Raw genomic sequence first — 57,671 nt, 5'->3', positions numbered from 1 at the left:
AGTAACCATCCCTTTCTATAAGAAAATAGAAACTCAGTCAACATTGGCCGACTCCAAAAAAATTGTTCTCCAACATAAGAGTTAAAAACCCAATTTCCAGAGTTAAGCTTCCAATAAATCAATTGAGGTAAAATAACAAGAAACATACAAACCCCTGCAATCAAAATCTGCAAGAAGTGTTTCTTAACAAGCAACCATTGTCTAATCACAAAGTTCTGCTGATCAACTTGAAATAACGATGGAATAATTACCACTATCAAATTAAGAGGTCTTATTAGAACTATTAAACCTAAAAGAAAACCCATCAAATATAAAATTTTGGGTTGGGGTGTTTCAAACCACCTCAATGAATACCAGAGAAACATCAATATAAGCGCAAACTCATAGCAGTGACTTATTGGATTTGTGAAAGACGTATAATAAAAAATATTTGTCCCTAACGCAATGGATATCATGGTTAGGTGAACTGTATTGGCAGCAAAAAAACGAGAAAGAAGGCGAAAAAGATAAAAAAATCCAAGCAAGCAAAACAAAACATTGTTGAATGCAATGGCGGCTTGATAGGGTGCTGAAAAACCATCTTGACTGTAATCAAATAGTTTGGCAGAAAGGTGTCCAATCAAAAAGGCAGGTGTATTTAATATGGCCCAACCCATTGTTGTTTTTATGATCTCTTTTCCATTTTCTAACCGTGTGGGCCAATAGAGATTTACAAAATTGGAATCTTTAACTGGATTTTTAAGAAATCCCAAACTTAAATCGCCGTGGATAATTGCAGCAGGGAGATAAGCATAGTAAGAAATGACATCCCAATAAATTGCTTTTTGCTCTAGAGTGTCTCCTTTCCAGGGTTGTTTGATAAAAACGCCCGCAATGTAGAAAAACAGTATGACCCACAATGAGCCATATCTTTTAAGTCCTTCATTCATGCGTTCTATCCTCACTTAGGATTGTATTTTGTACTTAAAGAGTGTCCATACAATTTTTACCCCATCTACCCATCGTAACTTTTTCCCCACCTTTCTCGGCAAATATCTAATTGGGACCTCTTTAATGTTATATTTCCTTTTTAGAATTTTTGCGGTAATTTCTGCTTCCCATTCAAAACCGTTATGGTGTGCATTAACAAGAATTGGGATCAACTCCTTGTGAAATATTTTATAACCTGTTGGCTGATCGGTAAGCTTTGTTCCGAAAAGAATAGATGTAATTAAACTAACGAGACGACCTCCAAAATAAAAAGCACTTTCTCCCATAGTGTTCCCCCCCAAAATTCTAGAACCATAAACAACCCTTTGTTCTGGGTTCTGAAAAAATGGTTTAAGCAGATTCGGATAATCTTCCGGAAATAATTCCAAGTCTGCATCTTGACAAATAAGAATATCTCCCGTCGCTATTGAATATCCTAATTTCATTGCACTTCCCTTTCCACCATTATCCTTTCGTTTATATTTAAAAGAAACATCTGGTTTGTCATTATGTAGTTCAATCACCCTTAATGCGTTCTCTTCCGTTTTGTCTTTTGATCCGTCATTCACTACGATTATTTCCTTCTTAAGATTAATGTCAACAGCTAAAACCCTTTCTATTACGGCTTCTATTGTTGCCTCCTCGTTAAAGGCCGGGATGATGATACTTACTTTGGTGTAAACCATTTTTCTTTTCTAACAACCACGAAGATAGTTGAATGATAGAATATTGTGCGTTACTTTAGGCTGTTTTGCTTCTTATAAATTATTGCTTTTTCTGCTTCGAATCATGTCTGCATAACCCCTTTTTTTTGACAACGCCCATACGGCTTCTGCAATTCTTTTGGCTTTTGTCTCGCTCGTTTTTGATGACTGGATCCATTTAGAAAAATATTTTTGGTGTGATTCCGGAAGACTTTTGAAAAAGGTATATGCTTCGGATTCTGTGCTTAAACAATCTACAAAATCAGGATCGATGATGTATGGGGTAACATCGATAGAAATATTAACCTTTATTTTATCACCTACCCTTTTTTTTAATAATTTTCTTAAAGTCAAATTAAGAGGTAGAATAAAATGACCGTCTCCAATAGGTAAAATGCTTATTCCCTGAATGGGTAAGCTATCCAATAGTCCTTTGACTCGAAATGAAGTTTTTCTTGTTGGGTTTAGCTGTTTTGCCTTGTGAATATCAATCAGAATGTAAGTCCAACCTGTTTTTTCACCTTTGTTTCCATACTTTTCAATTTGTGATTCAAACACTATTGACATTGTGATAACTTATACAACTAAAATAAATGTTCCACGTGGAACAATCCTTGATTTTAGAATTGAGCATTCATAATGTTCCACGTGGAACAAAAATACAAAGCCCGCGTAAAACACAACGGGCCCTGATTAATTAAATTTATTGCTTTTTTAATATACCAATTGATATCTCAATCCTGCTATTAACCCAAATTGAATATACTTTTGACTAATTGGATATTGACTGTCTGTTAATGAACCGAGATAATACCTCATGGATGGTTCAGCTAGAAGCATAAAACCTCTTCCGATTTTATAGTTCAAACCAAAAGAGGCCAATAAGCTAATACCCGCATTATCTTTGAATATCTGTTGATTCCCCTCTACAGCGGAGCTCAAGTTAAGCTTTGAACTTAGATCTGGTCCATATATATATCCAGCTCTCTTAGTCATCAAATTAATTCCAATCCCTCCACTTACAGTGAAAACAAAATCTACCAGGTCTATCTCATAACCAACGGATAGTGGTATATCAATAAATTTATACCTGTTGTAAATGTTATCAACAATGGCTACTTCTTCTTGAACGGTATCTATTGGATTTCCTTGAGCATCCTTTTTTATCAACGTAATAAGCTGAGTCCCTTTTACAAAATTAAATCTTTCCTTTATTTCAGAATAGTTTATGCCTGTTCTTAACGACAAACCTTTTGATGAAACCATTGAAACTCTTGAACCAACAGAAAAAGCCTTTATAAATGTTTCATCCATTTTTCTCTTGTTGGCATAAGCTACAAATTGTACATTTTTTGCTTCTATTGTTCTTCTAGACATTTCCGGCGAATAATAAATATCTACATAAATTCGCCTTCTTTCCAAACTTTTATCCCTTGTAAAACAACCATCGTCTATAAATTTCTTTTGCTTTGGCCACAAATTATTATCTAGATAGTCAATATATGTTTGATCTTTTTTTGTGAGTAACTCAATGGATTGAGAAACACTTCCATTCTCCTTAACCATATCATTAACAGACCTACTTTCACTTTTCATATAATCTGAAGAACCAAATCCAACATCGCCTTCTTCGTCTTTAGAAACATTCTCTGAAAAAATTTGCGAGGGTGAAAAACCAACTTCACTGCCAGACTTAGAATTAACCGATCCTTTTAAAATATTCTTTTGTTTAATAACAGTGGATTGTAGGTGATCTTTCTCCAACAGCTCAGCTTTCTCCTTAGAAATTTTGGTTATAAGACTCTCAGCTGAACCACCTTGCTGCTGATTACTAAAACTCTGATCTGCAAATGTTTGGGCAGATATCTTTGTTTTATTTATTGTTTCTGTTTTCTGGAATCCAGCACTGTTGACAAAAAACCTATAAGACGCCAATAAACTAAAGCTAATTAAACTTAAAACCAGCACACTTTTTATCATCCAAGGAAAACTAAGCACCCTTCTGGACTTTTTACTTTCGTCCAGAGCGGCTTCAATCCCTTTCCAAAGATGATCCTGTTGTCCTAAATCAACATCCTTCAACTTTTGTCTAAACAACCTATCTGTAAAGTGATCAGATTTTCTAAAACTCATATTGTAACTTTTTGACTATTCATTAATTTTTCTTGCAACACTTTTCTTGCCTTAACAAGTTGAGATCGAGATGTACTTTCTTCAATTAAAAGCATCTCAGAAATTTCTTTATGACTATACCCTTCTATTGCGTATAAATTAAAAACCATACGGTAACCATCAGGTAATTCCTCCACCATTTCAATAAGCTCATTATAGAACAAGTTGGTCATTCCTTCTTCTGCCTCAAACATTTCCGGCATATCATCTGAACTTAAAAATTCATTTTGGTTACTTTTCTTATGATATTTCTTAATTGCATTGTTTATCATAATTCTTCTAATCCATTGTTCAAATGGACCTTCGGACTTATATTGATTTAAATTTTGGAATACCTTAATAAAGCCATCTTGGAGTAAATCCTCCGCTTCCATTTTATGTTTGGAATATCTCATACAAACCGCCATCATCTTTCCAGAAAAACGATCAAACAATGCCTTTTGAAACTTTCTATCTCCCAAAAGACAGCCCTGTATGATTAGTTCTACATCCATAAATAAACCAGGCCTTAACAACATAGACCCACTACAAGATACAACCGCTGCCTACAATTAATAAATTATGAAATTTCTTTCAAAAATTTCTCGAAAATCAAGTTAAACTCTTCAGGCTTTTCCATCATTGGAGCATGCCCACATTTTTCCAAAATAAATAGTTTTGAACTTGGTAATAACTCTTTAAACTTTTCACCCACAAAAGGCGGAGTAACTATATCATTTGCTCCCCATATTAACAGAGCTGGTCTCTCTATTAAATGAAGCTTATCACCAAGATTATGCCTGATGGCAGACTTGGCAGTTGCAATTACTCTTATCGCTTTACCTCTGTCATTCACAATTCCATAAACTTCATCTACCAACTCCTTGGTTGCAACATTGGGATCGTAAAACGTAGCTTCTGTTTTTGTTTTAATAAAATCGTAATCACCTCTTTTTGGAAAAGTATTACCCATTCCACTTTCATACAACCCGGAACTTCCTGTCAATGTTATTGAAGAAACTCTATCCAAGTCCTCTAAAGCATATAATAAGCCAACATGACCACCTAAAGAATTACCTAAGAGATGTATTTTATCCAAATCCTTGTGACGTACGAAATCATATACATAATTAACCAAGCCAGTAAGTGAAACCTGAAGAATGGGTAATTCATATATTGGCAAAATCGGGACTATCACCCTATATTTACTTCCAAAATAATCTATGATTCCTTTAAAATTACTTAAGGCCCCGAACAATCCATGTAGGAGTAATATTACTTCTCCTTCACTTTTTGATTCAATGTACTTAAATCTTCCCTCATGGATAATTTCCAATGTCATGATATAAATTTATTAACGTCAAAAATAAAAAATACTATAAACAGTTACCACTTTTAATAAAGATCATTATATAAACAAATCTATTACTCCCGGAAACGAACAGTATACCAACTAAAAATACTAAAACAAAAACAAAAAATTCCTAACATCTGATGCAATACTCCAAACCATAAAGGCACACTACCCTGAGAATAAACTAATGTAAGTATTCCTATAACACCTTGTAATAGAGTAAATAAAAATAGCCATAAAATATTTATATCAACTGTACCCTTTTTCAACTTTTGTATACAAATAACGCAACCTACAAAGAACAATATTGAATATGCAAAAGACCTGTGAAAAAATTGAACAATTATAGAACTGCCTGGATTGGATTCATAATCCCTAAATATAAATGAGGTAAAATCAGAGATAGCTCTAACCTCACCAGGAATAATTACACCGTTAATATCCGGCCATGTTGGTGCTACTAAAGCTGCCTTCATGCCGCTCATCAAACCACCTAAAAATATTTGTAGAAAGAAAAGAATGGGAATTAATCCATAATAAATCGAATAATTTCTCTTGTATTGATCATAGCTGAATCCATAGACTGCTTTTAAATTAGTCCATAATAAATATCCAACAAGAATACTGGCTGCACATAAATGGAAAGATAATTTGTAGGCATTTACCCAGGGTCTATTAATTAATCCACTTGCGACCATTATCCATCCAAGCGATGCTACAATGACTGCCAAAAAAACTATAAATAATAAATCCTTAACCAGCCACCTATGCAAAATACCTTTTCTAATAAATAAGAAAAAAGGAAAGATGAATACAAATCCCATTATGCGGGCCCATAATCTGTGCAAATATTCCCACCAATAAATATATTTAAATTCAGAAATACTTATTCCATTATTAATCTTCTTATACTGGGGAGTTTCCTTATAAAGATTAAAACTTTCATTCCATGCATCTTCTGTCAGCGGAATAATAGACCCTGTAACAATTTCCCATTTTGTGATACTTAACCCCGAACCCGTCAGTCTAGTTATACCACCTAAAAAGATCTGGACAGCAACCATAATAAGTCCAAAGAATAACCAGATTCTTACAGCCTTACTTTGTACTTTTATAATCATGGTTCAAAATTGAATTAAAACATTCACTTTTTATTAGTTTTTTTTAAAATCATATTATTCATTAATATTTAAAATAAACTTAAAAAAAAGAAATATTATGATACTTGTTAAAATGTGGAAAAAGCTGAAATAAGCTTTATTAACAAATTTATCCACAACTATATTTTATTTAAAATATTATTAATCAACTAATTATATTCTTTTAAACATGACCTTTAAATAAATTCATGTTAAATAACAAAGTAAATATAATGTGGATAAAATGGACATTTCTAAATAATAATTTTATTACAAGGTTTTAAATATTTAAATATTTTATATATTAAAAAAATTGATTTAACTATGTATAAATCATGTTAACGATTTGTGGAGCCATGTTGAAAAATATTTTTTCTCGTCTCTCATAAAGAATAAAATAGACATAATAAAATAATATCATGTTTAAAGTATTTTTCATCCAAATTATCATTCTTAAACAAAAAGACTACTTTTAGCTTCAATCAGAATAAAGAAAGTGAGAATAATAATACAAAGAGTTACAGAAGCCATAATAATTATTGATAAAGCAATACACACCAGCATTGGTCCAGGTCTTTGCGTATTGGTAGGAATCGGAATTAATGATGATGAGGCAGATGCAGATTGGATTATTTCAAAATTAGTTCAAATCCGAATTTTTTCAGACGAGAATGATAAAATGAATTTTAATGTTTCTGAAATTAATGGTGAAATACTATTAGTTAGTCAATTTACCTTATTTGCAAGCACTAAAAAAGGGAACAGACCAGGTTTTAGTGATTCAGCAAAGCCAGAAATTGGAAAAAAATTATATGATTATTTTTGTGAACAGGCAGAAAATAGGATCCCGGGAAAGATAAGAACAGGTATTTTTGGAGCAGATATGCAGATAAAATTAACTAATGATGGTCCAGTAACAATAGTTATGGATTCTAAAAATAGGGAATAGTGAAAAAATATCAAAAGGAGGTCGACAATTGGATAAAAAAATATGGTAAGAGATACTTTAATGAATTAACAAATCTTGCTATTTTAATGGAAGAAGTTGGAGAGCTATCGAGGTACATGGCAAGGGTTTATGGGGAGCAGTCTTTCAAAAACTCTGAAGGTGTAGAAGATCCGAAAGCAAGAATTCAAGATGAATTAGCTGATATTATATTCGTGTGTATATGCCTTGCAAATCAAATGGATATAGATCTTGAAAAAGCATTCAATGAAAATATATTAAAAAAGACAGAAAGAGACAGTAAAAGACACCTTGACAATGAAAAATTATGAATTTTAAATATTCTTTAAAGGTTTCCGATGCGCTATATTACTTTGCAACAATCTACCTATCGGTAGCAATAATTTTTGGTTTACTTGGATATTTAATTTGTATTGACCAGACAAAAAATTGCAACACGCAGGTTCCAGAAATAGCTTTGAATAATCCTGGTTTTGTGGCTTGCTTTTTACCCCCGAGCAATTTGCCAAATCAGACTATTTTAGAAAAATGGGTTTATGGAGAAGATTCTTTTGAAAAGTTGACACTTTCAAAGTTTGGCGATAAGATTGGCTTTTGCAGGACATATCTTTTTGGTACCGATCGATATGGACGAGACATTTATAGTAGAATTATTATTGGACTCAGATTTACACTTTTGATAAGTTTTGCTTCTGTTTTTTTGTCTGTTTTAATAGGCACTTTACTAGGTGCATTGTCGGGATATTTTGGTGGTGTTTTTGACCATCTCATTTCTTTTTTTATTAGTTTGTTTTGGTCTTTACCAACTGTTTTATTGGCATTTATAATTTTATTGGTATTTGGAAAGAATTTTTGGTCGATTTTTATTTCAATTGGTCTTACAATGTGGGGAGATTTAGCCAGACTGGTCAGAGGACAAGTAATGGCTTTTAAGCAAGCAACTTTCGTTCAAGCAGCAAAAGCGCTTGGTTTCTCAGATATTAGAATTCTTATTCATCATATTTTTCCCAATATTACCGGTCCAATATGGATTCAGATTTCTGCAAACTTTGCATTGGCTATATTATTAGAGTCTGGATTATCTTTTCTTGGTTTGGGACTGCAACCGCCTGTTCCAACATTGGGAAACATTATGCAAGAGCAATATACGTTAATTTTTAGCGGAAGGACAATGCAGGGATTAATTCCGGCTATTGTTGTAGTTTTGTTAATACTTTCTTTTCAACTAGTAACCAATCATTTAAGGGACAAACTTGATATAAAAATAGCACTGAAATAAAGGAATGAACAGGGAACAAGGCATATTAACAAAAATGGAAAATGAGTTGAGCCTAAAACAGCTTCAAATAACTTCGTTGCTAAATATAACACAAGCGATCAATGAAAACTTACCGCAGGAGGATCTTTTTAATATGTATAAAAATTTCCTAACCTGGGAGCTAAGTATAGAAAAAATTGCTCTGTTCATAAGGGATAATAATTCATGGAATTTGTGTGTAGAGTATAATATTGATCACAATGTAAAAATAGAAGAACTTCCTGTTTTGTTTATGCAATTTACCAGATTGCATACAATAAAACCGCAAGATGATCCTCGGCTTCAAGAATTTGAATTTATAATTCCGGTTTATCATAAAAAGCAACCAATAGCCTATTCGCTAATAAGTGGAGTAAAAAGAAGCGAAGATGTTTTTAATAATATTCAGTTTATAACTTCAATCACCAATATCATAGCTGTTGCAATAGAAAATAAGATGCTTGTAAGGGGACAAATTGTACAAGAGAAAGAAATGGAGTTTGCAAAGGAGGTCACACAAATGCTTATTCCTGCTAAAATGCCATGCGGAACTCATTATCAGTTGGCGAACGTTTACAGACCCCATTATAAGGTAGGAGGAGATTATATTGATTTTATAAAATTTTCTGAAAATAAAATTCTTTTTTGTATTGCAGATGTTTCTGGAAAGGGCATGGCTGCTGCCATGATTATGGCTAATTTTCAAGCATTGGTTCAAAACCTTGGTCAACAGTACAGAGATCTTGAAACTCTTGTTATTGCATTAAATCAAACTGTATCCAGGATGACCAAGGGAGAAAAATATCTCACCTTTTTTATAGCCATTGCCGATATCAAGCAAAATATGCTTTATTATGTCAATGCAGGCCACATTCCTCCTTTGCTAATAAAGGGAAACGAGTCAACGGAATTAAAAGCTACCACCACAATTATTGGGCATTTTGAAAATCTTCCTGAAATTAATGAAGGGATAGTTAGGTTAGATGAAGATGTGACACTTATAGCATTTACAGATGGATTGGTCGATATAAAGAACAAATCTGGCAAAAATTATAATACAGAAATGCTTAAAAGACATATCTTGGAAAACAAAATGTTAGACGCAGAGCAAACGGCAGGAAGTGTAATGGAAGAGTTATTAACTTTTAAAGAAGATCAGGAGGTACCTGATGATATTGCAATTTTGACTTTTAAATTTTACAAAGATGAAAAATAAATGGGTTGCTGTTTTGTTGGCAATCATGGCAGGAGGTTTTGGAGTTCATAGATTTTACCTCAGACAACCTGAATTGGGTTTGTTATATATTGGTATCTATTTTTGGATGAGTTTTTTTAAAATTTTAAGTTTTCCCCTGTCAACTTTATTAGGGTGGTATGATGCATATAGGTTATTAATGATGGATCAGAATGAATTTGACAGAAGATACAACAGCCATAATTTTAGAGATAGGTATGGTAATAGGAGAGATCAAACAAAGGAACAAACTTCTCGTCAGGGCAAATACATCTTATTAGATGAAGATGAGAACACTACTCAAAAGAGTAGAAGAGGATATTTTGATTTGTATAAAAATAAAAAGAAAAGCGAATCTCATAAACAAAGTGGAATAAAAAAATTTAAAAATTATGACATAAAGGGGGCTATTGAAGAGTTTAAATTGGCACTAGACTTAAATCATAATGATACGGCTACTCATTTTAATATAGCCTGCGCATATTCAGTTAGTGAAAAAGCAATAGAGGCTTTTAAACATCTTGATGAAGCTACTTCTTTGGGATTTAAAGATTTTGATAAAATTATGACTCATGAGTCTTTGGCTTACATCAGAGTAATGCCAGAATTTGAAACTTTTAAAGCAAATCAATTTAGACTTAGTTCAGATATTTTACAAAGTTTAAACCTAAGCAAGCAGGAAGAGATTTTAGAATTGAATAAAATCAGAGAAAAGACACTGGTTGAAAACAAAGGTAGTTATGGTAGTTACTTTCAGAACAGAATAAATGATCCCTTTAAATGATCAACAACAATTTATTTTCAAGCCAAATCATCCCTGCAAAATTAGGCAGTTTAATAAAGGATGTCTTGATTAATATGCAGGAGAATCAAATAAACCACTTACCTGTAATTTCACAAGGATCGTATCTGGGGCTAATTAATGCGGATATATTAAAAGAAGAAAAAAGTGATTTTATAATCACTGAAAAAAATATTTTTCTAAGTACTGTCGCGAGTCCAGGAGAACTTTTTATTCATTTGTGGGCTAAAATAATCAGGTTAGATTTAAGTTGTCTTCCAATTGTAGATTCTAATAGAACCTATATTGGGTGTGTAACAAAGCCAGATTTAATAAAGTATTATTCACAAAATTTTTCTACTTTGGAACCAGGGAGCATAGTTGTTATATCAATGAGGAGACTGGATTATTCTTTGGTTTTGTTATCACAAATTGTAGAAGAACACAATGGTATAATTTTAAGTAATTTTATTTCTGAAATCTCAGAAGATAACACAGTTTTAGTCACTTTGAAATTAAACCAAGTCGATCCACAAGCAATTTTGAATCACTTTTACAGACATGAAATAGAAATAAAAAATGTCTTTTCCGAAGGTGAGTATACAGATATATTTAAGGACAGGTATGATGAATTTATGCATTTTTTAAATGTATAGACAATTAGCAATATTTTTATTAATATTTGGCCCAAAAATAATTTACGGGCAAGTAAGCCAAAATTCAAATTGTGACACCCTTGTCGTAGATACCGTCTTATTTGTTGGTTTAGAAAAAACTAAGCCTTGGGTAATTTTATTAGAGACGAGAATTGTTCAAGGGGAGAAAATTTCAATAAACACGATAAATCAAAAAGTTAAGGAAATTGAAACAGACTTAATTCGGACTAATTTATTTTCTTTAGTTGAGGTAAAATATGTAATTGAATTATCAGGTCATTGTAATTTAAGTTTCCATATCTATCTTAGAGAGAACTGGTTAGTGTTTCCATCCATAATTTTTGAATTGGCGGACAGAAATTTTAATGTTTGGTGGAATACATTTAATCATTCAATTAAGAGAATAAATTTAGGGCTAAAATTGTATCATTATAATTTAACAGGAAGGAAAGACAAACTTAAAGTATTGTATCATACCGGATATACGGATAAACATGAATTGAGTTATGAATATCCATACATTAGTAAAAGAAACAATGTAGGACTAAAGATTGGAGGGCTATATCAAACATTTCATGAAGTTAATTTCCTAACCAAGCAAAACGAGGCAATATTTTATAAGAATGAAAGGGACGTATTACTCTATAGATCAGAAGTTTATTCAGAGTGCTTATGGAGACCCAATAGATTATGGACCTATAGGGTTGTTTTTGGTTTTTATAAAAATGTAATTCATTCGTCTTTGGGAATTCTAAATCCAGACTATTTACTTTCGGGGAATACAAAACAAGAATATTTTAAAATTAATCTGGAAGCACAATATTCAACTTTAGACAATGTTAGTCGACCAAAATCAGGAATTAGAATCTTTGGAGGCTTAACAAAAACGGGATTAGGTATAAAGAATGAGCAAAATTTGTTTAATTTATCAGAGGCATTGTTGGCTGCAGTCAGATTAAATAAGAGAACCCGATCTGTCATTTTTGTAGCAGCTGGACACGGAATTACACGCAAGAAACCTGCCTTTAACCTTTACAGATCATTAGGATATCAAAACCAGTTAGAAGGATATGAATACTACATAATAGATGGTTTAGATTATTTTTATGGAACTTCAGGGATTTATTTAGAATTGATGCAGTTCAGGAAAGGAATATTTAAACCTTTACGCTCTGAGCCGAAGATAAAACTTGATGCTATTGTTGATATTAAAGTAAACTTTAATGTAGGATATGTTAAAGATCCCTTTTACAGTCAGTACAACCCTCTTTCTAACGAGTATTTATACAGTATTACAACAGGTTTGGATATATTGTTGAATAATACGTTGAAGCTTCAAATTAATTATTCTATTAATCATTTAAAAGAAAAGGGTATTTTTATCCATACAAAATCAGCCTTTTGACAAAACTTTTAATTTTCGGACAGAAGATAAAAATTGAAGATCTAACTCATCTATTAGGTCTCTTGGTTCAACTAAATGAGAATAGAACAGAATTTTGGATTTTTAAAGAGTACTTGGATGAATTGCCAGAAGATTTGCAAAACAAATATAAAGATAAAACCTGGGCGACGTATGAGGATATTATTAGAATAAGACCAGGGTGTTTATTGAGTTTGGGGGGAGATGGAACAATTTTACAAGCCGTTACACTTGTAAGAGATAGTAAGGTTCCAATACTGGGTATAAACATGGGGAGGCTTGGTTTTTTAGCAAGTATTGAAAAAAAATTAATACCTGATGCTATTTATCAACTTGTTAATGGAAGTTATGAAGTGGAAGAAAGGAGCTTATTAAAACTGGACAGTACAGAAAATCTGTTTGGCGAAATTCCAATAGCATTAAATGATTTTACCATATTAAAGAGGGACAATTCTTCAATGATTACCATTCATACTTATATCAATGGGGATTTTCTTAACTCATATTGGGCAGATGGACTAATTGTTGCGTCTCCAACCGGTTCTACCGGATATTCGTTATCCTGTGGAGGACCCATAATATTTCCTGATTCATCCAGCCTCGTAATCACACCTGTGGCACCACACAATCTCAATGTAAGACCCATTATCATACCAGATCATTCGGTTTTAACTTTTGAAGTAGAAGGTCGATCTGAGAATTTTTTATGCACTCTTGACTCAAGAAAGGAAATAATACATTCAAGGCATCAATTGGCTATAAGAAAGTGTGAATATACTGTGCGATTAATACAATTGCAACCTGTAAGTTTTCTAAAAACTATACATACAAAATTAAATTGGGGATTGGACCAAAGGAATTGAAATGTTAAAAGAGATAAAGGAAATATCTATTGAAGGAACAATTGTAATTGATCTAAACAAAGCGGTTGATATTTCTATTTCATTTAAAACTGGAATAGAACAAGTAAATTGCTTTTATGCACCATTTTTTGATAGTATACCAGTAAAAGCAGGAGCTTTTATTGGTTCTGTTAAAGAGGGCGGTCCAGTAAATTTTAGCAATGTAAAGCTTAATGTACATGGTAATGGAACGCATACAGAATGTGTGGGACACATCACTGATGAATTTATTTCCGTCAACGAAATATTGAAAAATTATGTTTTTAAAAATCATCTTTGCTCCGTTTATCCAACCAAAAGAGATGATGGAGATCTAGTCATAGAAAGGTTTACCTTAGAACAATTGTTAGCAGATGTGGTATCTGAGACATTGACTATAAGAACACTGCCAAACCCAATTTCTAAAAAGAAAAAACACTATTCAGGTACAAATCCCACGTACCTTTCAGAAGAGGCTATGGAGTTTATTGTTCAAAAGGGTTTTAAACATATATTAGTAGATTTTCCCTCTGTTGATAGAGAAGAAGACGAAGGACGATTATTAGCTCATAGAGCTTTTTGGAAAGGGGAAAGGGCAAAAACTTGCACTATTACGGAATTAGTTTACGTTCCAGAGGACTTCCCAGATGGAGACAATATGTTGTTTTTGCATTTAGCACCATTGGACCTTGACGCAGTACCATCCAGACCAATATTATATCAATTAAAAAATGACCAGTATACCCAAAAATAAGGTTCATCTTTCACGGATATATGAGAGATTTAAAAATATTCCAATTAAGGCATATTATGATCAAATTGCTTTTTTTACACATTACTCAGAGGAAGTTGAACAATTGGGATTTGAAGAATCTGTTGAAATTAAAATTACTTATTTAAAAGCTTTATTTTTCCTTGACAAAACACAAAATTTCCAGAGACTGGCGGACGAAATAATTGTTGAAGTCTTAAATCAAGAGACTTTTGAATTTAAGCATAAAAGAGTTTATTCTGAAATATTGGAACTGAAGGCTACTCTTTATACAAGTCAAAGAAAAACAGAAATCGCCCTGGAAATATATTCAGATCTCATACGAATGTTTCCGGCTGATCTGAACTTTAAGGAAAAATTATTTTCGTTATTATTGTCGAAAAATCATACCAAATTAAAAAAACCAATGGCATCAGTGGTGCTTCTTTTAATTATTACAATAACTCTAGCTATTGGTTCGTCACTTTTTATTAAACCGGTTTATCCGGCTACTTCTTTAATTCTTGAATGGATTTACCTATCTGCATTTGTTGCAGCTGTGGTGATTTTGTTTGGAACATATGCGCTGGCTTATTTTAGAAGCAGAAATGAGCTTAAAAAAGTATCTAATCAGGAGAATGGAAAAAAATTATCAACTTTGAACTAAGTTCATTAGTCCAAATTTAATACCCAAAGTGAATTCTCAACGGAGCTAATTTATTATGAGTCATGCAAAATTCATAAATCCTAAAGTGTATAGAAATATAAAAGAAACAACTTTTAACAGGAAGAATAAAGATAAATAGTTTGATAACATCGGATTGATAACAGATAATTTATTTTAGTCGATAAGTAAAACTCCTAATAGGCTAAAACAGGGTTATACCAATCCTTGGAGAAAGCACAAAATAAAGACATAGGGCAAGAAATAATAAAAGAAAAATAGTGTTCATGAAATCAACTATAAATCTGAAGATCCGAGAACCTGTTTGACAATTAATAATTTACTTAACAATATAATAAATTTCTAATAATTTCAGGGTCATTCAGTGTATTTTAAACCTTTTCAAATTGTACGAGTCAAAAAAGAAAAAATTATGAAAAAGCAAGTTCACTTTTACTTATTGGTCCTTAGTTTTTTAGTGGGATTAAAGACAATTGGCGCAAGCCCAGCCATTGAGATTAACAATTTTGAACAGCCAGCTTGGGAGCTCTTGGGTACTAAAACCGTCAAGTTTAATCTTGACAGGGATGAAATTTTGGTCGGAAGAAATAATGGGTTCTTTAAATCTGTCCAAATTAAAGTCAAAAGATCTGGAATTAATATGCATAAGTGTAAGGTTGTTTATGGAGACGGGACGGAACAGGAAATAGAACTTAAGGAAGAATTGAAGGCTGGATCTGAAAGCAGGGTAATTGACCTTGAAGGAAATCGGCGAGTTATAAAAAAGGTAATCTTATGGTATGACACAAAAAATTTCCGCAACAAGCAAGCTCTGGTTGAAGTTTGGGGAAAACACTAAAGTTAAATAATAAAGCCGCTTTAGATGAAGTATAAAGCGGCTTTATTATTTGTGATTTATTAATTTCTATCAGCATCGTTCAATTACCCATTTGGCGACGCTTGGTGCAAGTTCTTTTTGTGACTTAGCGCCAACGAACACACCGATATGGCCTCCAGGGAAAGCATATAGTTGTTTGTCTTTACTACCAATTTTATCCATGACAGAAACAGTAGATTCGTTAGGAATAATATTATCTTCCGTGGCATAAACATTTAAAAAAGGTACGGTCATATTTTTTAAATCTACAATCTTACCGTCTAATTCAAATTCACCGTTCACTAATTTGTTGTCTCTAAATAGATCTTTAATATATTTTCTATACATTTCTCCACTTAAATCAGGACAGTCGTTTTTCCACTTTTCCATTCTCAAAAAGTTCATCAATTTGTCACGATCATCCATCATTTCCAAAACCCCGAAAAATTTAGCAATATCCATACTTGGTTTAAGCATACTGAAAGCATTGTTTAGCATATCAGCGCTAATTATGCCTTGAGTGTTGACCATGGTGTCCACATCCACATATTTTGTCCATTTAAACAGCATATTGCAGTTTGCATTTTTAAAATCATATGGAGCCACATAGGTTGTTAATGATTTAAGCTTTTCGGGAAATATTGATGCATATATCATACTGAAGAGTCCACCTTGGCAAATTCCCATTTTGTGGATTTTATCGATCTTATGTGCATTCCTAATAAAGTCAATAGCATCATCCATGTAACCAAGAATATAATCTTCCATAGAAAGGAAGCGGTCAGCTTTACTTGGATAACCCCAATCCATTATATATATGTCAAGGCCTTCGTCCAAAAGTTTCTTCATGAGACTTCTGTCAGGTTGAAGGTCAAGAACGTCATGTCTGTTCATGATAGCAAAAGAAACAAGTACGGGGGTTTTACATTTGGCTGGAGTTTCTCTTATATAATGAAACATTTGAACTTTGTCGCAAGACCAAACAAGTTCCTTAGGTGTTGTGGCGACTTCCACAGAGTCAATTGACTTTAGAGTTTCATAGCCCTTTTTAAGTTTTTCACCAATTTCCAGAAATTCTCCAAAAACGGAATTAGTATTTATCATAAATATTGTTTTTTGTAGATGGCAAAAATAAAAAAGCCTGGTCGTTAAAACCAGGCTTTTAAAAAATTATTTGATTTTACTTTTTCTTGGAAGTTTTAGTTTCAGGAACTACTTTCTCCTGTTGTTCAGTTTTCTCGGCACTGAACATTTTCTCAAGATTTCTATACATTTTCTTTAAATCATAAATGCTTTTGTAAACCTCGTCCATCTCAGTTCTTGTCGCAACAGGCATATTCACCAAGAATAAACTTTCCATTTGATCATCAATGTCTTTCTTGAGTCTCATTTGCAAACTGCTTACTTCCGTCATCAATTTACTGTATTGGTCCCCATTAAATAATTCGGTGAAAACTTCGTCTCCAGTAACTAACCAGTCCTGATATAATTTGACAAAGCTGTCAATAGTTTTGCCTTCTTTTAACTGGTTGGCCACTTTGTCTGAAAGTCTATCCATAACCTTGAGTCCGTTTTGGTATACAAGGTATTGTAACTCATTGTTTTTAATGTTGAATTCAACCATCAAGTCGTTAATGTCATTCCAGATTTTAACATTTTTTACCGGACCGTTTTCGTTGGTTAGTTTTGTTAGTGGAGAGACAGCTTCGTTAATTGCATTTCTCCAATTATGGTACATATCCCATGCATTTGAGTATGGATTTTGGTCTAATCCATTCATTTGTTGCATTTGGGATTTCATTGATGAATAGCCATTAAATCCAGCTTCACTAACATGTTTCATATACTGGACGAACTGAGTGTTCATTTGCTCCATCATTTTTTGTCCTTCTTCAGGCATAAATTTGAAGAAACTGTCTACAAAAGCCTTGTACTTTTCCGGATTCAAAGAATTCATAAAAGATTCAGCTGTAAAAGATTTATCCTGGATTGATTTAAACATTGGCATCCAAAGTTCGAAAAATTTATTCAGGCTTTCAGTCATATTACTCATTCCCTTAAAGGTGTCCGCAGCAGTTAAGTTAGAAAATTGCTTTACCCATTCATTGTAGGATTGATTCATCATGTCAAGATACTGTTTAGTAAATTGACTCCAATTAGTAACATTTTCATTCATGTTGTTTTGCATAGAATTCATATTCATGAATGGATTATTCTGCATCATGGAAAAGAAAGGATTTCCATTCATCATGGAGGCAAAAGGATTCGTGTTTTGTCCCATAAATTTTTGCCAATTTGCCATCCAATCTTTCGGATCTGAATTAAATGCCGGAATATTTGGTTGATTAAAATTAGTTTTGGCCCATGTCATTTGGTTTTCAAGCCATTGCTTAAAAAAGTTCTGAGCCATTTCTGCGTTGTTATTCATTTGTTTGCTTGTTTTTTCGAAAGTTTCGGAGGCTTTAATAGCCAATTCTTTTTGAGAGGAGACCGATTGTTGGAATAATTTATGAGATTTATCGATCGTTTCGTTGACTAAAGGTAAATCTTTTGTCAATTTTTTAGAATTTTCTACGATCTGATCAACGGTTTTAGCGTGTGTATCAATAACGTTTTCAATAAGGTCTGAAGATCTGTTGGACTTTTCCATGATTTAATAATTTGAATAAAAAAAATATCTCTAATATTGCAACGCAAAATTAAGTCAAAAGGTGCCAAACCTCATGTCAATAATTTATTAATTAAAGTTAAGATGTTACAAATAGGTGATCAATTTAAGCATACTTTTAGATATACCCAATCTGATGTTGATACTTTTGCAAAGGTTTCGGGAGATATGAATCCACTTCATATTGATCCAGCTGCAGGAGCAAACAGTATTTTTGGTAAAAACATTATTCATGGTTTTCTTGGAGGGAGTGTTTTTACCAAGATATTTGGCATTTTGTGGATGGCAGATGGGCATATTTATATGAAACAAACGATGCAGTGGATAAAACCAATGTTTGTTGATCAGGATTATGAGGCCGTTATTACCGTAAAAGAAATATTTCCCGATAAACACAGGGTGCTGTATGATTGTGCCATTTTCGACTTGGCTACCGGCGAGCAAACATTTACAGGAGAGGCTTTGTTGATGAATAAAAAGCAATATGTCTGGTAATTTTAAATTTATTGGAAGGAATATTTCAATATTTTTATATTATAAAAGACAAATTTGACTAACAATATTGCAAAATATATTTTTTATAAGATATATAATTTGCTTTATTAATAATTTGTTGCTACGGTACAAGCAAAAGAATTAAAAGTAACACAGATTAAGTTTTAACGATAAGTAATTAAAACGAGAAACCGGTTTTGTTGGTAAGCACTTAATTTAGAGAATCGTTGAAGGAGCAGGTATGTATTTTTTGGTTTTAGGGCATTACTCAAATTCCCAAAAGCCATCATCGTTGAAACAAGAAGATGATCTCAATTTTAACATTTCATAGGAATGTATAATGGCAACTATGAGAAAATTAATCAAGAGTAGAGTTTTTAAATACCTGCACACCCCTTTCGCAGCTAATGAAATACTTACACTGGTATTAGGCAACATTTTATGGGATGTTTATTTCCCAGGATTTAATTAAATCAATAAAGGAAGAAAAATTAAGCAAGCCCTTAAGGTCAAATATCAATTTTTGCATAATGGGCATGTTCTTCAATAAACTGTCTGCGAGGAGGCACATCATCTCCCATAAGCATGGTAAAACGGTCACTAGCTAATGTTGCGTTTTCAATATTCACTTTTGAAAGAATTCTCCTTTCAGGGTCCATAGTGGTTTCCCACAATTGTTCAGCATTCATTTCTCCCAAACCCTTATAACGTTGAATTTGAACACTATCCTCTTTTCCCTTACCCAATTCAATGGATATTTCTTTTCTTTCTTTTTCATTCCAGGCGTATCTGGCTTCTTTTCCTTTTTTTACTAAATAAAGTGGAGGTCTTGCGATATAAAGGTGACCATTCTCAATAATTTCATTCATATACCTATAAAAGAATGTAAGAATTAAGGTTGTAATGTGGGAACCATCAACGTCGGCATCGCACATGATCACTATTTTGTGGTATCTTAATTTACTGGTATTTAATATGATGTCTCCCTCCTCATTCTCTTGACGAAACACACCAAGAGCCGTGAACATGTTTTTGATTTCTTCATTTTCATAAATTTTATGTTCCATGGCTTTTTCGACATTAAGAATTTTACCTCTCAATGGTAAAATAGCCTGAAAGTGACGATTTCTACCTTGTTTTGCTGTTCCACCGGCAGAATCTCCTTCTACTAAGAACAATTCACATTCTGAAGGAACTCTTGAAGAACAGTCAGCCAACTTTCCGGGAAGCCCACCACCACTTAGGACATTTTTTCTTTGGACCATTTCTCTCGCCTTTCTGGCTGCTTCGCGCGCTGTAGCGGCCAAAATAACTTTATCTATTATTTTGCGAGCTTCTTTTGGGTTTTCTTCTAAAAATGTAATTAACGCATCTCCTACTACTCTTGAAACAACTCCAACGACTTCGGAATTACCCAATTCTCCCTTAGTTTGACCTTTAAATTGAGGTTCGGGAACTTTTACTGAAACAATTCCAGTTAACCCTTCACGAAAATCTTCCCCACTAATTTCAACTTTTAGCTTAGAAAACATTCCATTATCATCACCATATTGCTTGAAAACTCTGGCTAAAGCCCTTCGAAATCCACTTACGTGTGTTCCTCCTTCCCTGGTATTGATATTGTTGACATAGGAAAATACATTCTCCTGATAACCAGTATTGTATTGAAGAGCTACTTCGACTTCAATGTTTTCTTCTTTTCCTTTTACAAAAATTGGCTCTTCACAAAGTGGAGTTCTGGTTCGATCCAAGTATAGAGCGAATTCTTTTAATCCACCCTCAGAGAAGAATAATTCATTTCTTGGAATTTCTTCTCTTTCATCTTTAAGATAGATGTACAAACCACTATTTAAAAATGAAAGCTCCCTGAGCCTGTGGGCTAATGTATCATAATCATATATCAGATTTTCAAATATTTCATAATCTGGTTTAAAGGTAACCTGTGTCCCACGGTCGGAACTATCACCAATGACTTTAACATCAGCCAAAGGTTTACCTCTTTCATATTCTTGCATGTACACTTTACCACCTCTTCTTACTTCTACCCGAACATAGGAAGAAAGCGCATTAACACAAGAAACGCCCACACCATGGAGACCACCAGAAACTTTATAAGAATCCTTATCAAACTTACCTCCAGCATGAAGAACAGTCATGACAACTTCCAGAGCGGACTTTTGCAGCTTTTCGTGCATGTCAACCGGAATTCCTCTTCCATTGTCGCTTACGGTAACAGAATTATCCTTTTCAATAGTTACTTGAATGTGTGTGCAGTGTCCAGCCAAATGCTCATCTATGGAATTATCAATCACTTCCCAAACAAGGTGATGCAAACCTTTGGAATCTGTACTTCCAATATACATTCCTGGTCTTTTTCTAACAGCCTCTAATCCTTCAAGCGCCTGAATACTACTCGCGCTGTATTCTCCTCCTTTCTGAGTCATATAAGTATTTTTATTAACGTGCAAAGGTAATGAAAATAAGGCAATTCTACTAAATTTAACAAGTCTTATATTAGAACAAAAAGGCACGGTCCACAACAAATTTTAATTAATTAGTTATGTTGAAAATTTGGTAGAAATGGATCCAAAAAGTCAACGATTAAAAAGTAAAGAATTGACCATTAAAATGGGGATTGGGTTGAAATTAATTACTAATGAATACATAAACTTTTAAGGCACTTTGAGATATTATAAAACACCGCATAATTAGTAAATTCAGGGTATTATTATTGGAATTACTTGTCCAATAATTTTGAAATAAATCAGAAGATTTTTATCAAATAGAAATCAACAAAAACTACGAAGCAATAACAATAAATAAAATTTAGGTTTTCTTAGAGATAATGAAGAATTCCTTATTGTTAAAGGCTTGAGAAAGAAAGAAATTTTTATTTGGATCTCCAACATCATGATCTTTGTTTAGTTTAACATTACCGGAATCCTAGACACAATTAAAAGGAATAATTTCACTTGTAAATGGTCTAAATAGATATCACGTTCCACATTCTCAAGCAAATAGGTTCTCTAAATAATGCTCTAGGTTTTGTTGCATGAATTTACTCAATATAATGAACTTTAATCTCTAATGATTTTAGATTTGATCTGATTGAGATTCACAAGAAATTCTGTTATTTTTTATAAGAACTTTAAATCAATATTGTTAAATGTACCAATTTATAATTTTAGAAATGTGGGCATAGAATTTATTTAGATAGCAAAATATATAATTATTGTGGATAATTATGAAATGAATCATTGAGTTTGTAATTATGTATAAATCAAAAAAGTTTTTTAAGATTTGTACAGTGAGTTTTGAATCGGAGAAAATATAATTCAATTTTAGTCTCATCAATTTAATATTTTAGTTTGATAGGAAATTTTCTGAATTAAATTCTGCGACCTTTCCAGACTCTCATAATATTTAATCTAATAAAATAGACTCTGAGAGTATGAATGATAAAGACACAGTTAAATGGAAACCGATCTTAAATTCTTTATAGGAGCCAAAAAATTATAGGAATTGTAAAATAGGTAACAAATTATTGTAACTTGGAAGAAGATTTCGGGATGGTAAAAATATCCATCATTTATTAAAAAGGAAAATCAGCTTTTGTAAATTTGCATCAAGTATGGAGTTTTTTAGTAATGAGAAGCATTTAGAATCAATATTGACTCAGCTTGTAAATCACTTAAAAACAAATAGAGTCTGGTTATTAACAGGCGAGATGGGATCTGGTAAAACAACTTTGGTGAGAAATTTGGGATCTTTGTTGGGTTTTGAGAAGGAAGTTACCAGTCCTAGTTATTCGATTATTAATGAATATTCATGCAAGAATAACTTATTAAATATCAATAGGGTATACCATGTAGATCTTTACAGATTGAATCATATTGAAGAAGCTTTGGAAGTTGGTATTGAGGAGATTATTTTCGGTAATGACCTCGTAATAATTGAATGGCCAAATTTAATATATCCATTGTTGGGTAAGCATACTTTTGCGGAAATACACATAGAGGTCTTGGATAATCAAAACAGAAGGTATATCTTGAAACAAAATAAATGAGCAAGCAAGTATTTTTTACAGTAGAAAAGAATTTTTATCAGACAAAGGTCGAAATGAAGGACTTTGCAAAGGCAAGTCGCGAGCTAAAAATTGGCATTGCTAAGGAAACATTTCCTCATGAAAATAGAGTTGCTTTAGTTCCTCATTCAGTTCATAATTTGGTAGCCAGAGGCCATCATATTTTGGTTGAGTCTGGCGCAGGAGAGCGGTCTAATTTTTCTGACCATAATTATTCGGAAGCTGGAGCAGAAATATGTTATAGCCCAAAGGAGGTATTGCAAGCGGACATTGTTCTCAAAGTTGCACCTCCAAATTTGGATGAATTGCAATATTTCCATCCCAATCAAATCCTTATTTCTCCACTATATCTTCCAGTTGCCAACACAGAATACATACAAGCATTGCGACAAAAGAGGGTAACCGCGCTAGCTATGGAGTACCTACAAGCGGAGGATGGTAGCTTTCCATTGGTCAGGGTCATGAGTGAAATAGCCGGTCTTGCTGTAATTCATACGGCTGCTGAGCTTTTAACAAATACACATAAGGGTAGAGGGGTTCTTTTGGGGGGTATTTCAGGGGTTCCGCCAGCCAAAGTTTTAATCTTGGGAGCAGGGGTTGTAGCGGAGTATGCAACTAGAGCGGCACTGGCTTTAGGAGCTTCTGTGCGAATATTTGATGATGAAATTCATAAACTGACTAGAATTCAAAGTAGAATTGGAGCACCACTTTATACTTCTTCACTTAATCCTGTTTCACTGTTGCAACAACTTGTTTCAGCTGAAGTAGTTATTGGTGCCATACATTCAAAAACCGGTAGAACGCCAATCGTTGTCACTGAAGATATGGTAATGCAAATGAAACCTGGTTCCGTAATTATTGATGTATCAGTGGATCAAGGAGGCTGTTTTGAAACCAGTCAAATCACCACACATGAATCGCCAACAAGGGTTGTGCATGGCGTGATCCATTATGGTGTGCCAAACATAGCGTCTAAAGTATCAAGAACAGCATCCATAGCAATTAGCAATATCATCACACCAATTTTGCAAAAAGCAGGTGACACCGGGAGTATTGAAGAAATTTTATACCAAAACAAAGGATTAAGGAATGGTATATATACTTACAAAGGATGCCTGACCAACGAATATCTTAGCAAACACTTAAACCTAAAATATACTAATTTGGATTTATTACTTACCTCGACCCTATAATTTAAATCGGAAGGTAGAGATTCAATCTTGTTCAGATTCATCATTGAGGGGTAGGTCTCCATTTGAATAGAATTTGCACCAAACACAATTGGGTTTTTCACAACCGGGGAAGAAATTTTTATTTCGGATTTTGTCATAAGTGTCAACAATTAAATTGCCTACCAACAATTTATCTTCTGGCGAAGGTGAAATTTCAGAAGATAGAAATTTTCCGGAGGCGTCAGGATTTACATAATAAATTATACCAGAACTCATTTTTCCTTTAAATTTAGGTTCTGTATCCAAGAGAATTGAATAGAATATTAATTGTCGCCAATATGGTCCACCATTTGGGTTTTTGTCTGTTGGTTTTTGTATATGATCTCTAATAACGTTTGCGTTTCCGGTCTTGTAATCAACGACTTTGATGCTTGTTGAAAAATGGTCTACCCTATCCATATTGCCAACTATTGGTACATTACGATAAGCCCGGTTTTTAAATGGGTATTCAAGTTCCATTTTAGAAATCTCCAACCAACTACTGTAGTGTTGATTTATGAAACCAAGTAATGATCTTTTTCCTTCAGCGAGATAGTTTTCAAATTCACTGGCAGAAAAATGAGATCGGTGGGTAACCATTGCTTTGTCAAAATGATTTAAAAGAAGATCTATGTCCGGTCCGTTTGGATCCAGAGGTTGTTTCGTTAAAAACTTTTCAAGAGCTTTATGAATGGCATTTCCAAAACCCATTGGCGCTGAACGAGCTCCAGGAATCCGTAAAACTTTTTCATAATAAAATTTCAGGGGACATTCCAAATAGGTATTTAAAGCTGTTGACGCCAATTCAAATCGGTTCAAAAATATTTTGAAATAACTTTCATCAATTTGTACAAAAGGTTTATTGAAGTATGAAATTTTCTGTTCTATCCCACTAATAAATTCATTTTTTTCTATAGACTTACCAACTTTTACTATTCCATTAAAAGCCAAGATCTCCGCAATATACAGACAGGGCTCTAAAGTTTTTTCAGACAAAGCCTTAACTGGATATGAAATCTGAATAAAATTTTTAGCACGCGTAATCCCTACATAAAAAAGTCTTCTGTCGTCTTCATTTTCTAATCTATTAATTCTTTGGAAGGGATCCACTAATCTAAAACCAGAATCACCTTTAGGTCTCCAAATATTTTTGGTATTATTTACCATAAAGACATATTCAAACTCCAACCCTTTGGCACTATGAAGCGTGCTTAAATAAACACCCTCTTCAGACCCCGTGAATAGATTTACCGGAATAGATAAATTATGATGAGCAATTCTATCAATTAGTTTAAGAAATTGCTCAAGATCAATTTCAGGTTTTTTAACTGATTGATCTTTTAGAAAGTCAAAAAACCCGTTTATAATTTGAAGTTGGGATTCTTTTTCATTGGATCCAAGTATATAAGGTAGAATTTTAAGAGAGTATAGAATTTTCTCGATGAGTACTTGTAAACTTAAGGAATTTTTTTCCTTTAAGAGCATCTCTAAATTTTTTGAAAAATCCATTAATTTATCAGGGGAATCAACTCCGCAATCAGATAATCGAACAGGATCTGATATTAAAATTCTTAAAGAAGATTTGTTTAAAAATTCAGTAGGTGTCAGTTTATTTTCTGAATCTTTTTCAAAATTGTTTAGATGCCATGAGATTTTAGCAACATCAAGGGAAGATACTGCAACAAAAGGCTGGTGAAGGATTTTAAATAGTAAATGATCCGAAGAAAAGGGTTTATTAGTTTCTTGTAGGAGGAACTGCATAATTTCCAACAAAGCTATTACTATTGGTTCATGTATGATGTTGATTTCACAACTAGCCCTGAATGGAATTCCTTTCTTTTGCAGACACTGACTGTAGATAGATATTTCCTTATTTTTCCTAACCAGGATTGCAATTTCATTATAAGAGGTCAAGTCAGAAGAAATTAGGAACTCAATTTGATTTGTCACATCAATATACTCAGAATAATTGTCTGAATACTCAACTATTTTTGGTATGATTGTAACACTTCTGTTTTGGCCAGAAGAAAGTAGTTCCTTGCTTAAATTTGGAATTTGATATATTAATCGATCAGAATTTGCTTTAATAGAATGACCAGCTAAATCAAGTATGGGCTGGGAAGATCTATAATTGTTTGTAAGAAGAATGATTTCGGGTTTATATTTATTTTTAAATGAAATCATGTTTTCCAGGTTCGCACCTTGAAAGCGATAGATTGCCTGATCATCATCTCCGACAACAAAAATATTAGGCTGATCCCAATAAGAGCATAAAAGGTTTAATAATTCATTTTGGGATCCGTTTGTATCCTGGTATTCATCTACCAAAATGTACTGATACTTTTCCTGATAAATTCCAAGGAATTCATCGTCTGAAGAAAACTTATCAATTACCCAAAGAATAAGGTCATCATAATCATAAAGATTCTTTTGATTTAATGCATTTTGGTATTTTCCAAAAAGCTTAATGGCTTCAATTGATTTTAATAGGCGTGTTTTTTCTTTTTCCAGAGCATCAGTTTTGATATCACCTTTTTGATTTTTTCCAGTTTTTCTTACATAAATGAAAATAGGATCGTCTTTTAAATTTTCTATTCTTTGTTGAACCTTTTCAATCATTTCAATTGTAGACCAATGTTCTCTTTTAATATCTGAAAAAAGTTTTTTGAGATTCTTAATTGTTTGAGCAAAATTTTCTTTATAAGAAAATAGTTTGTTGTCTGAAGGAAGTGAGGTTAACAATTCTTCCAAACATTCAATAATGTCTAGATCATCGGCAACACTGTGATCGCCATATAACTGAAAAGACTCAGGGTTATCGCTGATGATACGATGACAAAATGCATGGAAGGTAAAGATTCCCACTTCATACGCCAGAGGACCAATTAACGAAGTCAGTCTTTGACGCATTGCAGTAACGCCAGCTTCAGTATAGGTAAGGCAAAGTATGTTCCGAGCCTCAGCTAAATTTTTCAACAGAATTGTACCAATTCTATAAGACAGAATTTGAGTTTTTCCAGTTCCGGGGCCAGCAATTACCATTATAGGGCCTTCAGTAGTTTCAACAGCTAGTTTTTGAGCAATGTTGAGTTTTTTAAACCCTTCATCGAAGCTAGAAGTTGTATATACTTTTTCCATTTACATAGTGTTTTTCTAGGTCAATTATCAAATTCAATTTATCATCGTTCTCGTTCGTAGATATAATCCTTAACTAATAGTTTTAACTTTTCGCTTGCATCTAAAAGCATAGATTCGTTTGAAGGAAAGGTCTGGCTATATGATTTTATTTTCTTTCGGGAATCATCACTTAAATGATCTCTATCGCCTCTAATAAGTTTTCCATATTTATTCTCAAAAATTACCTCTACAGTAAGAGGGCGGGAAAACTCTACATTTTTACTAGGTTGATGAATCCATTCTAATCTACCGTTCAAAATTGCAGATTTAAATTGTACAACTTCTTCCAAAGTTGAAGAATATTTTTTGGAAGTTTTAATTTTTATTTCTTTTCCAAGAGAGTCAAAAACCGGTCTTCCTTTTCTGTCTTTTAAAGCTTCTTCTACTTCTTCCTCGAATACATCCTCATAAATTCTAGACTTTTCTTTTTCCGGACTAAATTCTAGATTAGTAAGGTTCAATATTATGTGATAATCATAGTCGGTAGAAGGGTTTTCTTTCATATCGAAATGTTTCCAGTTTTTATTGAGGTCATCTACGGCTATACTAAGTAAATCTCTTTCCATTTGAGCTGGCATTACTGTCAAAGTATTGTTGGTAATTTTAACCAGAAAATTTTTAGTGCCAAGCTCCAAAGCCAACTTTTTAAGTTGGTTTACATCTTTATAGTTACTGTATAGTTGTGATATTTTATTAAGTAGGGCATACGCTTCAACGGCAGCTTGTTTGTCTTTATTTATTTTGCTTTCATCTAATAGATTTTGAGAAGATTTATAAAAATATTCTGCCGTATTCGCCTTAGATTCTTTTTTTCTTTCGGAAGTGTTAATAAAAGTAAATCCAGCTCTATATCCATCTTCAGAGATTAGAGGTAGGAGGCCTTCAATCATTTTCTGTCTATTTTCAATTCTTGTATGGATTAAATAAATTTTTTCCCACTTATTTTCATCATCATCCATAAGATATTCCGCTTCAGAAGCTAAATCCCTAGCCTGGGCTTTTTTAAAAGCAAATTCTAGATTTACAACATTTTCACGGCTTTTCTTCTTTTTGCCGGTAAGTTTTGAGGTAAGTCTGGTTATGGCATCATCATAGTTGCCACTTTCTATAATTTTATTTATATTGGTGCAAGAAGCCAGAAATAAAGTAAGAACAAGAATTCTGATAGAACTTTTCATAAGAGCTGGTATTTTCATTTATTTGGTACCGTGAAAATAGTATGTAAAAAGTATATTAGACCTTTTTAAGTATGATAAGCAAAAGGTTTTATTTCAAGCTGATTCTAAATGCAAGTAAAGAACCTGATTAGTCAGAACAGACTAGGGTGTTAAATATTAAAATGTACCCGGAACAGGACTTGAACCTGCAAGCCTCGCGGCATACGCCCCTCAAACGTACGTGTCTACCAATTCCACCACCCGGGTATGAAGGCCTGCAAAGATACGAAGGCAGGTCAAAAGATACAAGGAAATTGCACAAACTAACATAGAGTCTTGAGAAGCAGACCTTTTAACATAAAAGCTTTGTTATTATATAAGCTGCTTATTATCAATTAGATATAATTATTTTTTTAATGTGTATAGGCAAGATCCATACACATCAAATTATTATATATAAAATTTTTTTAAATATTTTAGTTCAAATATTTGATTTTCTTAAATATGTATTATAATTTTACAGCAAATCCCGGAGGCAGTGTCTCTAAAAGTTATTGACACCCCTATAAGTAATTATAAAGTTGATGTTTAATGATTGGGTTTTGGTTGATGCCAAAAGTCAATTTAAAGATAGAATTCAAAGTGCTTTTGCATTTTTGATAAAGAACGTAGTTTTCTTATTTTGAGACCTTAGTCGAAAGAGCCTGAATTTGCGCCGTGCAAATTTGGGCTTTTTTATTATTAGAAATTTACAAGTTGGCTAATTGGTCGACACAATAGGTTAAATTCGCATAGCGACGAAATTCTATTTTATCAAACTTGACTTAACTATTTTGAAGAAATTAACTCTTCCCAATATTCTGCCGCACGTCGTGTATGAGGAATACAAATTGAACCACCAACCATATTTGCAATTGCAAAGACTTCGTAGATTTCTTCAGTAGTAACTTCTAGTTCGTAACATTTGCCAAGATGATATTTAATACAATCATCACATCTCAAAACCATGGACGCAACTAAACCTAACAATTCTTTTGTTTTGACTGTAAGGGAACCCTCCTGGTACATTTGATGATCAAGAGAAAAAAATCTCTTTAAAGGTAGGTTATCATGGGACAGAAGTACATCGTTCATTTTACTTCTGTAGTCATTAAATTCCGATTGAAGCGACATGTTGAGTGATATTAATTATTGACCAATTCCATAATCTCTTAGGGCATCATTAAGAGAAACTTTTTTATCTGTGGTTTCTTTTCTTTTTCCTATAATCAAAGCGCAAGGAATTTGAAATGTTCCCGCTGGGTATTCTTTTGGATACGAACCAGGAATTACAACTGAACGGGCAGGAACCCTTCCTTTATAATGAACAGGTTCTTGACCTGACACGTCAATAATATGAGTTGAAGCAGTAATTACAACATTTGCGCCTAAAACAGCTTCTTTTTCTATTACCGCACCTTCTACAATAATGCATCTTGAACCTATAAAACAATCATCTTCAATTATGTTAGGCTGTGCTTGTGGAGGTTCTAAAACACCGCCAATTCCAACACCACCAGCAATATGTACATTTCTGCCAATTTGGGCACATGATCCAATTGTTGCCCATGTGTCAATCATGGATCCAGAACCAACATAAGCACCAATATTTACATAGGAAGGCATTAAAATTGCTCCACGTTCTATAAAGCTTCCATAACGAGCAATGGCATGAGGAACAGCCCTCACCCCGAGTTGTTCATAATTAGTTTTCGTTGGAATTTTGTCAAAGAAACTGAGATCACCAGCATTAATAACTTTATTCTCTGAAATGGGAAAATAAAGTAAAATTGCTTTTTTGATCCATTCATTAACTTTCCAAATACCAGGAGAGAGTTGTTCTGCTACCCTTATTGCTCCAGTATCTAAGAGTCTTATCACTTCCTGGATGGCAGATACATTTTGAGATTCCTTTAAAAGGTCACGATTGTCCCAGGTTTTGAGAATGATTTCTTCTAAGTTGTTCATACTAAAAAGTATATGAAATTGCCAACAAGATAGATATAAAACCAATAATAAAGCCCAAATAAACTTCCTTTAAATTATGCACACCAAGTAGAATTCTAGAACTTGCAACCCATCCACTAAGCAAAACTAAAAGCCCAATGAAATAATTCAGATGAAATTCTGAAATTTTCATGTTTGAAAATCTAAAATAATATACTCCATCCTGGCAAAAATATATTCTGATTGTCAACCAAAAACAGAGCATACTTCCAAAGGCCAAAGAATGCAAACTTAATTTTATCCAATTGTTGATTACAAATGCCAGGATAATGGAGATTATGCTACCTAAAATGAAGGCTATGAATATTTTTGGTATGTTATCATCGTTTTTTAAGTTGATGTACATCCAAAGGTAAAAAATAAGACAAATTATCAGTGGAATGATCCGATCATATTTATCAGTCATTTCAAACGATTTGATCAATCCTACGAACTTTAAAAGAGCCACCGCAATTAATGGAATGATACATGTATATATTAATATAAGAACAATCAAAAGTCCAGAATGGCTAAAATGGTTAACTCCAAACCAATGAGGCTTAAGACAGAGTAACAAAAAGAAGGTATAGACAAAACTGAAAAGGGGGTGAAAAAGATAAGCGCTAATTAATGATAGTTGTCTCAAAGCAAATTTTTACAAAAATAACTGATCTTAAGATTATGAACAAGTTTAATTGTCACACAAGACATTTTTCTTAGGTTTGTTTATCTGGATCGAGAATATGATTTTTATGTGCAGGATTTTCAATAATTTTAATCTCTGACTTCTATTTAAAATCATTCATCAAGTTCATTAATTTTTGAGGTGTATTATAACAATGAAAAGTTTTAATTTTCGCACAGACAAGTGCAATTGGAGGAAAAATGTAATACCTTCAAAATTATTAAAAATAGAGACTCATAATTATTGCAATTCATAATTTAAGAAAGTTAGTCTGAAGTTAATATTTTTCAAATATTTAATATTGGAATTATCTACTTCATAATTCAAATCGAAAATATAGCAACGGAAAACCTTACTTACAATATGTTTGGCCCCCCTCATTTGTAGAAATTTTTTCTATACAAAACCAAAAATCTTAGCTCGCATTAATTAGTTCTTCACTTTCACATGCGATGACAATTATAATTCAATTATTCAAATGAGTAAATGTCAAATCTAATGCAAGTTTGAAATGTTAACAATTTTGGTTTTTATTGGAAGTAGATTTGTCATCAAAAACCGATTTGAGAGTAATTTAGTTATGTTTTTTGGCTAAATTCTCAATACTCTCGAAATTTTTTGCCGTATTATAGTTTAGGGATATTAAAAATTATTCAAATTTGGAAAATTTTATTTGTCAACCTGAGGAAAATTTTATTTATCTAAAATGGGATAATTTTCCTTCAATGACCTAATTCCTGGTTAAAATTCGCAACAAAAGACGCATTACATGCTCTTTATTAATAACTTCGCATGTGCAATGAGACAGGGCTCTTAATCGTTATGATTTTTTAGTATTTTTTATTTATGAAATATTATATTTTTCTTTTATTCAACTTTTTACTTTGTTTAGTCCAAGCTCAAGAGAAGACCTATGTGGATTATGATAAAAAATCATATGAAATAAGCTCTATAAACGTAAAAGGGAACCAGTATAGTGATGCCAACGCAATTATTGGAATCTCAGGGCTAAGGGTAGGTCAAAAAATCACCGTACCCGGACCAGAAATTCCCCAAGCGGTAAAATCAATTTATAAGCAAAGGCTATTTTCAGCTGTTGATATAATGTTTTCTAATGTAGTGGGTGATGTCGTAGTGCTTGAAATCCAGGTTACTGAAAAACCAAGATATTCTAAACATTCCTTCAAAGGGGTAAAAAAAGGAGCCCACGAAGAGTTAAATGAATTGGTAAACAGCCAATTGTTAAAGAACAGTATTATTACAGAAGACGTTAAAGAGAACATTGTTTACAGAATAAAAGACCATTATCTTCAAAAGGGCTATCTTGATTGTCGAGTCAAAATTTTTGAATTTAAGGAAGAAAAAAAGGAAAACTCTGCCAGACTTGTTATAGATATTGATAAGGGAAGAAGAGTAAAAATCCACAACATAACTTTTAAAGGAAATGAGCATATAAGTTCGACTAAGCTCAGAAAGCAGTTAAAAGAAACAAAGCGGCTATGGCAAGTTTTTTCAAAATCGAAATATATTGAAGATGATTTTACGGAGGATAAGTTAAAATTAATTGGTTATTATAATTCTAAAGGATTCCGGGATGCAGAGATTACCAAGGACTCAATATGGAGAACTAAGAGGGGTAATCTTAAAATTAGCATTCAAATTGAAGAAGGCAAAAAGTATTATTTCAGGAATATTACAGTTAAGGGAAACAGTCTGTATCCAGAAGATCAAATCAAGAATGTCCTTTCCATTCAAAAGGGCGATGTTTATGATCAGGACCTTTTATCAAAGAGGCTGAGTTTTAGCCAAGATGGAAGAGATGTGAGTAGTTTATATATGGATGAAGGTTATTTATTTTTTAAGGCTGAGCCTATTGAAATGAATATTTACCAGGATTCAGTTGACATTGAAATAAGAATAATTGAAGGGCCTCAAGCTACCATAGACCGCGTTACAATTAAAGGTAATGACCGAACAAATGAACATGTAGTAAGGAGGGAAATCAGGACCAGACCGGGCCAAAAGTTTAGCAGATCAGATATTATCAGGTCACAAAGAGCTATAATGGCGCTGGGTTTCTTCAATCCTGAAACCATGGGAATTAATACACCGGTCAATCCAAGAAGGGGAACTGTGGACATCGAGTATTCCGTAGAGGAAAGGCCTTCTGATCAATTGGAATTATCAGCCGGTTGGAGTGCGTTTGGATTAATTGGTACACTTGGGGTGGTTTTTAATAATTTCTCTACCAGAAATATTTTTAAAAAGTCAGCTTGGAGTCCATTGCCGCAGGGAGATGGGCAAAAGCTTTCCTTGAGAGCTCAGAGCAATGGTAAATTCTTTCAGTCATACAATTTTTCATTCACAGAACCTTGGTTGGGGGGTAAAAAGCCAAATTCTTTTACATTAGGTGGGGTTTTTACGCAGGTAGATAACACCTCGGTCGGCCAAGGTAAATTCACTAATCTTAGATTTTCTGCTGCATTGGGTTCACAATTGAGGTGGCCAGACGACAATTTTATCAGGACCAGCGCTATAAACCTTGAGCGTATATCCTTGGTGGATAATCCATTATTTATTGTAGACGGAGTGGCCATACGGGATGGAAATTTTTATAATTTCTCCTTCAAGCATACAATTGCCAGAAGTACAGTTTCTGAACCGTTGTTTCCTCGCTCCGGTTCACGTTTAAGTTTATCAGCTCAGCTGACACTTCCATATTCCTTGTTTAAAAAAGATTATAATCCGGCAGATTCACCTACAGAAAAATACAAATGGGTTGAATATCATAAATGGAGATTTGATGGCGAATGGTATTTTAACCTGGTCAGTAAATTAGTTTTCTCTTTCAATGCCAAAATGGGCATGTTAGGCTATTATAATAAGAAGTTGGGCGCTCCTCCATTTGAGCGGGTTTCATTGGGTGGAAATGGATTAAATAACCAGAATTTTGCTATTCTAGGAAGAGATATAATTGCCATGAGAGGTTATGAGCCTGAAGATATTGCAGCTCGAAATACAGATGAATATTATAACACGGTAGATAAGGGTTTTGCGACAATTTTTAACAAATTCACCGCAGAACTAAGATATCCTCTTTCACTCAATCCAAGTGCAACAATCTATGCCACAACGTTTTATCAAGCAGGAAACTCTTGGTATTCTTTTAAAGAATACAATCCATTCGATCTGAGAAGATCAGCGGGGGTAGGAGTAAGAGTCTTTTTACCGATGTTTGGTTTACTAGGGTTTGATTATGGATTTGGTTTTGACAAACCTTGGTTAGTTGAGCAAAACGCCTCTTTAAAGAGTTATGCTAGATTTAATCTAATTCTTGGATTTGAACCGGATTAATTGATCCAAAAGATTAACATTAGCAATTTCTTAAGCGGCTTGCTTTCTGGAACATAGTATATCAACAATAACCGTTGAAAAAATGGTCGATTTAGGATAACTAGTTTTCTATTAATTTTGATTTAAATTGAATTTGTCCTTTTCTAAGGCAACAAATTATAGTTTCAGGCGGTCAAGTCTAATGGATGGATAATAAACTTCTGGCAAGTAAATGTCTGAAAGGCGATCAAAAAGCCTGCAAGGAGCTTTACGACAGTTATGCTCCAAGCATGATGGCCGTTTGTCAAAGGTATTGCAAGAGTCAGGAACAAGCAGAAGATTGTTTACAAGATGGTTTTATTAAAGTTTTTGTGCACCTGGAAAGTTGGAATGCAAGCGGAGATTTGGGAGCGTGGATTCGGAGGATAATAGTAAACACGTGTCTCTCAAGCCTTAAGAATGCAAAAGCTCAATGGGTAAATTTTGAAGATGAAGTCGTGATGGCAGTATCAGTGGAGTGTGATGCAGTATCAAGATTGAGCTATCAAGAATTAGAAGAACTTCTGTTAAATATGCCAATAGGATACAGAACTGTTTTTAATCTTCACGTTATTGAAGGATATGGGTATGATGAAATTGCAACCATGCTTCAAATAACAGAGTCAACTTGCAGGTCACAAATGCACAAAGCAAAGAATTGTCTGGCAAAAAAAATAACCGAATTACAACCTGAAGTAAAATATGCAGTATGACAAACAATTGGATGGATATTGTAAGAAAAAAATTATATTTTCAAGAAAAAAAAGTTCCTGATCATATTTGGATAACTGTGCAGAAAAATTTGCCACAGAAGAGGAAAAGAAACAAATTTTACTTTTCAATTTTTTATTCCGGTATATTTTTAATCAGCACTTTTAGTTTATTATGGTTTATTCAAAATGTGAATCCATCCAATCTTGATAATAGCTACACCCAGAAAGGAAATGTAAAAATAACTAATAGGGGTAATCATCCAATTTTGAAGCAATTACAATCTTCACCTGACGACGTAAGACTATCAAATGAATTACAATCGTCCAGTATAAATAGTAATTTAGTGAATGGAATAAAAAATGTAACATTTAATGATAAAAGATATAAAAAGGAAAAAAATATTAGCCAAAACAATAACGCCAATCAAAACAAAAATTTAAAAATTGCAAACTCAATTAAAAGAGAAATATTTGAACCCAATTTTGAGGCACCAAACAATATTCAGATTTTGAAAGCTGAATTATTTAATATGAATTTCTTACCCCAAAAATTAGGAAAAATAATTATAGATTCTAAGGAAAAATTTATGATTGGTATTCACACAGAATGCTACAATTTTAATAAGAACCAGGGTAGAGGGTTTGCAATAGAATTATATGCGGGACCTGGATATAATCCATATTTGTTGACGGCCAAAACAACAGAAAGCCAAGATTATAGGAAAAGTCGAATAAACTCAGAAAGCTCAATGGTTTCAGGTATAATTGGGATAAGAGGTATTTATACTTTTTCAAAAATTGCACTAAGAGCTGGTTTAGAATATCAGCATATTCATGAAAAGTTTAAGTATAGAAATACAAACGACTATAAGGTAATAGAAGTGTATACAGATAGTCAGTTAGTAAGAAAAGATACGATATATGGTGCCAGGTACTTAAGTATAAATAATTATCATAGGATGTTGCATATTCCTATTTCATTGGCTTATGAATTCAATAAAGGAAATATTGGATATTCTATCCAACCCGGAGTAGGACTCAATATATGGTCAAGTCACAAAGGAATAATATTCGATAACTTACTTAGACCAAAATCTGTTCACTCAGCTGGTGCATCCGGTGGTGAGGTTTTCAAAACCAAGGTTGGGATTTTTGCATTTATGAATTTTCAGGTATCCAAAAGAATTAGTCCAAACATTAAAATGTTCGTTGAACCTGGCATCATGTATTTTATAAGTACATTTAACAATATAGATTATATATTAAATCAAAAATATATTTCGTATCATGTTAAACTGGGATTAAATTATACAATAAGGTAGTTGAGTAGGCAACAAATGGGCAAGGCTTACTGTCAACTATGTAAAGACAAATAAAATGAAAAGTTTAAAATATTATTTAAGATTGAGTTTAATATTGTTTGGATTCTTTTTTTCTCTTTCATCTTGTCGCGATATAGATGAGTTTATTCAAAATGAAAAAAGCAATATAATCATTACTGATAGAAACAAAGTATTGAATTCTTTTAATGAGTTGAAAGCTAATAGTGCGATTTTCCAATTTTCTAATGACAAAGGATTTACTTATTATTTTAATGATGGTTCATTTATTAGCTTTAAACCAAATTCTTTTGTACTTAATGGTAATCAATTAGGTTCAAAAACATTAAAGGTGGTTGTTGAAAGGGTATTAAATAAAAAAGAGATGTTGGAAAATAGTGTGGGTACAAACTCTGGAGATGAGGTATTGATTTCTGCGGGCATGTTTAATGTGCGGGCATTTTATGAAAATAAAACACTGGAGCTTGCAAATGGAATGGATTATCAAATTCGCTTAGTCTATGAAAAACCATTTACATCTTCAATGGAATTATTTTATGGAGAGGAAAAGTCTTCAGGTCTCAACTGGGTAGAAGCCGATGGTAATCCTAATGTTCAAAACAATGTATCTAAGGTTAGATGGGAAGATTCTTCGAGGGTTTATATAGGAATTGAGTGTTTCCCGAAGCGATTGAATTGGGTTAATTTTGATTACTTTGCAAAATTTACAACAATTGAGAGGGCAGAACCGTGTATTCAACCTATTTTCCCCAATAGAGGCGACAGTATTACTCTTCAGGTCTTTTGTGTTTTTAAGAGTTTAAATTCAGTAATCACGCCTTGTTGTTCAGGAAGCGGAATTGAAGTTTGTTTTGGACCTTTACCGGTTGGGGAAGAAGTTCGCTATATTGTAATTGGAAAAGGGAAGCATGATTATTATCTCGGCTCTGACGAAAAAACAATAATTAGTAACGACAAATTTGTAATTAATACAGAAGTAAAAAGTCTTCAAGAAATTAAAGAATTCCTAAGTAAACTATAGGCTAATATTCATTTAGATTTTATCTTTCAAGAAAAAATCCACTAATTCTCGTAATTGAAAAGATATAATTAAACGTAAGCAATTATTTTATTTGGAAATCTGTTTTGAAAATCCAAAAAAGTACGCCATCAATTAAGAGAAATTGAGTAAGTGATATTTAGATCTTCAAATAATTCCATGTTGTCATTAAAGTTATTATCTACTAATTCTAATTCATCTGCAAGTACTTCATTACAAATCATTTGCTTAAAAGCGGTAACGACTTTTACTACTTCAGGATGACTTTCTAGTTTTACAAGAATTCTATCAGTAATATTGTAGTCTCTGGATTTTCTTATATTTTGAATTCGATTAATAATTTCTCTTGCTGTGCCTTCTGCAATAAGTTCATCAGTAAGATTAATATCTAAGGCGACGGTTATATCATTATCTGAACTAACTAACCATCCTGGAATATCTTCAGAAAAGATCTCAATATCTTCAAGCGTAATTTGATAAAAGTTATTATCAATGTCAATTTGAACATTTGAACCATTTTCAATTTCAGCAATTTCAGAATTACTAAAATTTGAAATAAGTTTACTTGCTTGCTGCATGTGTTTTCCCAACTTTTTACCTAATGTCCTAAAATTTGGCTTCGCTCGCTTTACAATGACACCAGTATCCCCAGATATATATTCTATTTTTTTAATATTTACTTCCGCTTTAATTAAGTCTTCAACAAGTTTTATATCTGATTGGAAGTTTTCATCTAATATAGGAAGTAAAATTTTGGAGAGTGGTTGGCGGACCCTAATTTTTTCAGATTTTCTTAAAGAAAGTACAAGCGATGAAATTCTTTGAGCGTAATTCATTCTCCTTTCTAAGTCAAGGTTTACCCAAGAATCATTTTGAATAGGTAATGTAGATAAATGAACAGAAACAATTTCATTTGATTTATTTTCATTTGAACCTTCTATAAGATTTTTATATAACCAATCTGCAAAAAATGGGGCAAATGGAGCGATCAGCTGACTGACAGAGATCAGGCATTCATAAAGCGTAATAAATGCTGAAATTTTTTCATTTGAAGTGTCGGTTTTCCAGAATCTTCTTCGTGAAAGGCGAACATGCCAGTTTGATAAGTCATCATTTACAAACCGCTCAATTAACCTTGTACTTAAGGTGGGTTCGTAATTGTCCATATTGATTTTGTATTCCTTTATTAAAGATTGCAATCTTGACAAAATCCAACGATCAAGCTCTGGTCTTGTTTCAATTGGAATATTTTTTCCATTTGTAACTTTAAACTGATCTACGTTGGCGTAGATGGCGAAGAAGTTATAAGTATTGAATAAAGTTCCAAAGAATTTGTTTCTAACTTCAGTAATGCCTTCCAAGTCAAATTTTAAGTTTTCCCAAGGATCTGCATTACTGATCATATACCATCTTGTTGCATCCGCTCCGTAAGTGGTAAGTGTTGTAAAGGGATCAATTACATTCCCTTTTCTTTTGGACATCTTCTCGCCATTTTTATCGAGTACTAATCCATTTGAAACTACATTCTTAAATGCAACAGAGTCAAAAACAAGCGCTGCAATGGCATGAAGTGTATAAAACCATCCTCGGGTTTGGTCTACACCTTCAGCGATAAAGTCAGCAGGAAAATTTTCAGAGGAAAGTTTGATTCCAGAGAAGGGATAATGAATTTGGGCATAAGGCATAGCACCACTGTCAAACCAAACATCAATTAAGTCTAGTTCTCTGGATAAAGACTCTTTTCCATCCTCACTTACCAGAATAATTTGGTCGATATAAGGTCGGTGTAAATCTTGTGGGATTATTTGAGATAGGTTTAGAAGATTGTTAGCTTTTTCAATTTCCAGCTGCAATTCTTCTATTGAACCAATGCATTTTGCAACATCGCCATTTTTATTTCTCCAAATAGGAAGAGGAATACCCCAATATCTCGACCTTGACAGATTCCAATCCTGAAGATTTTCCAGCCAGTGACCGAATCTACCAACACCTGTAGACTCTGGTTTCCAGTTAATAGTTTTATTTAAAGCAACCATACGATCCTTAATAGCGGTCACTTTAATAAACCAACTGTCCAATGGATAATATAAAACAGGTTTGTCTGTTCTCCAACAATGTGGATAATTGTGGGCATATTTTTGAGAATTGAAAAGCTTACCCTCGGATTTTAATTTGATTACTATACGCTCGTCTACTGAAAGATAGCGATCTAAACCTAGTCTTATTTTTTCGTGATGTTTTTCTTCTTCTGAGAGAAAATCCTCTTTTACATATTCATGGGCGAAATCTGTCACCTCTTCAGTAAATTTTCCCTGTCGATCTACAAGTGTTAATGTGCCAATGCCATATTTTTTAGCTACCCGCATATCATCTGCTCCGAATGAGGGGGCAATATGTACAATACCCGTCCCCTCCTCTGTTGATACAAAGTCACCAATCAAAATCTTGTATGCATCCCCTTCTGTTGGTTTGGCATAATTAAAAAGCGGACGGTAACTTAAGCCTTGTAGACTCGATCCAAAAAAATCCTGACTTACAATTCTGTAATTTATGTTTTTATCAATAGGTTCAGGCAAAGGGCCAGTTGCTGTCCATTCCATTTCAGGTTTAAACCATTTAGGGACGAGGTCTTTTGCGAGAATAATATAATTTTTCGCCTTTGTATAAGGGTTAAACGTTTCAACAATGCAATATTTTATTTTTTCACCAACGGCGAGCGCAGTGTTTGAAGGCAGCGTCCAAGGAGTGGTTGTCCAGGCGGCACAGAAAATGGGACTAAAATCCTTAAAACTATTTTCAATATTAGGATTCAAGGCAGCCTCTAATTGAAAAAGAGCAACGGCGGAAACATCCTTTACTTCACGGTAACATCCTGGTTGATTCAGTTCATGAGTGCTTAGTCCAGTTCCGGCAGCGGGGGAATAGGGTTGGATGGTGTATCCTTTGTACAATAGATTTTTTTCGTAAATTTTTTTTAACAAGAACCAAACAGATTCAATATAATCATTTTCAAAGGTTATATAAGGATTATCCAAATCTACCCAATAACCCATCTTTCGGGTGAGCTCATCCCATTCACTTTTGAACCGCATGACCGTTTCCCGGCATTTATGATTGTATTCATCAATTGTAATTTTAGTTCCGATATCTTCTTTGGTGATTCCTAATTCTTTTTCAACGCTTAGCTCAATTGGAAGTCCATGAGTGTCCCAACCACCTTTTCTAAAAACTTTCTTACCAATCAATGTTTGATACCTGCAAAATAAGTCTTTTACAGTTCGCCCCATAACATGGTGAATTCCCGGTTTACCATTGGCAGAGGGAGGGCCTTCATAAAATACAAAATTTTCTGCGCCTATTTTACTTTCAATACTTTTTTCAAATACTTTGTTAGCCTCCCAAAAACTGAGCATTTCCTGATCAATTTCCTGTAGGTTCAGGCTCTTGATTTCTTTGTACATAAAACCCTTATTTTTATAAAAGGTGTAAAGATAAGGAAACAGATCAATTGACTTTAGCTAAATCCCGATTGATTAGTTAAATCAAACAACAAAAGTTCTATCTTTGTAGAATTCTTTTGTTAATGCTTGCTACCTATAAAATCATTTTTTGGAAAAATATCATTTTATAATAAACCCAAAGTCAGGATCCTATAAGGGAGAAGGTATAATTGAAAAAATCAAAGCAAGATTTGAAGGGGAGAATTTATACATTCATGTAACTGAATATCCCGGACATGCCAAGGAAATTGTAAAGAAATTATGTTTACAAAAAGATCTAATTATTGTGGCTGTTGGTGGAGATGGCACCATAAATGAGATTGCAGAACCCATGTTGTTTAGCACTAATTTATTGGGAATTATTCCTAATGGATCCGGTAATGGATTGGCAGGGCATATGGGAATAAATAAAAATATTGAATCTTGTATTGAGAAAATAAAAAATAAACACTTTATTGAATGTGATGTAATTAAGGTAAATAATTTTATTTCTTGCAATACAGCAGGTGTTGGTTTTGATGCCTATGTTGCTAAAATTTTTGGGCAAGATGGACGTAGAGGTTTTAGTGCATATCTTAGATTGGGTTTAACCGGATATTCACAATATCCTGAAATTCAAGTTAATTTTCTTAATCAAACCTTTTCGGGACTTTTAACACTGGAAATTGCGAATTCCTCACAGTTAGGCAATGGAGCTTATATTTCTCCAAATTCGAGTAATTCTGATGGAATGGCTGAAATTGTTTTGTTCAGAAAACCTAAATTTTATCAAGTTCCGGGTGTTATGTATGATGTTTTCACAAAAAATTTTGATCAATCGGAATTGACTAAAATTTATGCTCAATCCCAGGGTACAATTCATTTAAACAGACCAACTGATTTGCATATAGACGGAGAGTATAAGGGTGAGACGGATTTCATAAATTTCAATGTATTGCCTAAGTCATTAAGAATAATTTGTTAGGAACATAAATTCATTTAATCATTTGAATTATTTTATGTGAGTTTACTAAAATAGGGTTAATTAAATCTTAAATACAAACGGGTAATTAATTTGGAGAAGGTGATAATAAGAGTTATTGAAATTAAATGAATTTATCAGTTGACTAAATAAGTTCAATTAATTTATGTTTTCGCTATGTTCGAAAATTCGAAAATAATTAGTATGAATTTCTAAGTTGAAATATGTAAGTGAAGCTATTTTTTTTAATCTGATTATTTAAGAAATGGAAAAAATTAATTTAGGTGTGATATTCGGCGGAAAGTCGGCTGAACATGAAATATCTATACGTTCGGCAATAAGTATTATTGAAGCGCTGGACAGAAATAAATATAATATAATTTTAATAAGCATAGATAAAAATGGAAGATGGTATCTCAAGCAGGAGCAACAATTTTTGTCCGAATTCAAAGCTTTAAAAGCAGTTGAAAACAGGGATATTTCACCTGAAATACATATAACAAAGCAAAATGATCTAATTAATACAGTTGATAAAAACACTAATCAGATACTAAACCATTTGGATGTCGTTTTTCCTATATTGCATGGTACGTTCGGGGAAGATGGAACGATTCAAGGGATGCTTAAAGCATTAGACATTCCTTTTGTGGGGGTAGACATACTTGCTTCATCAGTTGGAATGGATAAAGATGTAGCTAAAAGGTTGTGGCGGGATGCCGGAATTCCAGTTGCAGATTTCATTTGTGTCCACAAAAAAGAATTGGCAAAATTGAAATTTAATGAGGTAAAGGATAAACTAGGATTACCGATTTTTGTTAAACCAGCCAATGCAGGATCTTCGGTTGGTGTACATAAAGTTCATAATTTATTGGAATTTGATTCTGCAGTTTCTGACGCTTTTCAATACGACAAAAAAATTCTTATAGAAGAGGCTATTAAAGGAAGGGAGGTTGAATGCGCAATTTTAGGAAACGAATATCCAAAAGCTTCTTTGATAGGAGAAATTGTTTCTCAAGTGGAATTTTATTCTTACGAAGCAAAGTATATTGACGCAGATGGAGCCAGGTTGATAATACCGGCTTCAATCACTAAGGAGGAAGAACAAACAATTCAGGAAGCAGCCATAAAAGCTTTCCAAGCTATAGAATGTGAGGGCCTTGCACGAGTTGATTTTTTTCTTAAACCTGATGGGACAATTGTAATAAATGAGATTAATACAATGCCGGGATTTACCAGTATCAGTATGTATCCAAAGTTATGGGAGGCTAGCGGAATTCCTTATTTTGAATTGTTGGACCATTTAATAGAATTGGCTATACTGAGACATCAAAGAGATACCAAGTTAAAAACCAGTTTTTAGGAAATTGTTAAAATTTTTTATTTCGTTCCCAGTAGTTTTGAGATTCAATTTCATCTACCAGATTAAGATAATTTTGGTACCGTTGAAATGAGATATGGCCGCTCTCAATTGCGCTTTTAACAGCACAACCTGGTTCATTTCGATGTGTGCATTGAGAGCCAAATCTACAATTTACAGAGGTTTCGAAAAATTCTTTAAAGTTATGTGCCACATCCATTATTTCAAGATTATTAAAACTAAGCGTTTTAATACCGGGAGTGTCAATGACACGAGTTCCATCTGACAGAATAAACATTTCTGCAAAAGTTGTGGTGTGTGTTCCTTTACCACTAGAGCTTGAAATTTCTGAAGTTTTCAATCCTATACCTGGTTGCAATACATTAAGCAGGCTGCTTTTCCCAACCCCAGATTGACCGGCAACAAGACAGGTTTTACCTAATATTTTTTCTTTTAGTAAGTCAATATTTTTTAAAGTTACAGTGGATACCTCTAAGAGTCCAAATGTAATATTATTATAAATTGATTTACATTCTTCAAATAATAACAACTCTGATTCTTCCCAAATATCAGATTTATTAAATACAATTAAAACAGGAATGTTTTGTGGCTCTGTGGTGATCAAAAAGCGATCAATAAACCCTGGTTTGAACGTGGGTTGTTTTAAGGTGGTAACCAATACTGCCAAATCAATGTTTGCAGCGATTAGGTGCAGTTGATGTTTATTTTTTGGACTTTGACGAACGATGTAATTTTTTCTAGAATGAATATTATGGATAATACCTTGATTTTCGTTTTCAGGTTCAAATTCGACAAAATCTCCAACACCAATTGGGTTAGAAAGATCTTTTTTCAACAGTTTCATTTTTCCTGCAGTCCTACAGCTGTATCTATTATTAGAAACTTCCTCAATGAGTTCGTACCAGCTTCCAGTTGAGCGAATAATCAGTCCTTTTTTCATTTTATACCCGCCTGAGATCCAATGCGTTAATTTGTTTTACAGCAGCACTTATTTCACGAATGAGCAGAGGATTCTCTTCAATTGCATTTCCAATAACCAATACGTCTGCACCAGCCTTTAGCATATTATAGGCCTGCTCACCATTTTTAATTCCCCCACCAACAATTAAAGGTTGGTCACATACCTCAGAGACTTTATTTATAAGTTCCGCCGAAACATTGCGACGTGCCCCACTTCCAGCATCCATGAAAAGCAATTGAAATCCCAGAAACTGACTTGCGAGAGCAGTTGCCACTGCAATTTCAATTTTATCATGTGGAATAGGTAATGTCTGGGAAATATAACTTGCAGTATTACTTGATCCTCCATCTATCAGCAAATATGCTGTTGAAATTACCTCAATTTTAGAACTATAAAGTTTGGGAGCAACCTCAACTTGTTTTCCAATAAGGAATTCCGGATTTCTTCCCGAAACCAAAGAAAGAAAGAGCAAAGCATCCGCTTGTATGTTAATCTGAAACCCACTTCCGGGAAAAATAATACTTGGAATGTTAGATTGCTCACGGATAAGTTTAAGCACCTCATCCATACGATCCTGGAGTACAAGACTTCCACCTAAGAAAAAGTAGTCAACTGCGTGGGCATTGGCCTCAGAAATAATTTCATCAATGTTTCGTATTTTTTGATGGTCCGGATCAATTAAAACAGCCAGACTTCTTATACCAAGACTCTTTTTCTTCAGTAGCTGATTAAGAATGTTTTTTTGCATGCCAACAAAGGTAGGCACAAAAACTATTCAGCAAGCAAAACCCTTAGGGTACTGTCTAATTCCCAATAGTCTTTTAAACATTTCCCGTGACCGACAATTGTGTCTTTATGAAACTCTCCTCCTTGATGAACATGTCTGATTCTACCTTTTTTATCAATTAAAAAACTGACAGAAGTAAAGGCTTTTGGGCCATACCGAAGCCAATAATTTTGTAGATTTCTCCATTCAGAATCAATGCCAATGGGGAAAAGAAAATTCTTTTCCCGGATATATTTGTAGATTTCATTTATTTCAACGTCTCGAGGACCAGGTTTTGGGTGATACATTCCAATAATCACCAATCCTGAGTCCTGAAGTTCTGAATTCCAATTATTTAGACTGGGCGACGTCTGGACACAATATTCACACTCATCAGTCCACCAACGGATAAGCACTACTTTTCCAACCAAATTGGTGATTTTTTGCTCAGGGCCATTGAGCCATACAATGTTATCAAATTCAGGGGCATGATCTACCGATCTATTTGACTTGTTAAAGCAGCAGTTGTAAAATAATATTAGAAAGAAAATCAGGAACTTATCTCGAAATAAGAATCTATTGAAGCAAATATGGCTATCAATTTTTTTTCCAAGAAGTCCCATCCTTGCCGTCTTTAAGCTGTATACCCAAAGCAAACAAACTATCTCTAATTTTATCAGCTGAAGCCCAGTCTTTTCTTTCGCGGATATCCTTTCGAAGATCTATAATTAGATGCATTAAACCATTAGTGGTGCTTTTATCCTCGGTATTTTGTTCGTCTTTCAGTCCGAAAATATCTGTGATTAGCACATTGAAGTGGGTTTTCAATTGGTTCCATACATTCAGACCAATTTCACTGGATTTAATATGACCGTCATTGAAGGAATTTAATATAGAAGCTAATTCAAATAGTGAAGCCAAAGCATTAGGAACGTTGAAGTCATCATCCATGTACATTAGACTTTGGTCGATTATACTCAAGATTTCCTGATCTTTAGTTCCAGAAGTTGAAAGCTCAGGGTCTAAATTGCACACTAACTTAAAAGCCTCCATCAACCTTTTATAACCCTTTTCGGCAGCTTGTAACGCTTCATCCGTAATGTCCAATGGACTTCGATAATGTGCCTGAAGCATAAAGAACTTAATAACCATTGGTGAGAAGGCTTTGCTAATATGGTCACTGTTTCCGGTAAATAATTCCTGAGGACTAATTGTATTGCCATCACTTTTGGACATTTTTTTTCCGTTTAGCAAGAGCATATTGGTATGTAACCAATAATTTGCCGGAGGATGTCCGCAGGAACCCATACTTTGCGCAATTTCATTTTCATGATGAGGGAATTTCAAGTCATTACCTCCTCCATGGATGTCGAAAGTCTCACCCAAGTATTTGGTACTCATTGCAGAACATTCCAAATGCCAGCCAGGAAAGCCTACTGACCAAGGTGATTCCCAGCGCATAATATGTTCTTCAGAAGCTTTTATCCATAAAGCAAAATCAGCTGGGTGATTCTTTTCATCTTGATTCTTTAGGTTATCTCTGGATTCAGCGACGAGTTCTTCTACAATTCGACCACTTAGTTGTCCATAAGGATATCCATCATTAATAAATTTTGGGGTATCAAAATAGACAGAACCATTTTTTATATAAGCGAATCCTCTGGCAAGGATATCTTCAATCATTTTTATTTGCTCGATAATATGGCCAGTAGCCCTAGGTTCAATACTTGGAGAAAGAGTGTTAAAAATCCTCATCATTTCATGGAACCCATTGGTATATTTCTGGGAAACTTCCATGGGTTCTAATTGCTCTAATCTGGCACCTTTTGCCATGCGATCTTCTCCATTATCCAACAAGTGACCCACATCAGTGATGTTTCTGACATATCGCACCTTAAATCCAGCAAAAAGTAAATACCTGTAAATGATATCAAATGACACAAAGGTTCTACAATTACCAAGATGGACGTCATTGTAGACAGTTGGCCCACAGACATACATACCTATTCTTTCTTCAACAATAGGTTTAAAGGGTACTTTTTCTCTGGAAAGACTGTTGTAAATTGTGATCGACCGACTCATAGCACAAAGATAAAAATTGAGATAAAGGGTGGCGGTTTTTCAGTATACATTAACATCCACCCCCCAGCAAATAAAAAATCCTGCCACTTAATGGACAGGATTCAAATTTTGTGGTACCTCCAGGAATCGAACCAGGGACACACGGATTTTCAGTCCGTTGCTCTACCAACTGAGCTAAGGTACCTTCCACACCTTGGTTATTATGACTAAGGGGACGCAAATATAGAGTTTTTTGAATTATTTTTACCCGTGCTCTAAATTTTACTAATAAGATGCCTTACCGATATTTTCTTTTGCCTGTCTTAATCATTACTGTGTTGTACTTTATCTGGAGCTATAGTGGTTCTGAACCAAATGCTTATATATTAATTCCACTTGTAGTGCTTGGCGTGGGGATCTTTATTTTTCAGAATCAAATAAATGATTTTTGGTATGAAAAATTCAGAATCGACCTTGATCCAACTGAAAAAAAGTGGCTCTCAGACTTTTGCCCATTTATCAATGAAATGAGCGTTGATTCAAGAGCTGAATTTTTCCACCGCTTAGCAAAATCCGTCAGTTATCATGAATTTATTCTGATGGGACCAGAAAAAGTACATGAAGAAATAAAGTGGATGGTTTTGATACCAGCTGTTCAATTGAAAATTTATCAATTTAGGGATTTATACAAAAGATATGCAAGAACTGCCCTTTATGCCCATCCATTTATGACGCCTCAACAAGAATGGGTGCATGTATCGGAGCATCATAATGAAGATGGTTTGGTAATATTATCAATGGAGCAACTCAAAATGTCATTTTTTGCACCTGAGCTTTATTATAATCCGGCTCTTTATGAATGGGCTTGTATTCTAGTTGAATCGAAGGATATCAAATTTATTGGTTGTGAAGATTTTATTGTGGACCTAGCAAATGATATTTGTCCTCAGGGATTGGATGGTATTAAAAGTTGGCTAGGCCAAACGGAGATTAATTCTTCGGCACTTGTCATCTACACAATCATTAATAAACCAGAGAGAATAATTGATTTACGTCCTGAATGGATAAACCAATTTAAAAATATTTATTAGTCCTGAAGAATTAGTTTTAAAGACAGGTTTGTCAACACAAAAGTAATGCGGATGACAGGAAGAATAATCCTTTGAAAGTTGTTTGTGTCAAGACTAATCAATAGGTTGAGTGTAAGAAAAAATCAATATATTTATTAAAAGATGTAACAGACTGAAATTAATCGTTTTGTCATTACATTGCAGCCATATGAATAACCGTTGGACCATGGTCCTTGGCAAGAAAGGACTTCGGGATGAAGAAATCAATTTATCGACGGAGGAGACTGCCGTGGAGGAGTTATTGTCACAAGTTTATTCAGAAGAGAAAGCTGCTGGGATGGGTAAAACCCAGCACAAAATAAGAAGATGGTTAGACGGCATCAGGACACATTTTCCAGTTGGTGTTATTCGATTGTTGCAACAAGATGCTTTGGAACGTCAGGGTATTAAAGAAATGCTACTTGAACCTGAGTTGTTAGAAAAAATAGAACCAAACATCCATATGGTTTCCTCCATACTGACATTGCACGAGTTACTTCCGGACAAAACAAAAGCAGTGGCCAAAATTCTCATTAGAAAGTTGGTGGAGGAGACAGAAAAAAAGTTAAAGCCTAAACTTTCAAGTGCTATACGATCAGCTTTGACTGGAAGAAGCAAAGTAATCAATCCCCAACACGCCAGGATTGATTGGAAAAAAACTATAGGATCAAATTTGAAACACTACCAAACTAGCAGTAGAAAGGTTATTCCGGAAAGATGGTATGGGTATCATCGAGGAAATCAATTGCCAGAGATTGTTTTGCTGATTGATAAAAGCGAATCAATGATCAGTAGTGCAATTTATGCAAGTATTATAGGATCAATATTAGCTTCATTAAAGAGTATAAAGACACATCTAATTTTTTTCGATACTTCGATTACGGATGTAACAGGATTATATAAGGACCCAGTAGATATTTTGTTTAGTGTTCCGATGGGTGGAGGAACGGACATAGGAATGGCACTAAATTATGTGCACCAAAAATTAAACAGACATTCAAAAACGATTCTATTTTTGATTTCAGATCTTGATGATGGAGGAAAACACAAGGACCTATTTGGGATAATGTCCACACTTATACAACTCGAACTTAAAATGCACTGTATTCTTGCATTAAATGATGAGGGCCAACCCGAGTATAACATTACTGTGGGGCAAAAGCTTGCCGACTTAGGTCTTCCAGTATTTAGTTGTTCTCCCAATGAGTTTCCAGAAATTCTTGCGAAGGAAATAAACAGAATTAGTTTTTAAGATTTAGAGTTTTGCTGAATTTTTTGTGATTCTACCTGGAAACTTTTATTTAAGAAATTAAAAAGGGAAAAATCCCTTTCAAAATCAAATAGAGATCCAAAATCAAGGGTAATTTCAATTTGACTTTCTAGTTAAAAGCCACTATTAGGACAAATTCCTATCTAAAATTGTTTTAATATAATAACGGAAGAATTGAAAGCTTAGAGAACTATTTCATTGTTTTTCAGAGAATTAGGTCAATTCTAATGGTTAAGTATTAGACTTTATGCTTAAAATGTTGTACTTTTGCACTCCGTTTTTGGATATTGCATGTTAATCAAACCATGAGTAAAAACAGAGTTTTATACATAACACAAGAAATGGACCCCTATTTAGATCAAGACGGCATAGGATCCTTGATTCAAAAACTTCCAGCTTTTGCACAGGACAGTGGGATGGAAATCAGGATTTTAATGCCAAGATTTGGGACTATAAATGAAAGAAGACACCGTTTACATGAAGTAGTTAGATTGAGTGGAATGAACATCATCATTGATGATGACGATTATGCCTTAATCATTAAAGTTGCCTCTCTTCCGGGTTCTCGTATTCAAGTGTATTTTCTAGATAATGATGAATTTTTTAAGCGGAAGTATGTTTTTGAAGATGAAAGTGGTCAACCATTTGAAGATAATCAGGATCGGATGATCTTCTTTTGTAAGGGGGCTATAGAGACTGTTAAAAAGTTTGGATGGGCGCCGGATGTGGTTCATTGCCATGGTTGGATGACTAGTTTGATTCCTTTTTATCTTAAGACGGTATATAAAAATGACCCCGTGTTTAAGCAGTCGAAGGTTATCTTTTCTTTGTATGAAAAGAGTTTAGAATCAAATTTTAATGATGATTTCTTTAAAAAGGCCGCGATTAATAATTTGAAAGCCGATCAGCTTAGCCCATTTAAGAATGGAACCGGAATTACTTTGCAAAAGGGAGCCATCCAGTTTGCTGACGGAATCATTCAGGGGACGCAGGAGATTTCAGAAAATCTTAAATTAGCTATTGATAGCTTGAATAAACCATTTATCGAAACCCCGGCAGAAAATTATTTGCCAGACTATATTGATTTTTACAAGACTATTTTATCCTAGACATCGTTATTGTCAGATGAATCTAAGAATTTTTAAGAAAGGCCTAGTTTTACCAATTGGGCAGTGCGTTTTGTTAGTTGCAATGGTATTTTTCTCCTTGGTTTCATGTGATAAAAATGAGACTCTTGGAACAGATTTGATTTCTGACGAGTGGGTTAATGCCAAAGGTGTGGACACTTTCAGCTTCAGCATGAAGCCATATCAACAAGATTCCCTTTTAACAGCCTATGCAGGTCTGCCAGGCACGTTTTTACTGGGCAAAATGGATGACCCAATTTTTGGTAAAGTGGAAGCAGAGTTTTATAGTCAGATTAGGTTTATACCCACCAAGGAAAGGAGTTTTTTAACCAACAAAATTGATTCAGTAGTATTAAGTATTCGATATGATACTGTTGAATTTTATGGTGATCCTACAAAACTTCAAAAAATAGAAGTGTTTCAATTGGACGAGCCTTTAGATCAAAGAACTAGATATTATTCAGATTTTAAAGCAAGGCTTAAATCAACTCGACTGGGAGTATTGGAACAATTTATTCCAAATCGCAATGATTCTGTGAAAGTTACACAAAACAATGTGACCTCATCATTTTTTCCGCAATTAAGGATTCCGTTGGACACTTCAGTATTTATGGATATTCTTCGCAAAATGCCTGATACTGTGTTTACCAATGTAGATAGTTTTATTTACCTATTTCCTGGTATAGGCTTAGTAGCAAGTCAGGAGGCTTCCATGATGGCATTAAACCCCGCTAACAGTGACAGTAGAATTACCATTTACTATCAAATAAATGATACTACTCAAGGTCAGTTTGTATTTAATATGGGAGATTTTGCAGTTAAAGCACCACATATAAAAGTTGACAATTCATCCAGTCCTGCCGGGTTATTTATAAGTGGCCAAACCTCTGGAGATAGCCTTTTCTTTATTCAGGGGATGAGCGGGAGTGATGCCAGACTTCAAATGCCTTATGATTCAAGTTGGGGAAATAAATTTTTAAATTTTGCAGTACTTGAATTCTTTGTGGCTGAACTTCCCGGGGACAATTTAAGTTGGTATAAACCCACAGGATTGTTATTTTTACAGGACTTGAGTTCAGGAAAAGAAGAAGATATCAGGGATTATGTAATTGGAAGAAATTTGTCCAGGGATTTAACCAACTTAAGTCAATATTTATCAATTTGTGGAGGAAATCCTGTAAGAATTGTTGAAAATGGCAATAGTGTCTACCGCTACAGGTTAAATATTTCTGCACATTTTCAAAAGAGCGTGAAAGAAAAGAAAGGTCTTGATTTAATCATCAGTCCTCTATACAAAACTGAGTCGGCGCAAAGGGTGGTTCTCTATGGAAATCGACACTCAAAATATCCTGCAAAACTTAGGCTTGTATACTCAGAATAAACACAAAACACATTATATTTACACTTAATATGTGTGGAATTATTGCTTATATCGGAACTAAAGACGCTTACCCAATCCTTATTGAGGGCTTGCAAAGACTTGAATACAGGGGATATGACAGTGCTGGAATAGCCATTCTTGATCATGAAATAAAGGTTTTCAAAAAGAAGGGAAAAGTTCAGGAATTAATAGATTTTACCAAGGATAACCATCCAAAAGGAACCCTTGGAATGGGTCATACTCGTTGGGCTACCCACGGTAAGCCAGATGATATAAATGCCCATCCTCACTCCTCAGGTTCGGGTAGATTGTCAATCATCCATAATGGGATCATAGAAAACTATGCCACCATTAAAGAAGCCCTCAGAAGATTAGGTCACCAATTCCAAAGTGAAACAGATACTGAAGTTTTGGTTCATTTAATTGAGGAGATTCAACAAAGGGAGAATCTCGGTCTGGGAGATGCAGTTAGAAAAGCACTAACTAAAGTAATTGGTGCTTATGCAATTGTTGTGATGGACCAAAACCAACCGGATATAATTGTGGGGGCTCGTAAATCCAGTCCATTGGTAGTAGGTATCGGAGAACATGAATATTTTTTAGCTTCAGATGCCTCTCCAATAATTCAATACACGAATAAGGTAATTTATCTAAATGATGAGGAGGTTGTAGAGATTTCCAGAATAAATGGAATTGAGGTGACCACCATTACTAATGAAGTAGTTCAAGAGCCCATAATTCATGAATTGGATATGAGTATTGATCAATTGGAGAAAAGTGGTTTTGCCCATTTTATGTTGAAAGAGATCTACCAACAACCACAAACTATCTCAGATTGCATGAGGGGGCGACTAAGTGCCATTGAGGGTTGGGCCAGGTTGGGAGGTTTGGAAGAACACTCCATTAGAATAGCGAATGCAAAGAGGATCATTATTGCTGCTTGTGGTACCAGCTGGCATTCAGCTCTAATTGGCGAATATTTAATTGAAGAGTTGGCAAGAATTCCTGTTGAGGTTGAATATGCTTCAGAATTTAGATACCGAAATCCCATCCTAGGTCCACAAGATGTGGTCATTGTGATTTCTCAATCGGGAGAAACTGCAGATACACTGGCAGCAGCAGAGCTGGCCAAGGAAAAGGGAGCACTTGTTTATGGGGTAGTTAATGTAGTAGGTTCTTCTATCGCACGTTTAACGCACGGAGGCTCCTATATTCATTGTGGTCCTGAGATTGGAGTTGCCTCTACCAAGGCATTTACAGGTCAGGTTACATTGTTATCACTTATGGCAATTGTTCTTGGCCATAAAAACGGTTCACTTAGTAATTCATATTATCACCAGCTTATTGCAGAATTGGCTCAGATACCTGAAAAAGTATCCCAAGTTCTCTATACCAACGATGATATCACAAGCCTGGCTGAGAAATTTAAGAATACCAACAATGCTCTTTATTTGGGTAGGGGATATAATTTTCCTGTGGCTCTGGAAGGAGCACTAAAATTGAAAGAGATCTCTTATATACATGCGGAAGGTTATCCAGCTGCAGAAATGAAACATGGCCCAATAGCTCTAATAGATGAGAATATGCCTGTTATTGTAATTGCGACCAATAAGAGTGCTTACGAAAAAATCGTCTCCAATATTATGGAGGTAAAAGCGCGAAAAGGAGTTGTAATTGCAATTGTTGCAAGTGGTGATCACGAGATTAAAAAAATCGCAGATTTTTGTATTGAAATTCCGGCAACAATTGAACCATTAACTCCTTTACTTTCTGTAATTCCCCTTCAACTTTTATCCTATCACATTGCAGTCTTGAGAGGTTGTGATGTTGATCAGCCAAGAAACCTAGCCAAATCAGTAACAGTAGAATAAAGAAATTATTTATGCAGGATGTACATTTTGTTTATAACACCTCTCTTGATGAATTAATAATGCCTGAGTATGGGCGTATGGTCCAAGATCTTGTGCTTCATTGTAAGGCAATAGAAGATCCAAAATATCGTCAGTCATTTGCTGAAACGGTCATTGAGCTCATGCAAATAATGACTCCCTATAACAGGAACTTTGAAGAACACCGGAAGAAGTTATGGCATCATTTTTTCAGAATTGCCCAATATAAAATTGATGTTATTCCTCCAACAGGAATTATTCCTACTCCTGAAAACGATATCATTATACCTGAAAAAATTGAATATCCACATGCATTGGAGAGAAACCGTCATTATGGGAATTATGTGAATGCCATGATTCAAAAGGCTATTACTCTTGAAGACCCAAAAAAGAAAATGGCCTTTGCAGTAATCATTGCAAGTTATATGAAAATGGCTTTTAAAAACTGGAATAAGGAACATTACGTCAGCGATGAAATTATAAAGGAGGATTTGTTCAATATGAGTAAAGGAGTGCTCGAAATACCTGAGGAGACAGTGTTGGAAGTGGCAACTAACTATACCAGACATCAAAAGATCAGACCTAATAATTATAAAGGTGGAGGAAAGAATCAGAAGCATTATAACAAACCCAGAAATAAAAGTAATTTTAAGAGTCGAAGACCACAATAAATAATTAGAAAAATCAATTCCAATACGCTTAAAAAAAAAGTATGTGTAAAGTTCCCGGCAAGGTTTCCCTCGTAACTGGTGGCAGTAGGGGCATTGGTTCGGCAATTGTTGAAAAGCTTGCAAAAAATGGTTCCAATGTCGCTTTTACATATTTAAGTTCACCTGAGAAAGCACAAGAGCTCATTTCAAAACTGGAAATTTACCCAGTAAAAATAAGAGCCTATGCTTCAGATGCATCGAATCACCAAGCGAGTAAAGATTTGATTACACAAGTCGTTGCAGATTTTGGTGGATTGGACATATTGGTGAACAATGCCGGGATAACCAAGGACAATCTTCTCATGAGAATGACTGAAGAACAATGGGACCAGGTGATGAATATCAATCTTAAATCTGCATTTAACTTAACCAAATTTGCAGTAACTCAAATGATGAGGCAACGCAGTGGAAGCATCATCAACATTACTTCGGTGGTAGGCATTTTTGGTAATGCAGGCCAGGCAAATTATGCTGCATCTAAAGCGGGCATGATTGGTTTTACAAAATCAGTAGCTAAAGAAGTAGCCAGCAGAAATATACGCTGCAATGCCATTGCTCCTGGTTTTATTGAGACGGAAATGACGCATGTACTTGATGAAAAGACAAAAGAAAATTTTCTTAAAAATATACCACTTGGAAGATTGGCTCAAGCATCAGAAGTGGCTGATGTGGTAACATTTCTGGCATCTGAACAATCGAGTTACATAACTGGTCAGGTGTTAAGCGTATGTGGTGGGCTTAACATGTAAGAAGACTTAAAAGATCTCAACAAGCCACAGCCAAATTTTCTAGATAGGATTATGAATAAAGCAGCATTTTTACGAGAAGAATTTTCCAAGCATTTGAGAAAACTTGCACCAAATGCTAAAGGGAATTGGGGCGTTATGAATGCACATGAAATGGTTGAGCACATGATAGGTTCTTTCAAAGTAGCAAATGGGAAGATTGGTATTAGAGAAATTGTTACACCATTAGAGAGATTGGATAAGTTACAGGCTTTCATAATGTCTGATATTCCATTTAAAGAAAACACTAAAAACGCCCTCATGGGGGAACGTCCAGACCCTATTCAACATATGCATTTTGAAGATGCCATACATGAATTGGAAAACGAGATAAATTACATGTTTGAAGTTTACGCTGCCAATGAGAAATTGCAGATTCGCAACCCATTTTTTGGCGATCTAAATTTTGAACAAAACGTAGCATTATTATACAAGCATGCTGTTCATCATTTGAAGCAGTTTGGCATTGAGATTTAGCGAAGATTTATTTATCTTTTAGTAAATATTTGAGTTGGACTGAATTGCTGTCCATTTATATTTGTCTTGGAATACAATTAAATTCAAGTAACATGAAATTGAAAAACTACAGTCTTGGTAAATGGATTGAAGGAGATGGGGATGGAATTCCATTAATTAATGCAGTCAATGATGAAATAATCACTTATGCCTCTTCAGATGGATTGGATTTTAATGCAATGCTGAATTATGCCAGGAAATTTGGTGGATCCGCATTGAGGAAAATGACTTTTCAAGAAAGAGGAAGAATGTTAAAAGCATTGGCATTATTTCTCACAGAGAAAAAAGGTGCTTACTATGCCGTAAGTTATAAAACTGGTGCAACCAAAGCAGATAGTTGGATTGACATCGATGGAGGAATCGGAACATTGTTTGCTTATGCTAGTCTGCGACGTAAGTTACCAAATCAATCCTTCTGTTTGGACGGGGACCTGGCTCCACTATCGAAGTCAAACACTTTCATTGGTCATCATTTGTTGGTTCCGAAGGAAGGTGTGGCCATACATATCAATGCATTTAACTTTCCAATTTGGGGAATGCTGGAAAAAATATCTGTTAACTTGCTTGCAGGAATGCCAGCCATCGTAAAGCCAGCCACCGTAAGTAGTTATCTGACTGAAGTCGTGGTAAAAGATATCATTGCGTCAGGAATTTTACCAGAAGGCTCCTTGCAATTAATCTGTGGTTCTGCAAGGGACTTATTAAACAATGTAACCAGTCAAGATGTGGTCACCTTTACAGGATCTGCGACGACTGGAAGAATGTTGCGTGCAAATCCCAGAATGATCGAGGAGTCTGTTCCTTTTAACATGGAAGCAGATTCATTGAATTGTTCGGTGTTAGGCTTGGATGCCAAACCAGGGACTCCGGATTTCGATATTTTTATTAAAGAGGTTCATCGAGAAATGACTGCTAAGTGTGGCCAAAAGTGCACGGCCATTAGAAGATTAATTGTACCCGAAAATTATTTAGATGAGGTCAAAAAGGCTCTTGCTCTAAGGCTTGAGAAAACCATAATTGGAAATCCGCTCAATGAAGAAGTAAGAATGGGCGCATTGGTTGGAAGGACACAATTGTCAGAAGTTAAAGAAAAGGTGGCAGATCTAGCTAAATTAACACCGATTGTATATGGTGATTTAAATATGGTAAATTTAGTTGGGGTAGATGCAAGTTGCGGTTCATTTATGTCCCCAATTCTTATGTTAAATGAACGACCTTTTGATTATCTTCAATCCCATGAAATTGAAGTATTTGGTCCAGTAAGCACTTTGATTCCATATAAGGACATTGATGAAGCAATTTCAATTTCTAAGTTAGGAAAAGGATCACTTGTAAGTTCTATCATCACTTCAAATCCGGATATTGCATCCAATTATGTTATCGGTTCTGCTGCTTACCATGGAAGAATATTGGTGTTGAACGAGTCATGTGCGAAAGAAAGCA

General features: G+C 34.1%; 49 protein-coding genes and 2 tRNA genes (2 of these 51 running past the window's edge). 29 read left to right on the top strand and 22 right to left on the bottom strand.

All coding sequences use genetic code 11. From position 1 onward, the window contains the following. From IPJ53_01520 to IPJ53_01490, 7 genes are all read right to left on the bottom strand, one after another. Positions 1–944: the 5' portion of a glycosyltransferase family 39 protein gene (locus tag IPJ53_01520; protein MBK7797768.1), read on the bottom strand. The gene continues 448 nt to the left of window position 1, outside the view; only the first 944 of its 1,392 coding nucleotides appear in the window; it begins with the start codon at positions 942–944; the stop codon falls past the left edge of the window. Further along, positions 945–1,655 carry a glycosyltransferase family 2 protein gene (locus IPJ53_01515; GenBank protein ID MBK7797767.1) on the bottom strand — a complete coding sequence of 237 codons (711 nt, stop codon included), beginning with the start codon at positions 1,653–1,655 and terminating at the stop codon, positions 945–947. 72 nt (positions 1,656–1,727) lie between these two features. Next, the gene (locus IPJ53_01510) at positions 1,728–2,240 is read right to left on the bottom strand and encodes a DUF1905 domain-containing protein (protein MBK7797766.1); all 513 of its coding nucleotides are present in this window, start codon (positions 2,238–2,240) and stop codon (positions 1,728–1,730) included. Between the two features lie 147 nt (positions 2,241–2,387). Next, positions 2,388–3,806, bottom strand: coding sequence for a hypothetical protein (locus IPJ53_01505; GenBank protein MBK7797765.1), 1,419 nt, complete (start codon positions 3,804–3,806; stop codon positions 2,388–2,390). Next, positions 3,803–4,339, bottom strand: coding sequence for a sigma-70 family RNA polymerase sigma factor (locus IPJ53_01500; protein MBK7797764.1), 537 nt, complete (start codon positions 4,337–4,339; stop codon positions 3,803–3,805). Before IPJ53_01500 ends, IPJ53_01505 begins: the two co-directional genes overlap by 4 nt. A gap of 65 nt (positions 4,340–4,404) precedes the next feature. Beyond that, positions 4,405–5,166 (bottom strand): alpha/beta hydrolase, encoded by a 762-nt coding sequence (locus IPJ53_01495; GenBank protein MBK7797763.1) that lies wholly within the window; start codon positions 5,164–5,166, stop codon positions 4,405–4,407. A gap of 83 nt (positions 5,167–5,249) precedes the next feature. Beyond that, the gene (locus IPJ53_01490; GenBank protein ID MBK7797762.1) at positions 5,250–6,299 is read right to left on the bottom strand and encodes a COX15/CtaA family protein; all 1,050 of its coding nucleotides are present in this window, start codon (positions 6,297–6,299) and stop codon (positions 5,250–5,252) included. Positions 6,300–6,813: 514 nt separating this feature from the next. On the opposite strand from IPJ53_01490, the gene IPJ53_01485 reads away from it, so the two are divergent. The 11 genes from IPJ53_01485 to IPJ53_01435 all read left to right on the top strand — a co-directional run bounded on the left by IPJ53_01485 (position 6,814) and on the right by IPJ53_01435 (position 15,830). Then, positions 6,814–7,266 carry a D-tyrosyl-tRNA(Tyr) deacylase gene (locus IPJ53_01485; protein ID MBK7797761.1) on the top strand — a complete coding sequence of 151 codons (453 nt, stop codon included), beginning with the start codon at positions 6,814–6,816 and terminating at the stop codon, positions 7,264–7,266. 86 nt (positions 7,267–7,352) lie between these two features. Next, positions 7,353–7,595, top strand: coding sequence for a pyrophosphatase (locus tag IPJ53_01480; GenBank protein ID MBK7797760.1), 243 nt, complete (start codon positions 7,353–7,355; stop codon positions 7,593–7,595). Further along, on the top strand, positions 7,592–8,563 hold the full coding sequence (locus tag IPJ53_01475; protein ID MBK7797759.1) for an ABC transporter permease: 972 nt from the start codon (positions 7,592–7,594) through the stop codon (positions 8,561–8,563). Before IPJ53_01480 ends, IPJ53_01475 begins: the two co-directional genes overlap by 4 nt. 4 nt (positions 8,564–8,567) lie before the next feature. After that, entirely contained in the window at positions 8,568–9,797 is a 1,230-nt protein-coding gene (locus tag IPJ53_01470; GenBank protein ID MBK7797758.1) for a SpoIIE family protein phosphatase, read from the top strand. Continuing rightward, positions 9,787–10,599 carry an NINE protein gene (locus tag IPJ53_01465; GenBank protein ID MBK7797757.1) on the top strand — a complete coding sequence of 271 codons (813 nt, stop codon included), beginning with the start codon at positions 9,787–9,789 and terminating at the stop codon, positions 10,597–10,599. Before IPJ53_01470 ends, IPJ53_01465 begins: the two co-directional genes overlap by 11 nt. Continuing rightward, a complete protein-coding gene (locus IPJ53_01460) occupies positions 10,596–11,252 on the top strand; it encodes a CBS domain-containing protein (protein MBK7797756.1) in 657 nt (218 codons plus the stop codon). Before IPJ53_01465 ends, IPJ53_01460 begins: the two co-directional genes overlap by 4 nt. After that, on the top strand, positions 11,245–12,657 hold the full coding sequence (locus IPJ53_01455) for a hypothetical protein (protein MBK7797755.1): 1,413 nt from the start codon (positions 11,245–11,247) through the stop codon (positions 12,655–12,657). Before IPJ53_01460 ends, IPJ53_01455 begins: the two co-directional genes overlap by 8 nt. Positions 12,658–12,668: 11 nt before the next feature. Continuing rightward, entirely contained in the window at positions 12,669–13,538 is an 870-nt protein-coding gene (locus IPJ53_01450; protein ID MBK7797754.1) for an NAD kinase, read from the top strand. Between the two features lies 1 nt (position 13,539). Continuing rightward, positions 13,540–14,310 (top strand): cyclase family protein, encoded by a 771-nt coding sequence (locus IPJ53_01445; protein MBK7797753.1) that lies wholly within the window; start codon positions 13,540–13,542, stop codon positions 14,308–14,310. After that, positions 14,288–14,974 (top strand): hypothetical protein, encoded by a 687-nt coding sequence (locus tag IPJ53_01440; GenBank protein ID MBK7797752.1) that lies wholly within the window; start codon positions 14,288–14,290, stop codon positions 14,972–14,974. Before IPJ53_01445 ends, IPJ53_01440 begins: the two co-directional genes overlap by 23 nt. Positions 14,975–15,404: 430 nt before the next feature. Beyond that, on the top strand, positions 15,405–15,830 hold the full coding sequence (locus IPJ53_01435; protein MBK7797751.1) for a DUF2541 family protein: 426 nt from the start codon (positions 15,405–15,407) through the stop codon (positions 15,828–15,830). A gap of 69 nt (positions 15,831–15,899) precedes the next feature. Here the strand turns inward: IPJ53_01435 and phaC are convergent, their stop codons facing one another. Then, positions 15,900–16,952, bottom strand: a complete 1,053-nt coding sequence (gene phaC, locus IPJ53_01430; protein MBK7797750.1) for a class III poly(R)-hydroxyalkanoic acid synthase subunit PhaC — start codon at positions 16,950–16,952, stop codon at positions 15,900–15,902. Positions 16,953–17,028: 76 nt separating this feature from the next. After that, positions 17,029–18,498, bottom strand: coding sequence for a hypothetical protein (locus IPJ53_01425; protein MBK7797749.1), 1,470 nt, complete (start codon positions 18,496–18,498; stop codon positions 17,029–17,031). Positions 18,499–18,600: 102 nt separating this feature from the next. On the opposite strand from IPJ53_01425, the gene IPJ53_01420 reads away from it, so the two are divergent. Beyond that, a complete protein-coding gene (locus tag IPJ53_01420; protein ID MBK7797748.1) occupies positions 18,601–19,011 on the top strand; it encodes a MaoC family dehydratase in 411 nt (136 codons plus the stop codon). A 509-nt stretch (positions 19,012–19,520) separates the two neighbouring features. On the opposite strand, the gene gyrB is transcribed toward IPJ53_01420, so the two are convergent. Further along, positions 19,521–21,455 (bottom strand): DNA topoisomerase (ATP-hydrolyzing) subunit B, encoded by a 1,935-nt coding sequence (gene gyrB, locus IPJ53_01415; GenBank protein MBK7797747.1) that lies wholly within the window; start codon positions 21,453–21,455, stop codon positions 19,521–19,523. A 1,187-nt stretch (positions 21,456–22,642) separates the two neighbouring features. Between gyrB and tsaE the strand changes: the two genes are divergently transcribed. After that, entirely contained in the window at positions 22,643–23,077 is a 435-nt protein-coding gene (gene tsaE, locus IPJ53_01410) for a tRNA (adenosine(37)-N6)-threonylcarbamoyltransferase complex ATPase subunit type 1 TsaE (GenBank protein ID MBK7797746.1), read from the top strand. A gap of 53 nt (positions 23,078–23,130) precedes the next feature. Then, a complete protein-coding gene (locus IPJ53_01405; GenBank protein ID MBK7797745.1) occupies positions 23,131–24,288 on the top strand; it encodes an alanine dehydrogenase in 1,158 nt (385 codons plus the stop codon). 21 nt (positions 24,289–24,309) lie between these two features. Here IPJ53_01405 and IPJ53_01400 read toward each other — a convergent pair whose 3' ends face one another. The 6 genes from IPJ53_01400 to IPJ53_01375 form a co-directional block, all read right to left on the bottom strand. Continuing rightward, positions 24,310–27,444, bottom strand: a complete 3,135-nt coding sequence (locus IPJ53_01400; GenBank protein MBK7797744.1) for an ATP-dependent helicase — start codon at positions 27,442–27,444, stop codon at positions 24,310–24,312. 41 nt (positions 27,445–27,485) lie between these two features. Further along, complete coding sequence (locus tag IPJ53_01395; protein MBK7797743.1) at positions 27,486–28,661, bottom strand: hypothetical protein; 1,176 nt, start codon at positions 28,659–28,661, stop codon at positions 27,486–27,488. A 164-nt stretch (positions 28,662–28,825) separates the two neighbouring features. Continuing rightward, a tRNA-Leu gene (locus IPJ53_01390) sits at positions 28,826–28,907 on the bottom strand. A 561-nt stretch (positions 28,908–29,468) separates the two neighbouring features. Then, positions 29,469–29,813: a carboxymuconolactone decarboxylase family protein gene (locus IPJ53_01385; protein ID MBK7797742.1), complete on the bottom strand. Its 345-nt coding sequence runs from the start codon at positions 29,811–29,813 to the stop codon at positions 29,469–29,471. Positions 29,814–29,828: 15 nt separating this feature from the next. Then, the gene (locus tag IPJ53_01380) at positions 29,829–30,647 is read right to left on the bottom strand and encodes a 2,3,4,5-tetrahydropyridine-2,6-dicarboxylate N-succinyltransferase (protein MBK7797741.1); all 819 of its coding nucleotides are present in this window, start codon (positions 30,645–30,647) and stop codon (positions 29,829–29,831) included. Between the two features lies 1 nt (position 30,648). Further along, a complete protein-coding gene (locus IPJ53_01375) occupies positions 30,649–31,092 on the bottom strand; it encodes a hypothetical protein (GenBank protein MBK7797740.1) in 444 nt (147 codons plus the stop codon). A 1,104-nt stretch (positions 31,093–32,196) separates the two neighbouring features. Here IPJ53_01375 and bamA point away from each other — a divergent pair. The 4 genes from bamA (at position 32,197) to IPJ53_01355 (ending at position 37,796) form a co-directional block, all read left to right on the top strand. Further along, entirely contained in the window at positions 32,197–34,704 is a 2,508-nt protein-coding gene (gene bamA, locus IPJ53_01370; GenBank protein MBK7797739.1) for an outer membrane protein assembly factor BamA, read from the top strand. Between the two features lie 185 nt (positions 34,705–34,889). Continuing rightward, on the top strand, positions 34,890–35,435 hold the full coding sequence (locus tag IPJ53_01365; GenBank protein MBK7797738.1) for an RNA polymerase sigma factor: 546 nt from the start codon (positions 34,890–34,892) through the stop codon (positions 35,433–35,435). Positions 35,436–35,779: 344 nt separating this feature from the next. Beyond that, entirely contained in the window at positions 35,780–36,757 is a 978-nt protein-coding gene (locus IPJ53_01360; GenBank protein ID MBK7797737.1) for a hypothetical protein, read from the top strand. A 193-nt stretch (positions 36,758–36,950) separates the two neighbouring features. Then, positions 36,951–37,796 carry a hypothetical protein gene (locus tag IPJ53_01355; GenBank protein MBK7797736.1) on the top strand — a complete coding sequence of 282 codons (846 nt, stop codon included), beginning with the start codon at positions 36,951–36,953 and terminating at the stop codon, positions 37,794–37,796. 128 nt (positions 37,797–37,924) lie between these two features. Here IPJ53_01355 and IPJ53_01350 read toward each other — a convergent pair whose 3' ends face one another. Further along, a complete protein-coding gene (locus tag IPJ53_01350; GenBank protein MBK7797735.1) occupies positions 37,925–41,275 on the bottom strand; it encodes an isoleucine--tRNA ligase in 3,351 nt (1,116 codons plus the stop codon). Positions 41,276–41,423: 148 nt separating this feature from the next. On the opposite strand from IPJ53_01350, the gene IPJ53_01345 reads away from it, so the two are divergent. Together IPJ53_01345 and ddlA are read left to right on the top strand one after the other, a co-directional pair. Beyond that, entirely contained in the window at positions 41,424–42,278 is an 855-nt protein-coding gene (locus IPJ53_01345; GenBank protein MBK7797734.1) for a hypothetical protein, read from the top strand. A 262-nt stretch (positions 42,279–42,540) separates the two neighbouring features. Continuing rightward, complete coding sequence (gene ddlA / locus IPJ53_01340; GenBank protein ID MBK7797733.1) at positions 42,541–43,635, top strand: D-alanine--D-alanine ligase; 1,095 nt, start codon at positions 42,541–42,543, stop codon at positions 43,633–43,635. 7 nt (positions 43,636–43,642) lie between these two features. Here ddlA and rsgA read toward each other — a convergent pair whose 3' ends face one another. From rsgA to IPJ53_01315, 5 genes are all read right to left on the bottom strand, one after another. Beyond that, positions 43,643–44,593: a ribosome small subunit-dependent GTPase A gene (gene rsgA, locus IPJ53_01335; protein ID MBK7797732.1), complete on the bottom strand. Its 951-nt coding sequence runs from the start codon at positions 44,591–44,593 to the stop codon at positions 43,643–43,645. 1 nt (position 44,594) lies between these two features. Next, positions 44,595–45,362, bottom strand: coding sequence for a geranylgeranylglyceryl/heptaprenylglyceryl phosphate synthase (locus tag IPJ53_01330; GenBank protein ID MBK7797731.1), 768 nt, complete (start codon positions 45,360–45,362; stop codon positions 44,595–44,597). Positions 45,363–45,385: 23 nt separating this feature from the next. Beyond that, positions 45,386–46,003 (bottom strand): TlpA family protein disulfide reductase, encoded by a 618-nt coding sequence (locus IPJ53_01325; protein ID MBK7797730.1) that lies wholly within the window; start codon positions 46,001–46,003, stop codon positions 45,386–45,388. Beyond that, entirely contained in the window at positions 45,978–47,462 is a 1,485-nt protein-coding gene (locus IPJ53_01320) for a cysteine--tRNA ligase (protein MBK7797729.1), read from the bottom strand. The genes IPJ53_01325 and IPJ53_01320 overlap by 26 nt, the downstream gene beginning before the upstream one ends. Positions 47,463–47,573: 111 nt before the next feature. Then, a tRNA-Phe gene (locus IPJ53_01315) sits at positions 47,574–47,646 on the bottom strand. 88 nt (positions 47,647–47,734) lie between these two features. On the opposite strand from IPJ53_01315, the gene IPJ53_01310 reads away from it, so the two are divergent. The 9 genes from IPJ53_01310 to paaZ form a co-directional block, all read left to right on the top strand. Beyond that, positions 47,735–48,532, top strand: a complete 798-nt coding sequence (locus tag IPJ53_01310; protein MBK7797728.1) for a hypothetical protein — start codon at positions 47,735–47,737, stop codon at positions 48,530–48,532. Between the two features lie 187 nt (positions 48,533–48,719). Further along, a complete protein-coding gene (locus IPJ53_01305) occupies positions 48,720–49,802 on the top strand; it encodes a VWA domain-containing protein (GenBank protein ID MBK7797727.1) in 1,083 nt (360 codons plus the stop codon). Between the two features lie 323 nt (positions 49,803–50,125). Further along, complete coding sequence (locus IPJ53_01300; protein ID MBK7797726.1) at positions 50,126–50,929, top strand: glycogen/starch synthase; 804 nt, start codon at positions 50,126–50,128, stop codon at positions 50,927–50,929. A gap of 16 nt (positions 50,930–50,945) precedes the next feature. Beyond that, positions 50,946–52,328 (top strand): DUF4270 family protein, encoded by a 1,383-nt coding sequence (locus tag IPJ53_01295; GenBank protein ID MBK7797725.1) that lies wholly within the window; start codon positions 50,946–50,948, stop codon positions 52,326–52,328. A gap of 29 nt (positions 52,329–52,357) precedes the next feature. Continuing rightward, positions 52,358–54,199, top strand: a complete 1,842-nt coding sequence (gene glmS, locus IPJ53_01290) for a glutamine--fructose-6-phosphate transaminase (isomerizing) (GenBank protein MBK7797724.1) — start codon at positions 52,358–52,360, stop codon at positions 54,197–54,199. An 11-nt stretch (positions 54,200–54,210) separates the two neighbouring features. Beyond that, positions 54,211–54,888 (top strand): DUF4290 domain-containing protein, encoded by a 678-nt coding sequence (locus tag IPJ53_01285; GenBank protein ID MBK7797723.1) that lies wholly within the window; start codon positions 54,211–54,213, stop codon positions 54,886–54,888. 41 nt (positions 54,889–54,929) lie between these two features. Then, positions 54,930–55,676: a 3-oxoacyl-[acyl-carrier-protein] reductase gene (fabG, locus tag IPJ53_01280; GenBank protein MBK7797722.1), complete on the top strand. Its 747-nt coding sequence runs from the start codon at positions 54,930–54,932 to the stop codon at positions 55,674–55,676. A 51-nt stretch (positions 55,677–55,727) separates the two neighbouring features. Beyond that, positions 55,728–56,189 carry a hypothetical protein gene (locus tag IPJ53_01275; GenBank protein ID MBK7797721.1) on the top strand — a complete coding sequence of 154 codons (462 nt, stop codon included), beginning with the start codon at positions 55,728–55,730 and terminating at the stop codon, positions 56,187–56,189. Between the two features lie 92 nt (positions 56,190–56,281). Continuing rightward, positions 56,282–57,671 carry the 5' portion of a phenylacetic acid degradation bifunctional protein PaaZ gene (gene paaZ / locus IPJ53_01270; GenBank protein MBK7797720.1) on the top strand. The gene runs 656 nt beyond the window's last position, so 1,390 of the gene's 2,046 nt are visible here — the first part of the coding sequence; it begins with the start codon at positions 56,282–56,284; the stop codon falls past the right edge of the window.

It is taken from the genome of Candidatus Vicinibacter affinis, from assembly GCA_016714365.1.
In the GTDB taxonomy this organism is placed as follows: domain Bacteria; phylum Bacteroidota; class Bacteroidia; order Chitinophagales; family Saprospiraceae; genus Vicinibacter; species Vicinibacter affinis.
The sequence above is the reverse complement of the archived record's forward strand: the minus strand, read 5'-3'. Positions and strand labels throughout refer to the sequence as shown.

Excerpts from the sequence above, each read along its gene's own strand:
- glmS (MBK7797724.1), top strand. The coding sequence starts at position 52,358 with ATGTGTGGAATTATTGCTTATATCGGAACTAAAGACGCTTACCCAATC.
- IPJ53_01440 (MBK7797752.1), top strand. The coding sequence starts at position 14,288 with ATGACCAGTATACCCAAAAATAAGGTTCATCTTTCACGGATATATGAG.
- IPJ53_01490 (MBK7797762.1), bottom strand. The coding sequence starts at position 6,299 with ATGATTATAAAAGTACAAAGTAAGGCTGTAAGAATCTGGTTATTCTTT.
- IPJ53_01445 (MBK7797753.1), top strand. The coding sequence starts at position 13,540 with ATGTTAAAAGAGATAAAGGAAATATCTATTGAAGGAACAATTGTAATT.
- IPJ53_01470 (MBK7797758.1), top strand. The coding sequence starts at position 8,568 with ATGAACAGGGAACAAGGCATATTAACAAAAATGGAAAATGAGTTGAGC.
- IPJ53_01275 (MBK7797721.1), top strand. The coding sequence starts at position 55,728 with ATGAATAAAGCAGCATTTTTACGAGAAGAATTTTCCAAGCATTTGAGA.
- IPJ53_01330 (MBK7797731.1), bottom strand. The coding sequence starts at position 45,362 with ATGCAAAAAAACATTCTTAATCAGCTACTGAAGAAAAAGAGTCTTGGT.
- rsgA (MBK7797732.1), bottom strand. The coding sequence starts at position 44,593 with ATGAAAAAAGGACTGATTATTCGCTCAACTGGAAGCTGGTACGAACTC.
- IPJ53_01350 (MBK7797735.1), bottom strand. The coding sequence starts at position 41,275 with ATGTACAAAGAAATCAAGAGCCTGAACCTACAGGAAATTGATCAGGAA.
- IPJ53_01480 (MBK7797760.1), top strand. The coding sequence starts at position 7,353 with ATGGAAGAAGTTGGAGAGCTATCGAGGTACATGGCAAGGGTTTATGGG.
- tsaE (MBK7797746.1), top strand. The coding sequence starts at position 22,643 with ATGGAGTTTTTTAGTAATGAGAAGCATTTAGAATCAATATTGACTCAG.
- IPJ53_01435 (MBK7797751.1), top strand. The coding sequence starts at position 15,405 with ATGAAAAAGCAAGTTCACTTTTACTTATTGGTCCTTAGTTTTTTAGTG.
- IPJ53_01285 (MBK7797723.1), top strand. The coding sequence starts at position 54,211 with ATGCAGGATGTACATTTTGTTTATAACACCTCTCTTGATGAATTAATA.
- IPJ53_01300 (MBK7797726.1), top strand. The coding sequence starts at position 50,126 with ATGAGTAAAAACAGAGTTTTATACATAACACAAGAAATGGACCCCTAT.
- IPJ53_01400 (MBK7797744.1), bottom strand. The coding sequence starts at position 27,444 with ATGGAAAAAGTATATACAACTTCTAGCTTCGATGAAGGGTTTAAAAAA.
- IPJ53_01510 (MBK7797766.1), bottom strand. The coding sequence starts at position 2,240 with ATGTCAATAGTGTTTGAATCACAAATTGAAAAGTATGGAAACAAAGGT.
- IPJ53_01310 (MBK7797728.1), top strand. The coding sequence starts at position 47,735 with ATGCCTTACCGATATTTTCTTTTGCCTGTCTTAATCATTACTGTGTTG.
- IPJ53_01325 (MBK7797730.1), bottom strand. The coding sequence starts at position 46,003 with ATGGGACTTCTTGGAAAAAAAATTGATAGCCATATTTGCTTCAATAGA.
- IPJ53_01505 (MBK7797765.1), bottom strand. The coding sequence starts at position 3,806 with ATGAGTTTTAGAAAATCTGATCACTTTACAGATAGGTTGTTTAGACAA.
- IPJ53_01375 (MBK7797740.1), bottom strand. The coding sequence starts at position 31,092 with ATGACTGATAAATATGATCGGATCATTCCACTGATAATTTGTCTTATT.
- IPJ53_01495 (MBK7797763.1), bottom strand. The coding sequence starts at position 5,166 with ATGACATTGGAAATTATCCATGAGGGAAGATTTAAGTACATTGAATCA.
- IPJ53_01305 (MBK7797727.1), top strand. The coding sequence starts at position 48,720 with ATGAATAACCGTTGGACCATGGTCCTTGGCAAGAAAGGACTTCGGGAT.
- IPJ53_01460 (MBK7797756.1), top strand. The coding sequence starts at position 10,596 with ATGATCAACAACAATTTATTTTCAAGCCAAATCATCCCTGCAAAATTA.
- IPJ53_01380 (MBK7797741.1), bottom strand. The coding sequence starts at position 30,647 with ATGAACAACTTAGAAGAAATCATTCTCAAAACCTGGGACAATCGTGAC.
- IPJ53_01395 (MBK7797743.1), bottom strand. The coding sequence starts at position 28,661 with ATGAAAAGTTCTATCAGAATTCTTGTTCTTACTTTATTTCTGGCTTCT.
- fabG (MBK7797722.1), top strand. The coding sequence starts at position 54,930 with ATGTGTAAAGTTCCCGGCAAGGTTTCCCTCGTAACTGGTGGCAGTAGG.
- IPJ53_01455 (MBK7797755.1), top strand. The coding sequence starts at position 11,245 with ATGTATAGACAATTAGCAATATTTTTATTAATATTTGGCCCAAAAATA.
- IPJ53_01365 (MBK7797738.1), top strand. The coding sequence starts at position 34,890 with ATGGATAATAAACTTCTGGCAAGTAAATGTCTGAAAGGCGATCAAAAA.
- IPJ53_01465 (MBK7797757.1), top strand. The coding sequence starts at position 9,787 with ATGAAAAATAAATGGGTTGCTGTTTTGTTGGCAATCATGGCAGGAGGT.
- phaC (MBK7797750.1), bottom strand. The coding sequence starts at position 16,952 with ATGATAAATACTAATTCCGTTTTTGGAGAATTTCTGGAAATTGGTGAA.
- IPJ53_01385 (MBK7797742.1), bottom strand. The coding sequence starts at position 29,813 with ATGTCGCTTCAATCGGAATTTAATGACTACAGAAGTAAAATGAACGAT.
- IPJ53_01425 (MBK7797749.1), bottom strand. The coding sequence starts at position 18,498 with ATGGAAAAGTCCAACAGATCTTCAGACCTTATTGAAAACGTTATTGAT.
- IPJ53_01420 (MBK7797748.1), top strand. The coding sequence starts at position 18,601 with ATGTTACAAATAGGTGATCAATTTAAGCATACTTTTAGATATACCCAA.
- bamA (MBK7797739.1), top strand. The coding sequence starts at position 32,197 with ATGAAATATTATATTTTTCTTTTATTCAACTTTTTACTTTGTTTAGTC.
- gyrB (MBK7797747.1), bottom strand. The coding sequence starts at position 21,455 with ATGACTCAGAAAGGAGGAGAATACAGCGCGAGTAGTATTCAGGCGCTT.
- IPJ53_01500 (MBK7797764.1), bottom strand. The coding sequence starts at position 4,339 with ATGGATGTAGAACTAATCATACAGGGCTGTCTTTTGGGAGATAGAAAG.
- IPJ53_01475 (MBK7797759.1), top strand. The coding sequence starts at position 7,592 with ATGAATTTTAAATATTCTTTAAAGGTTTCCGATGCGCTATATTACTTT.
- ddlA (MBK7797733.1), top strand. The coding sequence starts at position 42,541 with ATGGAAAAAATTAATTTAGGTGTGATATTCGGCGGAAAGTCGGCTGAA.
- IPJ53_01515 (MBK7797767.1), bottom strand. The coding sequence starts at position 1,655 with ATGGTTTACACCAAAGTAAGTATCATCATCCCGGCCTTTAACGAGGAG.
- IPJ53_01320 (MBK7797729.1), bottom strand. The coding sequence starts at position 47,462 with ATGAGTCGGTCGATCACAATTTACAACAGTCTTTCCAGAGAAAAAGTA.
- IPJ53_01405 (MBK7797745.1), top strand. The coding sequence starts at position 23,131 with ATGAAGGACTTTGCAAAGGCAAGTCGCGAGCTAAAAATTGGCATTGCT.
- IPJ53_01295 (MBK7797725.1), top strand. The coding sequence starts at position 50,946 with ATGAATCTAAGAATTTTTAAGAAAGGCCTAGTTTTACCAATTGGGCAG.